Raw genomic sequence first — 57671 nt, 5'->3', positions numbered from 1 at the left:
GTGGGCGAGGACGACGCCCTTGGGCAGGCCGGTGGTGCCGCTGGTGTAGATCTGGGCGACGGGGGTGTCGGGGGTCGCCGGGCGGTCCACCTCGGTGTCGGGCTGGGCGCCCTTCCAGGCGGCGAAGTCGACGGCCGCGGCGCTGGGCGCGTCCTCGCCGGCGGTGGCGGGGCGCGCGCCGGTGCTCAGCCGGACCACCGTGGTCGGCACGGCGTCCGGCACCCGGTCGATGACGGGGGCGAACTCCTCCTCCAGGAGGAGCAGTTCGCTGCCGGAGTCCCGCAGGATGTGGCTGACCTCGGGCGCGGTCAGGCGCCAGTTGATGGGCACGAGCACGGTCTGGCTCTTGGCGCAGCCGAAGAGGATCTCGTAGTAGTGCTCGGATTCCTTGCCGAGGTAGGCGACGCGCGCGCCGGGCGCCAGTCCCGCGGCCTCGATGGCGCGCGCGATGCGGTTGCTCTCCCGGTGCAGGTTCCCGTACGTCAGGACGCGGCCCTCGCACAGCACCGCCGGCACGTCCGGCTGGCGCTCGGCGTGGAAGCGTGCCGTCTCGTCGAGGGTGTGCAGGTTCGGGTGGTAGAGCCTGCCGTCGGCTGTACGCGTCATCGTGGAATCGGCCATGTCCTGCGCCTCCGCATTCGGTCCGTGGTGCGGGCCGCCGCCCTTTTCTCGGTGGCCCGCACCACGGCAGGTGTTGTCGCTGTGTGAAGGTGACGGCTAAGCGACACCCACGAAAGCGAGGGTGGCCTCGCCGTCGCAGCGTCCGCCGTCGGCGTCCCAGTACCGGTACGACGTTTCGGCGAGCAGCATGGGATCGCCGCCGCCCGGGGTACGCCGGGTGAGCGAGAGGAACGTCATCTCACCGGAGAACGAACGGGGATTGATCGGTCGCCGGAAATTGCTGCCGAAGCGGGCGATGAGGATATCCGGAAGCTGGTGCCGCCAGTAATCCTCCATCGTCCACGAGGCGAATCCCGGCATCAGTCCCTCTTGCACGGACTTGGCGACCAGGTAATACATCATCTGGTTGTAACAGATGTTCACCTCGACCGCGTTGAGATGCCCGGTGTCGTCGATGTAGCACGACTCCGGAATGGCGAACTCACAACGCGCCGTGCCGAGTCCCGCCTTGGCTCTGACCTCCGCGGAGAGCAGGTACTTGCAGTTCTCCTTGTAGGGGCGCAGCACCGGCGGGAGCAGCTCGCGGTCGGTGGCGTACCACTCGGGTGCCGACGGCTTGTCCCCGACGGCACGTTCGGCGGTGTGGGTCGCCATCAGACCGTGAGTCCGTCGTAGAGCTTGTGCTCGTCGTGCACGGTGACCCGGAACGAGGAGGTGGGCTCGGGCGCTGAGGTGTGCAGGGCGCGGTGGATCAGGCTGCGGTTGTCCCAGACCAGCAGGTCGCCCTTCTCGAAGCTCTGCAGGTGGATGTTGTCGTTGGAGAAGGTGTCGTCCAGCTGCCCGGTGGCCTTGAACAGGTCGTGCAGCAGGTCGGTCTCCAGCGGCTTGCCCTCCGCGTCCTCGATGTCCACGGTGAAGCCCTCGCTGATGTAGAGGACCGTTTCACCAGTGATCGGGTGGGTGAAGGTCGTGGGGTGCACCACCGGCGGGGTCTTGGTCTCGACCTCTTCGATGATCTCGGAGATCGGGCGGTAGACGTCGTGCGGGCGGATCTTGAAGTACTTGCGGACGGAGTGCCGGCAGCGCGTGCCCTCGGCCGCCTTCTTGAGCTCCTCGGGGAGCGCCTCGTACGCCTTGCCCATGTCGATGAAGTACGTTCCGCGGTTCTTCTGCGGAATGACCTGGGGGTAGATCAGCGTGATGCCGAACGGGTCCGGCATGAACATGTAGTCCGCGTGCCAGAACTTCCCGGTCTTCGGCACGCCGATCTGCTTGCCGTCCTTCGGGACGTTGGACGAGACGAACACCTCGGGCACCTCGGGGTGCTGGTACATCGGCTCGTAGTACGTCTCGGGGCGGCCGAGCCGCTTGCCCAGCTCCAGGAATTGCGCGGGGTCCAGATCCTGCCCCTTGAGCACCGCGATCTTCTTCGTGTAAACGGTTTCCTTGAGCTTCTGGATGTCCTCCTCAGAAGCGCTGGCGTAGTCGAACCCGTGCACGGCCGCGCCGAGCTTCTTGCCTTCCTGCGGGACGATCTCCATGGTGACTGCCTTTCGGGGAGATAAGGATGGAACCGGGTTTTTCGAAATTGGCTCGGGGAGGGCGTCTACGGCTGTCCGGCAAGCCGCTCGTCAATGAGCTTGGCCGTGGCGCCGAGGCTGAGGTCGGGGTGCAGCTCGCTGTCCTCGATGGTCACGCCCAGCTCGCGTTCGACGTGCATGACGATCTCCACGAGCGTCAGCGAGTCGACGTCGAGCTCCGCGTAGGTCGCGTCCGGGGTGGTGTCCTCCGGCGGGGCCTCGTGCAGCTTGGTCAGCAGGGCGATGAGTCGGTCATAGGTGGCGCTCATGGTGCGAGAGGTCCTCCCTCTTGGGCGGTTACGGGTGCGGCTGCCGCGGATGCGGTCGGCGTACGGGGCGTCAGGTCGGGCCAGCGCAGCACGCAGGAGCCCCAGGTCAGGCCACCGCCGAAGGCGGTGAGGAGCACGCGGTCCCCGGGCTCGATAACGTTGCCGGCCGCCGCGTCCGCGAGCGCCAGCGGGATGGAGGCGGCACCGGTGTTTCCGACCGACTCGACGTTGGAGACACAGCGCTCACGCGGGAGGCCGAGATCGTCGGCGACCGCGCGCAGGATGCGCTGGTTGGCCTGGTGCGGCACGAGGTGGTCGACGTCGTCGACCTTCCAGTCGGCGGCGGCGAGCGAGGCGCGGACGGAGGTCGACATGCGCGTGATCGCGTGCCGGAACACCGCCCTGCCCTGCATCGAGAAGTGCCGGTCGGCGTGGCTGGGTTGCTCGTCGCGGCGCGAGCGCTGCCGCGAGCCGCCCGCCGCCACCATGATCATCTCTTCCTCGGCGCCGTCGCTGCCGAGGTCGAAGTGGCCGATGGCGCCGGGCTCGTCGGCGTCGCCGGCACGCAGCACGACCGCCCCGGCGCCGTCGCCGAAGATGATCGCGTTCGCGCGGTCCAGCGGGTCGATGATGGAGGTGTACGTGTCCGCGCCGATCAACAGCACGCGCTCGGCGACGCCCGCGGTGATCAGGCCGGCGGCGGTGGCCAGGCCGTAGACGAAGCCGGTGCACACGGCGCTGACGTCGAAGGCCGCGACGCCGGTCAGGCCGAGCCGGTGGGCCACCAGCGGCGCGGTGGCCGGGCAGCTCCGGTCGGGCGTGGTGGTGGCCACGACCACGGCGTCCACCCGCTCGGTGCCGGCCGACTCCAGCGCGCGCCGGCCCGCCTCGACGGCGAGGTCCGAGGTGGCCTGGCCGGGGTCGGCGAAGCGGCGCTGGCGAATCCCGGTGCGGGTGGCGATCCACTCGTCGCTGGTGTCGAGGTAGGTGGACAACTCGTCGTTGGTGACGATGCGCGGCGGCAGCCAACCCGCGAGCCCGCACAACACGGCGGCACGCGCCGGCCGCGCGCCAGCCGCACGCGGGGCGTGCGCGAGGGCTCGTTCGTCGGGTTCGGGCGGTGGGGCGGCATCGCTGGGCACGGCGGTCTCCTCAATCGGCGAGCAAGTCGGCAAGCAGGGGCAGCGGGTTCGGTCGGGTACTGGTGTGGGGGTGGGGGCCCGACCGGCGGCGGGCGGTGGCGTGGGGCCGACCGGTTGGCGGAACCGTTACCGGCTCGGGGCCCTCCTGAGCGCGAGGAGCACGAGCGCCCCGCAGCAGATGCCGGCCGCGACCAGGTAGCTGACCAGGCGTACGCCGTCGACCAGCCCGTCGCGCAGCGCGTCGCCGGCCAGCCCGTCGCTGCGCGTGTTGGCCACGGCGACCAGCAGCGCGAGCCCGACGGCGCCGCCCACCTGGAGCGTCGTGGAGGCCAGACCCGACGCGATGCCCTGGTCGCTCGGGGCGACGCCGGAGGCGGCCACGATCCACAGCGCGGTCCAGGCCGCGCCCTGACCCAGGCTCAGCAACACCAGTCCGGGCACCAGGCGCCCGTAGGAGCCGCTGTCGGTGAAGGCCACGGCGAGCGCGACCGCGCCGGCCGCGCCGAGCAGCAACCCGCCGAGCAGCGTGGCCCGCACGCCGAAGGCGGCGACCGCCCGCTCGCCGACCTGGGTTCCGGCCGCGACCATGACGGCCGGCAGCAGGAACGCCAACCCGGTCTCCAGCGCGCTGTAGTGGTGCACGAGCTGGAAGTAGCGGGTGAGGAAGTAGGGGACGGAGGCGAAGGTCGCGTTGAACACGGCGGCCAGTGCCATTCCGGCCACCAGGGAGCGGTGCGTGAGCAGCCGCACCGGGGTGAGCGGATCGCGGGTGCGCGACTCGATGACCGCGAACGCCGCGAGCAGCAGCGCCGAGCACAGCGCGCACAGCACGGTGGCCTTGCTGGTCCAGCCGACCTCGGGCCCGCGGACCAGCAGGAACACCAGGAGCGTGATGCCCGCGGTCGCGGTGACGGCGCCCAGGGCGTCGAAGTCGCGCTCTCGCGCACGCGGCGGGTCGGCGGGGAAGAGCAGCCACCCGGCCACCGCGATCGCCCCGGCCAGCGGGACGTTGACCATGAACACCGACGGCCAGCCGAACGCCTCGACCAGGACGCCGCCGAGCAGCGAGCCGAAGCACAGCCCGCCGGCGCCGGCCGCGCCCCACACGGCCAGCGCCTTGTTACGGCGCGGGCCCTCCTCGTAGATCGTGGTGATCAGCGAGAGCGTGGCGGGGAACAGCAGCGAGCCGCCGATGCCCTGCACGGCGCGCACGGCGACCAACAGCCAGGCCGTGTCGGTCAGCCCGCCGATCAGCGACGAGCCGGCGTACAACCCCGCGGCCAGCACGAACATCCGGCGGCGGCCCAGCAGATCGGTGGCCCGGCCGCCGAGGAGCAGGAACCCGCCGGTGGCCACGACGTAGGCGCTGACCACCCACTGCAGGTCCTGCTCGGAGAAGCCGAGGCCCTCCTGGATGCTCGGCAGGGCGACGTAGACGATGTTGAAGTCGAGTGCGATGACGAGCTGCGCGGCGGCCAGTACGAACAGGGACAGCCCAAGCCGCTGACGAGGTGGTGCGGGTGACGACGTTATTGCGGACATCCTCGGACATTCCCCCTTAGGAACCTGCTGAAATCACGACAGCGGTTCCCCATGCCTCGTGCGGTGGATCATCACTGCGATGCGTACGGCGAATCATTGCTGGGTGCCGAAATGCTGCACCACACACTGAAATGACCGGCCCCGGCGACGGGCCTCCCCAGCCCGTGAACACCTGGCCACACGTCATTGGGCGACTCGCCCTGGATGCTTGCTCACCCCCATCGGCACGGCAAGCAATTGGCCTTCTTTTCGGCCTGGCTCAGATTCCGGTTGCAGTTCTGGTTAAGGCGTCACTGAGCGTCTTCATGACAAGTGGGAATCAGCCACCCGGAGTGGCGCGTTCCCCTCTCTCCCTCCACAGGAACATCCGACGGGCCAGGGCGTTACCCCGCGAAAGAGTGAGCGAAACACCGCTGAACTTCGCGCTTTTTGCCCGGTTCGGTGGTCCTGTGGGCCACTCCGAACAGACTCTTTTCGGCCATCGCCAGGCGAGCGTACAGGGGCAGGGATGACCGATTCAAGCGGCTAGGCAGCCGAAATGCGGGCACCAGGGAAGCATTCCCACCGTCATTCGGAGGGTGCCGTTCCGGGGTGCCAGGAAGGGCCTTTTTCGGTAGTCGGACGAGAAAGTCATCGAGTTCCCGACAGACCCGAAGTTCTTCATCACATGCTGCCTTGGCATAGACCAAGCTGTCTAGCCGTTGGACAGTTGACGAGTGATTTGCGCCCGCATAGGGCGATGCCGACCGCCGTTCACCCGAAAGCCCACCAGGCCAACGGGAGGCGACCGGGAACCCGCGGTATGAGGCGTCTGAAAGCCGCTCGTTCACCGCCGGGCCCGACGAATTCCCTGCGCACCCGCGATCGCGCCCGCCAGGTCGGGGGAGCATATACGGCTACGGTGCGTCGTGATTCCCTCGCCCAGCGTCCACCTGGTGTTCACCGGAATCCGCTGCCGGACACACGACTGCCGCCGTCCGTCGCGAACGACGAACGGCGGCAGTCGTACCTGGTGAGCGCGGGTTCGGTCAGTCCTCGCCCATCAACTTCCGGATCTCCGTGATGAGCGCCACCAGCGCCGCGCGCTCGGGCACGGTGGTGTCGGGGTGCCACAGGTCGACCAGCAGGCAGGTGCGCGGGCGGGTCCCGGAGTTCCACGCCTCGTGCTCAAAGGAGTAGTCGAAGAGCAGGCACTTCCCCTCCTCCCAGGAGCGGGTCTCCCCCGCGACCTTGATCCCGCAGCCCTCGGGGATGTCCACCGCCAGGTGCAGGTTGATGCTGAAGTTCCACAGGTCGGAGTGCGGCTTGATGGCGGCGCCGGGCAGCAGCGTGGAGAAATGGCATTCGAGGAGCGGGCAGATCTTCTCGGTGTCGACGGCGAACTCCTTGAGCACCTTGTACGCCGTCGGCGCCGTCGGCTGCGACTCCGCGACCAGGCCCCCCTTGCGGTAGAGGTAGAGCGCCTGCCAGTCATCCTGCGGCGTCAGGTAGTGCTCGTAGTTGGAAAAAGCCTCGCGCCGCGCGGCCCAGGCCGTCTCCAGTTCCGACTTGATCGCTCCGTGCTGCTCCTCAAGGGCGGCTATGAAGGGCGTGTGCTCGGCATGTCCGTACGGATCGTGCCAGGGCTGCTGGGAAATTCCCGGCATGATCCACTTGGCACCCTGTTGCAACGGGTGGCGCTCCTGCTTCTTGCTGTCGAGCATCTCCTCCACGCGCTCGATGGAGTCGGAGCCGTACTCGCTCCGGATCGCGGCGAAGGCGTTCTCAATCTCCGGTGTCACTGAATTCTCCTGATGGTGAGAGAAAAGGTGAGGCAAAGTTAGGTGAGAAAGCGTAAGAGGGGGGAATGGCACTCGGGGAACAGGGCGGGGAACAGCGGCGGCGGCGTGGACCGCGCGGCCTCGTCCCGCCGCGGTCCGGACAACCGGGGCATACCCCGATGGCTGGATACAGAAGCTCGCTCGATCCGGCCACGTGGGGTGGCCGGATCTTGTCGAGCACAGGCGTGCCTCCCCCGCGCGCCACCCGACGACCGGCGCGCGGGCTCGATATCGACGGCGGTGCGCCGGTCAGGCCGCGAACGCGACCCCGGACACCTCCGCCGTGCGCAGCAGCGTGATGAGGTCCTCGCGCGCCCTGGCCACCCGGGACCGCACCGTGCCGACCGGGCAGCCGACGACGGCGGCGGCCTCCGCGTAGGGCAGTCCGAGGAGCTGGGTGAGGATGAACGCCTCGCGCCGGTGCGGCTCAAGGGTGTTCAGCAGGTCGAGCAGGGCGACGCCCTCCTCGAAGCCGGGCAGTCCCGACGGCTGCGCCCCCTCGGCGGCCGACTGCCAGTTGGGGGCGTCGGCGACGCGGGGCCGGGCGGCGGCGGACCGGTAGCGGTCGATGACCACGCGGCGGGCGATCGAGAGCAACCAGGTACGCGCGTAGGAGCGTCCAGCGAAGCGCGGCAGGGAGTTGAGTGCGCGCAGGAACGTCTCCTGGGTGAGGTCGTCCGCGCTGTGCACATCGGCGCTCAGATGGGTGACGAACCGCCAGACATCCCGGTAGGTGGCGCGTACGAAGCGCTCGACGGCGGCGGGGTTGCCATCCCGTGCCGCCAGCGCCCAGTCGGTCACCTCCTCGTCGTCCGCGGGGCGGGACGGTCCGGGGCAGGCCCGGACTAGGGCAGGAATCATCGCAACGGAGTCCTTTTGGGGGCTGTGTGCCGCGCCATGGGTGACCACGGCCCGGCGATGACAGCTCCGCACGCCTCGCACGGCCACGCCGGTGGCCGCGGTGCCGGCAAGGGCACCGACGTCTTCGGCGCGGGGCACAGCGAGGGACCGCGGGGCCTGGAGCCGACGCCTTACGGGGGCCGTCTTCGCGGGAACGACCACCGGCATCGGAACTGCGCCCGCCACCACGGCATGGGCGCCCGACGGGGTGCGGGTGACGGTGCGTTCAGCGCAGGGCGAGGCGGTGCGGCGGCGCGCGGCCGGCCAGGACGTGGCGCAGGAAGAGTTGGCGCGGACGCCGGACGCGCGAGGTGCGGGTCAGGCGTGGCCGCGGACACCGTCGCGGGCTGGCGACCAGGCCGCGGTAGGCGATGCGCAGGGGAACGAAGACGGCGGCGGCCAGCGCGCGACCGAGCCGGTAGGCGGCGCGCTCGCCGCGCCACAGCCACAGCCCGCAGGCCAGGGCCGCCAGTACGTGCGCGAGCAGCATGCCCCAGCCGTGGCAGAAGGGCGTCAGGCCCTCCAGGCCGTCCGGGCCGGCGCCCTGCGGGCCGGCGGCGGGTCGTGCGAGGGGTTCGGCGGCGTCCGTGGCGCCCGGTCGCCCCGTGGGTGGGGAGAGCCCGGCACGCGCCTCGTACGCCGCCCCGGGTATGTGGCCCGCGTGGCCGTGCGCCGTCATCGACGCCGACCGGTCCATCAGGGAGAACAGCACGTGGAGCGCGAGTTGGGACACGACGGTCGCCCCCGTCACCGCGAACGCGCCCCGCTCGCGCCCGGCGAGCCACCAGGCGGCCGATGCCGTCCCGGCGAACGCGCTGCCCAGCGCGAGCGGTGACACGCCCGTGCCGGAAGCGAGTGAGTGACCAGCGGCGGCGGCGACGACGCACACGGCCGCGAAGGTCGCGGCTCGTATGGCGCGGGACGCCAACCCAGTGGTCATAGTCGACATGTTGCCAGCCAGCACTGACAAGTGGTGCAGACCAAGGGGAAACTTTGCCCACGATCGACACGTTCATGACACGAACGCATATCGTGGCTAACCGTCCGTCCGGCCTGGTGGGACGGGGTTTTGACGATCCGTCGACGGAAATGTGGACTGCGGCCTTCCATGATCCGGCGCAGCGTCGGCATGTCCGAAACGCTGCGGTGGTCACGGCCCGACCGCCACCACCGAACCGTCCGTCCGCCCCTTGGAACCGCTCCCCCGCGCCGACGCCCCCACCGACTCCCTCGCCGGCACCCGGTCCGTCCCCTCCGCATCCGCGCGTCGTCGCCGACGGCCGGGCCGGGCGAGCGGAGGCCGGCGCCGCGCGTGGGCCGGGCGGGGCTAGCGGGGCCGACGCCGCGTGAGCCGGGCGGCGCCAGCGGGCCGGGCGGTGGCCGGGGCGCGCTCAGCGCGCGCCACCCGGTGCGGTACACGGAGCGCCGGGCGGGGCCGGGGCGGGGATGTGACCTGCGACCGAGCCGGGACCCCCGTCGGATTGTCTGCTTCAATAGGGGCATGGCCAGCCTCCACAGCACCGCGACAGGTCGCAGCGACCTTGAGCCGTTTTGGCCTTCTCGCCAGGGGCACCACTTCGACCGCGAGTGTTGTCGCGCGCTCTGACGCGCGGGCCCGCTCACTGCGCTGACGCCTGACGTCCCCCGCGGACGTCGGCTCTCCGGCCGCCAGCCCTGCCCGCGCGCACGACGTCCATGACGCCCTCTGCGCGAAAGAGCTGACCTCTCATGACCCACGCACGCTCGTTGTCCCCCTCGCCCGCCACCTCCGCTTCTCCGGTTTCCTCGGTGGCTTCGGTCTCTCCCGTCTCGTCCGTCTCCTCGGCACCCTCCGCCGCGCGCCTGTCCCCCAGCGCCGCCGGCTCCCCCGTCTCCGCCGCGTCCGCCGCCACGCCGCTGCGCGCGGCGCGCCCGCAGCCACCCCGGCAGCGGCTGCGCGCGGTGGCCCCCGACGAACTGCCGCCCGTCGCGGACCTGCTGCACGCGGACGCCACCTGGCTGCCCGCTCCCGCGCACAGCCTGCCGACGCTGCCCGGGCAGCCGCCGATGGTCGGCTACCTGGTCCTGGTCCCCGCCGACCGGCGACCCGGGGCCGCCCCGGTGGCGCCGGCGCCGGCCGCCGCCACGCACGGCGACGCGCTGATCCAGATCGACCCCGAGCAGCGCGCCGCCCAGGTCGCCGGCCGTCCGCTGGACCTGACCTACCTGGAGTTCGAGCTGCTGACCCACCTGGTCGCGCACCCGCACCGGGTGCACACCCGGGACCAGTTGGTGACCACGGTGTGGGGTTACGGGCACGTCGGGGACGGCCGGACCGTCGACGTCCACATCGCCCGGCTGCGCCGCAAGCTGGGCGCGGAACACCGGGCGGCCATCGTCACCGTGCGCCGGGTCGGCTACAAGTACGCGCCCATCGGCTAACTCACGTACCGCGGGCGGCCCTCCACGGGCGCGGGTCGCGGTATAGCGTGCCCGTATGGAACTCGACCGCTTCATGCCCGAGCACGACTTCCGGTCCGTCTACAGCCGTCGGATCGCGGCCGACCCCGCGACGGCCTGGCGCGCCTTCCAGGAGCTGACCGCCGAGGAACTCCACATCACACAGATGCTGACCGGCATCCGCTCGCTGGGCACGCTGCGGCTCAGCGGGCGGGTGTCGGAGACGGCGCCGGTGCCGCTGTTGGCGCGTGACGAGCTGGCCGAGGTGCGCGGGAAGATCGCCAAGTTCTGGTACGTGCGGCCCGAGGTGGCCCCGGTCCCGGACGGTGACCCGGCGGCGTTTTGCGACTTCACCGAGCCCGGCTGGGCCAAGACCGTCACCGGGGCCCGGGTGGTCGCCGACGGCGACGGCAGCCTCATGACCATCGAGACCCGGGTGCGCTGCACGGATGAGCGGTCCCGGCTGATCTTCGGGGCGTACTGGCTGGCGATCCGCGCGGGCGGCGCGGGGCTGGTCCGGCTGGAGATGTTGCAGGCCGTCGCGCGGCGGGTCGAGCCGGTGGTCGCGGCGGCCTGACGGCGCGCGGCGCCAACCGTCGCCCGCCCGCCCGCTCGCTCGCGCCGCGGTTCGCCGGGCGCGCGTACGCCGCCGCCGGACACGGGGTTCCGTGTCCGGCGGCGGCGCGTGGTGTGGGCCGGACCCCGGCGCGGGCCCGAAGCCCGGGGACCCGTGGCCCGGCGGGGGCATCCGCCGGGCCGCCGGGGTCAGGGGCGGCGCCCCCCGTCGTCGTACGGCCGGCCGTGGCCGCCGTACCCCTGGCCGCTCCCGGGCCGCTGGCCGGGGCCGGTGCCGTAGCCGGAGTGGTGGCCCTGACCGAAGTCCCGGCCGAAGTCCTGGCCGTGGGCGGCCCGCTGGCCGTACGGGCCGGGGGCCGCGGCCATCGCGGGCTGGTGGGCCAGCGGGCGGGTGGTGGGCTCGACGGGCTCCTCGCCGTGCGAGAAGTGCGGGAGCCAGCCGAGCCAGCGGGGCAGGTACCAGTTCTTCTCGCCGAGCAGCGACATCACCGAGGGCAGCAGCACCATGCGGACCAGGGTCGCGTCGAGCAGGACCGCGACGGCCAGGCCGACGCCCATCTGCTGCATGTCCTGCATGGACAGCATCGCGAAGACCGCGAACACGGCCACCATGATCGCCGCGGCGCCCGAGATGGAACCGGCGGTGGCCTGGACGCCCTCGACGATCGCCGCCCGGGTGGAGCGGCCACGGTCGTGCGCCTCCCGGATGCGGGAAACCACGAAGACGTGGTAGTCCATCGACAGGCCGAACAGGATGACCAGCACGAACAGCGGCATCCAGGACTCGATCGCGCCGACGCTCTCCATGCCGAGCGCTCCGGCGCCCCAGCCGTGCTGGAAGACCGCGACCATCACGCCGTACGCGGCGGCCACCGACAGCAGGTTGAGCACGATCGACACCAGCGCGATGGGCACCGAGCGGAAGCAGACCAGCATCAGCACGAAGGTCATGGCGATGATGAACAGGAAGACCGGCACGATGCCCGTCTTGAGCTGCTCGTTGAAGTCGACCGAGCCGGCCAGGTCACCGGTGACGTACACCTTCTCGGTGGCGTCGGCCAGCGTGCTGGGGATGACGTCCTCGCGCAGGGTGGTCAGGGCGTGCTTTGACTCGTCGTCGGAGCCGTTGCCGGCCAGCGGTACGTCGATCTCCGCGACGCCCTTCTCCGGGTGGGTGACGACCTCGACGGTGCCGAACTCGCCGGTCGCCGCGGCCTTCTTCCTGAAGTCGGCCACCGCGTTGACGAAGCCGGGCGCGGCCACGTCGGCTTCCATGACCACCTGGGCCGGGGACGGGCCGCCGGGGAAGGTGTCGGTGATCTCGCGGAAGGCGACCGCGATGCCGGCGTCCTTGCCGAACTGCTTCTCCAGGCCGAGCTGCTCCGTCTTCATGCCCACGGCCGGCGCTCCGAGCGCCACCAGCACGACGGCGGACAGCACGGCGAACACCTTCGGCCGGGCCACGACGGGCTTGATCAGCGCCGTGACGAGGCCGGCCTTCTCGGGCCGCGCGGCCCGACGCTCGGCCCGGCGGCCCAGGAACGGCAGCCGGCCCTTGTTCACCCGGTCACCCAGCCAGGACAGCATCGCGGGCAGCACCGTCACGGAGCCCAGCATGGCGATGAAGACGACCACGATGGTGGCCACCGCGAAGCCCTTGAACAGCAGCAGCCCGGAGAAGAACATGCCGGCCATGGCGACCATCACCGTGAAGCCGGAGACCAGCACGGTGCGCCCGCTGGTGGCCGCTGCGATGCGCAGCGCCGTCTCCGCGTCCCGGCCAGCGGCCCGCTCGTCCCGCTCCCGGCGCAGGTAGAACAGGCAGTAGTCGACGCCGACGGCCAGACCGACCAGGAACATCACCGAGTTGATAGTGGGCGTCAGGTGCATCTGGTGGCTGACCAGCGCCAGCACGCCGAAGGTCGCGACGCAGGCGGTCAGCGCGAGGATCACCGGGAGCAGCGCGGCGACCGCGGCGCCGAAGACGACGAAGAGGATGCCGAGCGCCAGCGGTACGGCCGTGAACTCGGCCTTCTTCATGTCCTCGCCGAGCACCGTGTCCAGCCAGGTGGCGGAGCTGGCTTCGCCGAACTGGTAGACCTCCAGTTCCTTGTGGGACATGGCCGCCTTGTCCACCAGGTCCATGACGGGGTCGACGCGGTCGCCGGCGGTGTCCGCGTCCCCCTTCATGGCGAAGCTGATCAGGCCCTCCCGCCCGCTGTCGGAGCGGACCGGGTCCTTGACGTCGTCGACCTCTCCGGTCTTCTCGATGTCGGCGGCGAGCTGGTCGGCGACGGCGCGCCAGCCGTCCGGCTCGGCGCTGCGCACCATCACCATCTCGCCCGCGGGGGTGGTCAGGCCGGCGTCCTCCAGGATCTTCTCGGCCTTGACCGAATCGCCCGCGCCGTCCTCCGAATTGGTCATCTCGACCATGCCCGACGCGCCACCGACGACGGCGAGCAGCACGACGAACAGCAGCCAGCCGAAGATCGCGGTCTTGCGGTGGCGGGTGCTCCACCCGCCGAGCCGGGCCGCGAGATTCTGCTTCATGGCGTTTCTCCCCCTGAGGTAAGGACCGAATAAGTCACGTCCTCAACCTAGGAATCGCCAGGTCCGCTCCCCAGCCGCCAAGGCACCCAACGCTAGAAGCAAAAGGCGAGGTCGGCGGGGTGGTGCTAGGTACACCCCGGCTCGGGGCCCGGGGCCAGTGCCGCACAATGGTCGGGCGGCCAGACTGGACAGTGCCCGAGGTACGGGCGGTACGGCCCACGACGGGGAGAGGCACACATGAGAGTCCGCAACGCGCTGCGCGTATCCGCCCAGGGGTTCGCGCTGGGGTTCGTCACCCTCGCGGGCTCGATCACCCTGTTCGTGGCGACGGTGCTGTCGATCGTCTTCATCCTGCTGGGCATCGGGCTGATCACGACCCCGTACGTGCTGGCCGCCGTGCGCGGCTTCGCCAACTGGCGGCGGCGCATCGCGGGCGACTGGGCGGGGGTGACGATCCCCGTGCCCTACCGGCCCTTCCCGCCCGACCTGCGCCCCGGCTTCACCGGCCTGGTCGAGCGGTGCACGCTGCTGCTCAAGGACCCGGCGACCTGGCGGGACCTGCTGTGGTTGTTCACCGACATGACGGCGGGCTACGTCACCTCGCTCTTCTCGTTCATCCTCATCCCGTACGGCATCTACGGCTCGGTGCTGGCGGCGGGCGTCTGGCGGCCGATCGTGAACTCGGGCGGCAACGAGTGGTACGCCTTCATCCCGGTCTCCTCGCAGTCCACGGCGAACCTCGCGGCGCTGCTCGGTCTCGGCTTCCTGGTCCTCGCGGTGTTCGTGAACCCCGCGCTCCAGCGCGCCCACTTCCTGGTCGCCCGCGGCCTGTTGGCGCCCACCCCGCAGATGGCGCTCACCGCCCGGGTGGAGCGGCTGACCGCGACCCGGCACGACGCGGTCGACACCTCCGCCGCCGAGCTGCGCCGCATCGAGCGCGACCTGCACGACGGCGCGCAGGCCCGGCTGGTGGCGATGGGCATGAGCCTGGGCACCATCGAGGCTCTGATCGAGAAGGACCCGCAGCAGGCGAAGAAGATGCTGTCGATGGCCCGGGCGAACTCGGCCGAGGCGCTGGCGGAGCTGCGCGACCTGGTCCGTGGCATCCACCCGCCGGTGCTGGCCGAGCGCGGCCTCGGCGACGCGGTGCGGGCGCTGGCGCTGCGGATGGCGATGCCGGTGGAGGTGGACGTCGAGCTGCCCGGGCGGTTCGAGGAGCCGGTGGAGTCGGCGGCGTACTTCGCGATCAGCGAGGTGCTGACGAACGCGGCCAAGCACGCGCGGGCCGAGCGGGTGTGGCTGGACGTGCACCACGCGGACGGCACGCTGCGGATCGCGGTGACCGACAACGGCCAGGGTGGGGCGGACACCACCGCCGGCACGGGCCTGACCGGCATCGAGCGGCGGCTCGGCGCCTTCGACGGGGTGCTGGCCGTCAGCAGCCCGGTGGGCGGGCCGACCATGGTGACCATGGAGATCCCGTGCGACCCGTACCCCGCCCCCTCCCGCAGGTCGTGAGCCCGCCCGCGAGGTGGGGACGGGACCCGGTCGGGCCGCGCCGGGCGTGACCGGGCGCGGCCCGCGGCCGTGGGCGCGCCGGGGGCTCGGTCGGCTGGATTTCGCGCCTGCCGCGCGGTTTGGGAGCATGGGCCGAGCGCTGGCGCACCGCCGCGCCCGGGACCTGAGATGGATGCAGATGAACGAGTGGACCCAGATCCGGGACCGTGCGGGTTCCATCGTGCGGGAGGACGCGGCGTTCCTCGTGGTGAACAAGCCCGCCGGCGTCTCCGTGATGGGCGAACGGCACGAGAGCGACCTGGTCCGGATGGCGGAGGAGGTCGGCGAGACGCTGATCCCGTGCCACCGGATCGACAAGGCGACCTCGGGCGTCGTGCTCTTCGCCAAGCAGCAGCGCATCCAGTCCGAGGTGACCCGGCAGTTCAACAAGCGCACGGTGGACAAGGCGTACCTGGCCCTGGTGCCCACCGACGGGCGGCCCGGGGGGCTGCCGGAGCGCGGCACCATCGACATGCCGCTGAGCGTGGGGCGCAAGAACCGGGTGCGGGTGGGGGCGCAGCGCGAGGACATCACCACCGACGCGCCGGCGGCGACGGAGACCGCCCACGGCTGCTGGCGGGTGCCGGACGAGAAGGTGTTCACGCACGTCAAGACGTATCCGTCGATCACCCACTTCACCCGGCTGTGGGCGGACGAGCGGCACACGCTGCTGGCGATCGAGCCGGTGACCGGGCGCCGGCACCAGATCCGGGTGCACCTGGCGTGGATCGGGTTCCCCATCGTGGGCGACCCGCTGTTCGACAAGCAGGCCGCCGCCCGCGGCGAGCGGACCTGCCTGCACTCGTGGCGGCTGGCGTTCGACGCGACGTGGGCGGGGGGCGAGCGGGTGACGGTCTCCGCCGACCCGGGGGACGACTTCTGGACGCCGGTCGCGGAGCGGTTGCCCGCGGGCGGGCCGGCTGCCTGGCTGGAGGGGCCCGCGGCGGCGGGTTCCTCCTCCGCCTGAGCCGCGCCGGGTCGTCCGGCGCGTACGCCGGCCGGGCCGCGCCCCGCGCCCACCTGGCACCGCCCACTCCGTGGCGGGCGGGCGGGGCGCGCTCGGTAGAGTGCCAGGGCATCCGCCGCCGGAACGCCGGCGGCACCTGATCCCTTCGCTGGAGTACGCCGTGCGCGCTGTCGTGGCCGAAGACCTCTTCCTGCTCCGGGACGGTCTGGTGCGGATGTTGGAGGCGTACGACTTCGAGATCGCCGCCGCGGTGGAGTCCGGGCCCGAACTCACGCGCGCGCTGGCCGAGTTGGAGCCCGACGTGGCCGTGGTGGACGTGCGGCTGCCGCCGTCCTTCACCGACGAGGGACTCCAGTGCGCGCTCGCCGCGCGCCGGGCGAAGCCGGGCCTGCCGGTCCTCGTCCTGTCCCAGCACGTGGAGCAGTTGTACGCGCGCGAGTTGCTCGCCGACGGCAGCGGTGGCATCGGCTACCTGCTCAAGGACCGGGTCTTCGACGCCGACCAGTTCATCGACGCGGTACGCCGGGTGGCCGCCGGCGGCACCGCGATGGACCCGCAGGTCATCTCGCAACTGCTGACCCGGCGCTCGCAGGACAAGCCGATGGGCAACCTGACGCCCCGTGAGAAGGAGGTGATGGAGCTGATGGCGCAGGGCAGGTCCAACGCGGCCATCGCCGCGCAGCTCTTCGTCACCGAGCGGGCGGTCGCCAAACACACCTCGAACATCTTCGGCAAGCTCGGCCTGCCGCCGTCCGACGACGACAACCGGCGCGTTCTGGCCGTCCTCGCCTACCTCGACCGGGGCTGACGACACCGGCCGCAAGGCGTCTCGACCCGGGGTCTGGCAGCGGTTACGGTGCCCTCGCATGTGTCCACCGATCCTGACGAACCGTGGGGGCATCCGTGAGTGACCTGACCAGACGCACCGTCCTCGGCACCGCCGGCGCCATCGGCGTCACCGCCGCGCTGGCCGCGCACGGCAGCGGGGCGAGCGCCGCCCCGCACGCCGGTGCCGGCGCGGCCCGCGATGGCAAGCCGTACTCCCTGGCCCCGGCCCGCGCGGCCCTGGCCCGGCTGCTGCCCGACCACGTGGACCAGTTCCGGCTGCGGCTGCTGGCCGACGGCCCCGGCCGCGGCGCCGGGCGGCGGCCCGCCGGCCGGCACGACCGCGACCGGCGCGAGCGCTTCACCGTCACCGGCTCCACCGGACGCGTCGAGGTCGCCGGGACCAGCCCGGCGGTGATCCTCACCGGCGTGCACTGGTACCTCAAGTACACCTGCCGGGCGCACCTGTCGTGGTCGGGCAACCAGCTCGACCTGCCCGAACGGCTGCCCGCCCCGCGCGAGCCGCTGCGCCGCTCCACCGCCCTCCCGCACCGCTTCGCCTTCAACGACACCCACGACGGCTACACCGCGCCGTACGCCGACTGGGACCGCTGGGAGCGGATGATCGACCTGCTCGCGCTGCACGGCTGCAACGAGGTGCTGATCACCGCGGGCCAGGAGGCGGTCTACCACCGCTTCCTGCAGGAGTTCGGCTACTCCGACGCCGAGCTGCGCACCTGGCTGCCCGCCCCGTCCCACCAGCCCTGGTGGATGCTCCAGAACATGAGCGAGTACGCGGGCCCGGTCAGCCCCGAGCTGCTGGCCAAGCGGACCGCGCTGGGCCAGCGCATCGCGGACCGGCTGCGCGAGCTGGGCATGTCGCCGATCTTCCCGGGCTACTTCGGCACCGTCCCGGGCGGCTTCGCCGAGCGCAACCCCGGCGCGCGCACCATCGAGCAGGGCACCTGGAACGGGCTGCCGCGCCCGGAGTGGCTCGACCCGCGCACGCCCGTCTTCGAGCGGGTCGCCGCCTCCTTCTACCGCCATCAGGAGGAACTGTTCGGGCCGGCCGTCGGCTACAAGATGGACCTGCTGCACGAGGGCGGCAACCCGGGCGACGTGCCGGTCGCCGACGCGGCGCGCGCCGTGCAGGACGCGCTCGCCACCGCCCGGCCGGAGGCCGTCTGGGTGATTCTCGGCTGGCAGGAGAACCCGCGCCGGGAGCTGCTGGACGCCGTCGACAAGAGCCGGCTGCTGGTCGTCGACGGGCTCTCGGACCTGGAGCGGATCGGCGACCGCGAGCGGGACTGGGGCGGCACGCCGTACGCGTTCGGCACCATCCCCAACTTCGGCGGGCGCACCACGATCGGCGCCAAGACCCATATGTGGGCGGATCGTTTCACCGTCTGGCGGGACAAACCCGACAGCGCGCTGGTGGGCACCGCGTACATGCCCGAGGCCGCCGAGCGCGACCCGGCCGCCTTCGAACTCTTCAGCGAGCTGGCCTGGCGGGACGCGGCCGTGGACCGCACGGCCTGGTTCCGCGAGTACGCCGACGCCCGCTACGGCGGCCGGGACCGGCACGCCCACGAGGCGTTCGACGCGCTGCGCGAGAGCGCGTACGAGATCAGCAGCGCCGACGGGAGGCCGCACGACTCGATCTTCGCGGCGCGGCCCAACCTCGGCGCCCGCTCGGGCACCTACTACGCCACCCGCGAGCCCGCCTTCGACCTGGCCGTCTTCGACACCGCCTTCGCCGCCCTGCTCGGCGTGCGGCCCCCGCTGCGCGGCTCGGACGCCTACCGGCACGACATCACGGACCTGGGCCGACAGGTGCTGGCCAACCGCTCCTGGCAGTTGCAGCCCCAGCTCAAGTCGGCCTACCAGCGCGGCGACCTGGCCGCCTTCCGCGCCCTGTCCCGGCTGTGGCTGCGGCTGATGGCGCTGAGCGAGGAGATGTCGGCGGCGCACCGCAGGTTCCTGCTCGGCCCGTGGCTCGAGGACGCGAAGCGGATGGCGTCCAGCGAGGCCGAACAGGCCCAACTGGAGCACTCCGCGCGGGCGTTGATCACCACCTGGGCCGACCGCGCCACCGCCGACACGGGCCGGCTCGCCAACTACGGCAACCGCGACTGGCAGGGGCTCATCGGCGACTTCCACCTGCCGCAGTGGCAGCTCTACCTGGACGAGCTGGAGGACGCGCTCGCAGAGGGCCGCGAGCCGAAGACGTTCGACTGGTACGCCATCGAGGAGCCGTGGACCCGGGAGCGCAAGAGCTACCCGCAGCGGCCGACGCGCGACGCGTACCGCACCGCGAGCCGGGTCCGCGAGGTGCTGGCCCGCGCACCGTACCAGGGCGCCATCGAAGTCAGCGCCGACCCGACCGCGCTCGCACCCGGCGGCAGCGCGCTGGTGACGGTGGACTTCCACAACATCAACGGCCTGGCCCCCACCGGCCGCGTGGACTTCCGCCTCACCGGCCCGGACGCCACCCCGCAGGGCCCCACCTCGGTGCCCAGCGTCCCGGCCGCCGGCCACGCCACCGCACAGTGGCGGGTGACGGCGCCGAGCACGCCGCTGGCGGCGCCGCTGGAGCCGCTGCCGTACGAGCTGAGCACGGCCTACGGGCCGCGCGGCGAGGACCGGATCACCGACGTGCGTCGGGGCACCCTCCACGTCGCCGGCCCGTTGGAGGCCGGGCTGCGCACGGTCACCACCAACGACGCGGTCTTCGGCCAACTGGGCGACAGGTACGCCATCGCCGGCGGCGGCCGGGACCTGTGGAAGGCCACGGCCGAGTTCGGCGCGGTCTACCGGCCCCGGTCGCTGGCCACGGGCGGCGCGGTGAGCGTGCGCGTGACCCAGCAGCCGGCGACCGGCCCGTGGGCGCGCGCGGGCATCATCGTCCGCGACGACCTGTCCACCGCCGGCTCCCCGGGCTTCCTCAACCTGGCCGTCACGCCCGGCAACGGCGTCGTGCTCTCCTACGACGCCAACGGGGACGGCACCGTGGACACCTACCGGCGCGTCACCGGCGTGCGGGCGCCCGTCCTGCTGCGGCTGACCCGCGAGCCGTCCGGCGCGTACACCGGTGCGCTGTCCACGGACGACGGGACCACCTGGCGCACGGTGGGCACGGTGAGCGTGCCCGGCGCCGCCGACCAGCAGGACGCGGGCCTGTTCATGACGGCCACGCACGGCGGCTCGGGGGCGCACGGGCTGGTCGACTTCGCCGACTGGCGGACGCGATAGGCCACGGGTCGCGGGGCCCTCGGCGCGGGCCCCGCGACCCTGCCGCGCAGGTGACCATCGCCTGCCTCGCTCGTTCTACGGGCCGTGGAACAGCAGCAGGCGACAGCGCCCCCCAGCGAGCCCCCCGGCCCCCTCGACCCGGAGGTCGCCGAAGCCGCACTCGCGGAGCACTATCCGCACCTGGTGCGGCTCGGCTACGTCGTCCTGCCGCCCGACCTCGGCCGCACCCGCCGCGTGCTGACGGCGCACGCCCTGGCCCAACGCGCCCTGCCGCGCGGCGCGACACCCGCCGACGAGCCGGTCGCGACCCGCCCGGCCGGGCTGCCGGGGCAGCGCGCGGCGCGCGAGGCGGCCGGCGGCTACGCGCCGCTGCGGCTGCGGGTGCTGCGGGCCGCCCTCGAGGCCGCGCGACCGCGGCGACGCTGGGAGTTGCCGCCCCGCGCCGCCCTGCCGCCGCTGCTGCCGCAGGTGTGGGGGCTGCGGCTGGCCCCCCGCTCCGGCGGGGCCGCCGCGCTGGCCCTGGAACAGACCCTCGCCTCCCTCTCCGGGCCCGGCCGGGCCGCCTTCGCGCTGCGTGACCTCGACGGGCTCGACGGGCCGGCGCTGCGCCGGGTCCTCGCGGAGGCGGGCGTGGCGGACGCGGACGCGGCCGTCGCCGAGGCCGACGGCGTCCCCCGGGCCGACGGCGCCGACCGGCCGCGACTGGACTCGCCGGAGTTCGACCCGTGCGCGCTGCGCGCCCGGCCGACGGACCTGGCGCGCCGCCGCCAGCACGGCCGGGCCGCGTTGGCGGCTGCGGCGGCCCTCGCGGTGTGCGCCGTGTTGCTCGGGATGCCCGGCGACGGCTGGGGCCCGGACGGCGCCGCGGCCCCCTCCTACGCCCGTAACCCCGCGGCCGACGCGGCGCTCGACCCGAACCGTCTCACCCGCGCCGAGCCGAACGCCTGGCGCACCGCCAGTCGACGCGACTTCGCGACCTGGCCCGCGCGCGGCGACCGGCTCGGCGACCGCGAACTGCTGCGGCGGGCGCTGGCCGTGTGGGCGCGGCCCGGCGGCTCGGTGCGGGTCTCGGCCACCCCCGGCACGCTGCCCGGACCGCCCGCCGGGCCGCCCCAGTTGCTGTTCGCCGGCACCGTGGACCAGGACGCCGTGGTGCTCTTCCACGACGGGCTGCGGGTGGTCAGGTACGCGGAGGCCGGGAGCGGCGACGGCGGCGGCGCGCTGCTCGACCTCGGGCGCGCCGACGCGGCCGACCAGGCGTCGGCGACGGCCCTGGTCCTCGGCCGCGTCGACGGCAACGTGCGCTACCTGACGGCTCCCTGGGTGCGCTCGGTCGCGGTGCGGAACCTGCTGGCGCCGCAGGACGACGCGCGGCCCGTCACGCGCGGCGCCGACGGGGTGACCGCCCCGGTGCGCAGCCCCGCCGAGGCCAGGGAGTGCACCTCCTGGCCGGCCCTGCAGCTCGGCCCGCACCTGGCCACGGACCTCGGGGAGTTGGTGCCGGCCCGGCTGACGTACGGGTCGCCCAGCACCGCCGGCACCTCCGGCACCACCGGCACCGACGCGACGGGCGCGGAGGCGCTGCGCGACCTCGCCCGCACCGCCTGCCACCTCCCGGCGCTCCGCGGGGCCGGCGTGCGCAGCGTGAACGCCTGGCAGTTCGCCAGCCAGCCGCTCCCGGAGGCCGCGGGCAACGCCGCCTGGGTGTGCACCAGGGCGGAGACGTGGCGCGGCGCGGGCGCCAGGACGCTGGCCCAACTCCAACTGCCCGCGCGCCGCCCCGACGCGCCGGACACGGCCGCCGCCCGCGCGGAGGACTCGGCGGCGTGCGGGCCACGCGCCCCGCACGTGCTGTCCGGGGTGCTGTGGAAGTCCCCGGCCGGCCAGTGGTACGTGCTGGCCGCGGGCGACTCCGAGGTCACCTCGATCACGTTGAGCGGCGAGATGACCGGCTCGACCCCGGGCAACCTGCTGGCCCTGCCCACCGAGCCCGGCACCCGCCCCGACCTCAGCGCGACCCTGGCGAGCGGCGAGCGCCTCACGGCGCTGCGCTGACCGCCCGCCCCACCCCACCCCACGCCTGACCGCCCGCCCGGTCCCGGCTCACCCCCGGGACCGGGCCAGTTCGCGTGGGGGCGGCGGGTCGGCGGGCTCGCGAAGGGGCCGGGCGGGACCGGGCGGCGGAGGCGGGATGGCAGGGGCTGGTCGCGGGGCCGGGAGGCGGCCGTCGGCGGTGGAAATTCCCGAGTGCGCACCCCTGTTGCCATCTACTTACCCGCCAGTACATTGACGCCATGTCTAATACGGCCAAGGCGCGGCCCGCCCCCGTGGCCTCGGAGTACACCCCGCTCACGGCACGGAACATGGACTTCGAGTGGTCCGGCACCCCCCTGCACTGGGTGCCGGGCGACCCCGCCACGACGCACACGATCAACGTGTTGCACCTGCTCCTACCCGCCGGCGAGCGCTGGTTCGTGCACGTCTACAAGCAGGCCCTGCCGCTCATCCGGGACGAGCGGCTGCGCGCGGACGTGCTCGGCTTCATCGGCCAGGAGGCCATGCACTCCCAGGCGCACGACCAGGTACTGCCGCACCTGGCGCGGCTCGGGCTCGACCCCACCCCGTACACGGCGCAGGTCGACTGGTTCTTCGAGAAGCTGCTCGGTGACCGCACGCTGCCGCCCGGCCGGGCACGCGACTGGTGGCTCCTTGAGCGGATCGCGCTGATCGCGGCGATCGAGCACTACACGGCGTTCCTCGGGGACTGGGTCCTCGGCGCCGACGCGCTCGACCGCAAGGGCTGCGACCCGGTCATGCTCGACCTGTTGCGCTGGCACGGCGCCGAGGAGGTCGAGCACAGGTCGGTGGCGTTCGATCTGTTCCTGCACGTGGACGGCGGCTACCGGCGCCGGGTGCGGACCTGGGGCGCGGCGCTGACCGCGCTGGTCTTCCTCTGGCAGCGCGGCGTCAGGTTCTTCATGGCCAACGACCCGACGCTGCGCGACGGCAAGGCCAGCCTGCGGGAGTTCGTGCGGGCCGGGCGGCAGGGCCTGCTGCCCCGCCCCGGCGCCATCGCCCGCTCCATACCGGCGTACCTGAGCCCCGGCTACCACCCCTCGCGGGAGTGCAGCACCGCCCAGGCCCTGGCCTACCTGGCCAACTCCCCCGCCGCGACGGCCGCCGAGGCCAAGCCGACCCCCACCCGCTCGACCGGAGGTGCCTGACCATGGCCCGCGTCCCCCTGCCCCGCCCCCGCACCGTCATCGCGCTCGCCGCCGCCGCGCTCGTCGTCCGGCACGCCCTGGGTCGCGGTGTCGAGCGGTCCCCGCTGTGGCCCATGCCCGCGCTTGAGGACCCGATATCCGGCCGCGACCGGGCCGGGCGCGACGGCGTGGCGCTGCGCATGATGATCACCGAACGGCAGGAGGCGGCCGACGGCGTGGTGCGCCTGCGGCTGAGCGGTGCCGAGTTGCCGCCCTGGCAGCCCGGCGCCCATCTGGACCTCGTGTTGCCCTCGGGGACGATCCGGCAGTACTCGCTGTGCGGCGACCCGGCCGACACCACCTCGTACACCATCGCCACCCGGCTCGTCGAGGACGGCCGGGGTGGCTCCCGGGAGGTCCACGAGCAGTTGCACGAGGGCGAGGAGGTCGAGGTGCGGGGGCCGCGGAACCGGTTCCCGCTGGTCGAGGCTCCGGCGTACGTCTTCGTCGCGGGCGGCATCGGGATCACGCCGATCCTGCCGATGCTGCGCGCCGTGGAGGCGGCCGGCGTGCCGTGGCGGTTGGTGTACGGGGGGCGTTCGCTGGCCAGCATGCCGTTCGTGGCCGAGGTCGAGAAGCTCGGCGGCCCCGAGAAGGTCAGCGTGCTGCCCGAGGACGAGCGGGGCCGGCCGGACCTGGCGGCCGTGCTGGCCGGCGCGCCCGAGGGGGCCGCGGTCTACTGCTGCGGGCCCGACGGGCTGATGGACGCCGTCGCCGAGCTGTGCGCGGCCGACCCGCCCGGCGGCGGGCTGCACATGGAGCGGTTCGCGCCGGGCGGGGCGAGGCACCGTGGCGGCGTGGACACGGCGTTCGAGGTGGAGCTGCGCCGCACCGGCACCACGGTCAGCGTCGGGCCGAAGACCAGCGTGCTGACCGCCATCCGCGAACAGGCCCTGCCCGACCTGGCGTACTCCTGCGCCCAGGGCTTCTGCGGCACCTGCCTGCAACGGGTCGTCGCCGGCGACATCGACCACCGCGACGAGTTGCTGACCGACGCGGAGCGCGACGACCAGATGCTCATCTGCGTCTCGCGGGCGTACGGGGACAAGCTCGTGCTCGACCTCTGAGCCGGTCGGGGCGGTGTGGCGGCCAACTAGGATGAGGCCATGGCCAAGAGCGCACGCCGCAGAATGGGCGTCGAGGAACGACGCGAACAGCTCATCACGGTGGCGCTCGACCTCTTCGGCAGCCGGTCCCCCGAGGACGTCTCGATCGACGAGATCGCCGAACGCGCCGGCATCTCCCGGCCGTTGGTCTACCACTACTTCCCCGGCAAGCAGAGCCTGTACGAGGCGGCGCTGCGGCGGGCCGCCGACGAGCTGAGCGCCCGCTTCGTCGAGCCGCGAGAGGGGTCGTTGGGCGAGCGGTTGCTGCGCGTCATGGGCCGCTTCTTCGACTTCGTCGAGGACCACGGGCCCGGCTTCTCGGCCCTGATGCGCGGCGGCCCGGCCGCGGCGGTCGGCGGCGGCGACGTGCCGCACGCCGCGGGCAGCGCCCGCGCGACCATCGACGACGTGCGGCAGGCGGCGTACGAGCAGATTTTGGCGCACCTGGAGGTCGAGCGGCCCTCCGCGCGGCTCGCGCTGATCGTGCGCTCGTGGGTCTCGCTGGCCGAGACCACCGCCCTGCTGTGGCTCGACGGGCGCACGGTCGCGCGCGCGGAGCTTGAGGTGCAGCTCGTGCACGACTTCGTGGCCCTCGCCGCGGTGGGCGCCGTGGCGGACCCGGAACTGGCCGACCTGGTCCGGGACCTGCTCGCCCAGGAGCCGCCGGACGGCCTCTTCGCCGACCTGCTGACACGGCTGGTCACGCTGGTGCCCGAGGCGCCCCAGGCACCCGAGGCACCCCAGGCACCTGCGGCCTCCCGGGTTCCGCAGGGCCCCCACGTCCCCCGCACCTCGCCCGTCTCACACACCCCGCGCCTCCCGCACGCTCCCCGGGCGCCCGAGGCCCCCCGGGTCTGAGAACTCCCCGTGTCCGGGCTTTCCGAGGGCTGGGATACGCGGGTCCGGGATGCCCGGGTTGTGCGGCTACGTCCCGCCTGCGGGACGGGCGGTGGCGGGTGGTCGCCGCGTGCTGGCCGGTGGGTCGCCGGCTGTTGCGCGCCGGGACGTTGATCGCCCGACGCCTGTTCGACGCTGAGTTGTCAGACACTGGGGGTAGCGTCACCCCTGTGACCACGCACGCGACACCCCCGAACCCCCTCCACATCCTGGCCGCCGACCCCACGGGACGCTCCCTGGGACTCGACTTCGACCTGCCGCCGGGCACCCTGCACCGGCTCACCCTCGACGGTCTGTGGCACGAGCCGCTGCTGTGGCGCGCCACCGAGCCGGCCACGGAGGACTCCTGGGGGCGGCTGCTGCCCGCGCTGAAGGCGGCCGGGTTGCGCCCGGTGCTGCTCGGCGGGGAGCGCGAGAGCGATGGCGACCAGCCGTGGAACGAGGAGCTGGGCCCGGACCTGGTGACCGACCCGGACGACTTCGAGGCCGGCGCGCTGCTGGCCGAGTGGTGGGCCGACAACACCGCCCCGGTGGAGGACGAGGAGGTCGCCGCGGTCGCCGACCAGCGGGGCGCCGCCGTGGTCGATGAGGGCGTCGAGCTGGCGGACGGGCTGGAGGCGGGCCCGGAGGAGGAGTTGGCGGACGGCGCGGCCGAGGGTTCCTGGCGCGCGGGCCGCGCCCCGGGCCAGCCGGCGCGCGAGGGCGGCGCGGATCTGGACGACGCCGTGGCGCTCGCTCCGTACGGCACCGCGTGGCCCGGCCTCGCGCCGGCCTGCCCGGCCGTGGTGGACCCGGACGAGCGCGCCGCCGAGGTGGCCGCCGCCCTGGTGGAGTACGACATCCTCACCGCGCCCCGGATAGCCCTGGTGCCGGCCGAGCGCAGCGCGGACGTCCTCGCGGCGATCGGCTGGCTGGGCCCGCTGAATTACGACGAGGACGCGGCCCCGTTCTCCGCCGTGCTGCGGTCCTGGGAGGACCGGTTCGGGATACGCGTGGTGGCGCTGGAGTTCGACGTGCTGCACGTGTCGGTCCCCCACCCGCCCCGCACCCTGGAGGAGGCGCTGCCGATCGCGGCCGAGCACTTCGCGTTCTGCCCGGACAACATCTGGCAGGACAGCGAGACCCTGGAGCGGTACGCGCGGGAGCACCTGGTGGGCAAGCACAACTGGTCGTTCTGGTGGGACTGACCGGGCCGTGACGGCTCTCCCCGGCCCGCGCGCGAGCAGGCCGGGGCGAGCCGTCACAGAACCCGCAACTCGCTTGCCGGGACACGGAATCGCATCGGTTGCCGCCAGGAAGGTGACACGTCGGTCCGGCAACCGCGCCGTCCCGCCAGGGCGTCTTGGGGGGCGGTAGGGTCCCGGGCGGTGCGGGAGCGCCGGAGAGTGAGGTGCGCGGAGATGACGACCATCCCCTGGGGAGGCGACCCGCCTCCACCGAGCCCACCGGGCGGCGGCCCCGTGCCGCCACAGCCGGGCCCGCCGGCCCCACCGCCCGCGCCGCCGGCCCCGCCGGTCCCGCCGCCGGGCGACCCGAACGCCCTCTCACGGCCCCGGGGTTGGCCATCGGTGCTGCGGATGTTGCGGCCCGTGCCCGCCGGCCTGTACCCGGTGTTGCTGCCCGTCCTGTTGCTGCTCTCGCCGCTGCTGGCGCTGTACTCACTCGCCCGCAGCGCCCGCCTCGCGGCCTGGCGCGTCTTCGTGCGCGGTAGCGCCCCTGCCCCGGTGCACGACCCGCGGGTGGCGCGCCTCAAGGCCCTCCGGACGTGGGCAGCGGTCGCGGTCACGATCGCGGTCGTCGTGGCCCTGGGCAACGGCCAGGACGTGGACCAGCACCTCACCGAGCAGTGGGTCACGCTCCTCCTCGCGCCCTGGCTGCTCATCGCCAGCGGACCGGTCGTCCTCGGCGTCCTCATCTGGTTGGCACCACCCGCCCGCCGCGCCACGATGCGGGCCGCGCTGCGCGGGCCGCTGCGCCAACTCGGCCTGTTCTTCGGCACGTTGGCCCTGATGCCCGCCCTGTTCTACGGCGTGGACCTGCTCAACCCCTCGCACGCGGGCGGCAACCTCGGCTTCCTGCTGGTCCTGGCGAGCCTGGCGGCGGGCGCGTGGTCGGTGTTCCTGTTCCTGTTCGCGTCGGTCACGGTGGTCCGCACCGGCTTCGGCACGGCGGCCGTGCACCCCGCGACCCCGGCCCTGTTGACCAGCATCCTGGTCTGGGAGATCGCGGCCATCGGCGGGCTGCCCAGCGGCCCGCCGGCTCTGGCGTACGTGCTGCTCGTCGGCGGCCCGGCCACGGTGACGGCCCTCTCCTGCTGGGAGATCAGCCGACTGCGCTCCCGGTACGGGGTGCGGCTGCGCGGCTGAGCCAGCTCGCGGCGGCCCGGGGCGCCCGGGGCGGGACCGACCGCCCCGGGCCCGGGCTCACACCGCCCACCACACCGCCGTGTCGGCGGGCAGTTCGCGCGTCCCCCCTTCGGCGGGGCCGAGTTCGGCGCTGGCCACCAGCACCGGGCCGGGCTCGGGCAGGCGCACGGGGGCGGAGGTCGTGTTGACCGTGCACTGCACGCCGCCCTGTGGCGCGTCGCGCCGGAAGGAGAGCACGCCGTCGGGGGCCGTCAGCCAGCGCACCGCGTCGCCCGCGCCGAGCGCCGGCTGCGCGCGGCGCACCGCGAGCGCCCGCCGGTAGAGCTCCAGCGTCGAGTGCGGGTCACCGGTCTGCGCGGCCACGCTGAGCCGCGCCCAGGCGGCCGGCTGCGGCAGCCAGCTCGGGCCGCCGGGCTCGGGGCCGAAGCCGTACGGCGGGACGTCGCCCGACCAGGGCAGCGGCACCCGGCAGCCGTCGCGCAGCCCGTCCTGGCCGTTGCCGCGGAAGAACGAGGGGTCCTGTCGTACCTCGTCGGGCAGGTCGGTGACCTCGGGCAGGCCGAGTTCCTCGCCCTGGTAGAGGTAGGCGGAGCCGGGCAGCGCCAGCATGAGCAGCGCCGCCGCCCGCGCGCGGGCGAGCCCCTGCTCCGGGCTGGCGTCGGCGAACCGGGTGGCGTGCCGCACCACGTCGTGGTTGGACAGCACCCAGGTGGTGGGCGCGCCGACCGGGCGCATGGCGGCCAGCGACGCGTCGATGACCGAGCGCAGCGCGGCGGCGTCCCAACCGGTGGTGAGGTAGTGGAAGTTGAACGCCTGGTGCAGCTCGTCGGGGCGCAGGTAGCGCGCGGTGCGCTCGGCGCTGGGGGTCCACGCCTCGGCGACGCCGATGCGCTGCCCGGGGTACTCGTCGAGGACCTTGCGCCAGCTCCGGTAGATCGCGTGGACCCCGTCCTGGTCGAAGAAGGGCAGCGGCTGGTTGCCGAGCAGCTTGAGCTGCCCGGTCTGGCCCATGTCGGGCAGCCCGGCGGCCTTGACCAGGCCGTGCGCGACGTCGATGCGGAAGCCGTCGATGCCGAGGTCGAGCCAGAATCGCAGGATGGTGCGGAACTCGTCGTGGACGGCGGGGTGGTCCCAGTTGAAGTCGGGCTGCTGCGGCGCGAACAGGTGCAGGTACCACTCGCCCGGGGTGCCGTCGGGGTTGGTGGTGCGGGTCCAGGCGGGCCCGCCGAAGATGGACTCCCAGTCGTTGGGCGGCAGTTGTCCGTCCGCCCCCTTGCCGGTCCGGAAGTGGAAGCGGTCCCGCAGCGCGGAGCCCGGCCCCTCACGCAGCGCCCGCCGGAACCAGGCGTGCTGGTCGGAGCAGTGGTTGGGCACCAGGTCCACGATCACCCGCAGCCCGAGCCGGTGGGCCTCGTCGATGACGGCCTCGGCGTCGGCCAGGGTGCCGAACATGGGGTCGATGGCGCGGTAGTCCGCCACGTCGTAGCCGGCGTCGGCCTGCGGTGAGGCGTAGCAGGGGCTGAGCCAGACGGCGTCGACGCCGAGGTCGCGCAGGTGGGGCAGGCGGTGGCGGACCCCGGCCAGGTCGCCCATGCCGTCGCCGTCGGCGTCGGCGAAGCTGCGCGGATAGACCTGGTAGATGACGGCTTCGCGCCACCATTCGGAGTGCCGCGCGCCGGCCGCGACGCGGGGTTCGGCGGCGCGGGGTTCGCCGGCGGTGTGGTCCTCGGCGCGATGGGCGGCGGCGGGGCGGTGGTCGGCGCGAGGCGCCGCCGCGCCGGCGGGGGCGGGGGCGGTCGGGGTGGTTGCGGGGTGGTCCGTCGGAGCCGTGCCGGTGGGGGCGGCGAGGTGCTCTGTCATGTCATCCCTGGGGTGCTCGGATACGGAGCGGCGGCGCCGGCCCACGGGCCGGTGCGGCGCCACGGTGGGGCGCGGCGGGGGCGTGGTCGCTCGCCGGTCGGCGGCGGGCCACGGCGGGCTGGCTGGGTTGCCGAGGAACGTAACAGGGTTGCAAGGACACGGAAAGAGCTTGCGAAGTTTTCCACCGCGCCCCCCGAACACCGCCCCCACGCGCCGGCCCGCCAGCCGCCATACGCCCTTGACAGCCAGCTCACCGAGGATCTTCGGCAGATCCCCCACTGTCGCGCCGCGCCTACCAGCGACTGCAAGCTCTTGCAATGACGGTGTCCTCCTCCGCCGCGCGCCGCTCCCCCGAGGCCCGGCCGCAGTCGCGCGCGGGCGGTGGCCGGGCCCGTATCGGCCGCGGTGGGCAGGGCGGCGGGTGACCGGTAGGGTCCCACTCCATGACCGCACGGCTCGCCGACATCGCAGCCCAGGCGGGGGTCAGTGAAGCCACCGTGAGCCGGGTGCTGAACGAGAAGCCCGGCGTGGCCGCGGCCACTCGCGCCTCCGTACTCGCCGCGCTCGACGCGCTCGGCTACGAACGCCCCCTGCGCCTGCGCCGGCGCGGCACCGGGCTCGTCGGGCTGATCACGCCCGAGCTGGAGAACCCGATCTTCCCCGCCCTCGCCCAGGTCATCGGGCAGGCCCTGACCCGGCAGGGGTACGCGCCGGTGCTGGCCACCCAGACGCCGGGCGGCCCGACCGAGGACGAGCTGACCGAGATGCTGGTCGACCGGGGCGTGGCCGGCATCATCGTGGTTTCCGGGCTGCACGCGGACACCACCGCCGACGTGCGCCGCTACGCGCGCCTACGCGCCGCCGGCATGCCCTTCGTGCTGGTGGACGGCTACGCGCCCCAGGTGCGCGCGCCCTTCATCTCGCCCGACGACCGGGCCGCGATGGAGCTGGCCGTCACCCACTTGGCCGCGCTCGGGCACCACCGGATCGGCCTCGCGCTCGGCCCCGCGCGGTTCGTACCGGTCCAGCGCAAGATCGAGGGGTTCCAGCGCGGCATGCGGCAGCGGCTCGGCGTCGCGCCCGAGGCGTGCGCGGAGCTGATCGAGCACTCGCTCTACACCCTGGAGGGCGGCCGGGCGGCCGGCGGCGCGCTGCTCGAGCGGGGCTGTACGGCGGTGGTGTGCGCGAGCGACACGATGGCCCTCGGCGCGGTGCGGGCCGCCCGCGAGCGCGGCCTGCGGGTGCCACGGGACGTGTCCGTCATCGGCTTCGACGACTCGCCCCTGATCGCCTTCACCGACCCGCCGCTGACCACGGTGCGCAAGCCCGTACGCGCCATGGGCCAGGCGGCGGTGCGGGCCCTGCTGGAGGAGATCGGCGGGGCGCACTCGGCGGACGCGGCGAACGCCGCCTCGGCCCCGCTGTACAGCGAGTTCGTGTTCCTGCCCGAGTTGGTCGTACGGGAGTCAACCGCTTCCGCGCCGGGCGTCTCACCGGCCGCCCCCGCGCGCCCCGCCCAGGGGGCGTGAGGGGCGGATGTCCGCCCCTCGGGTGAGGCGGATACCCGACCTGCGGGTGATCTGCCGAGCAGACAAGTCTGGCAGACTGTTCTTCTATGGGTGAAGCGATTTCGAGGACTCCGGAACACCGGACGGCAGCTCTCCCGCCACCCATCGAGGAGCGCGCGGAAGAGGCCGGTCCGCCGGTCGCGCGCACCCGTCTGGCCCGGCTCCGCGCGCCCCGCAGGCCCCGGCTGTGGTTCGAGATCCTGCTCATCGCGGTGAGCTACTGGACGTACTCGCTGATCCGCAACGCGGTGCCGGCGCACAAGGACACCGCGCTGCGCAACGCCCACTGGATCTGGGACGCCGAACAGTCCCTCGGGCTGGCCGTCGAGCGCGGCGTGAACCACGGCGTCGACTCGGTCACCTGGCTGATCGTCGGCATGAACTACTACTACGCGACGCTCCACTTCGTGGTGACGATCGGCGTCCTGGTGTGGCTCTACCGCTGGCATCCCGGGCGGTACGCGGCGATCCGCCTGGTGCTGTTCGCCACCACCGGCGTGGCCCTGGTCGGCTTCTTCTTCTTCCCGCTGGCCCCGCCCCGGCTGATGCCGGACATGGACTTCATCGACACCGTTCTGGTCCACCACACCTGGGGCTCGCTGGCCTCGGGGAATCTGGCCGAGGTGTCCAACCAGTACGCGGCCATGCCCTCGATGCACATCGGCTGGTCGACCTGGTGCGGGATCACCATCGCCGCGCTGGCCCGGCCGCGCTGGGTCAAGACGCTCGGCGTGCTGTATCCGGTGGCCACGCTGGTGGTGATCGTCGCCACCGCCAACCACTTCTGGCTCGACGCCGTCGGCGGTCTGATCTGCCTGTCGTTCGGCTTCGCGGTCGCCGCGCTGTGGTACGCGGCCTCGCCGTACCGGCTGCCGCGGCACATCGTGAGCCCCGTCGCGCGGCGCTCCGTCCCCGCCCGGACCGCCCAGGCACCGGCGGCCACCAGCCAGCCCGCGCAGGCACCGGCCGGGGCCGAGTCGAGCCCCGTGCCCCCGGCCGATTCGGAGCGGCGCGGGCCGTCACCCGCCCCGAGGGCCGCCGCGGCGCCGGCGACCCCGCTGACGTCGGGCCCGGCGGAGGCTGCCGAAGCGGCCCCCGCCCCGGGCGACGGGTCGGCGGCCGACCGCTCCGGCACCGCGGCCCGCCGCTCCTGACCGCCGACCGCTCCAGCGCCCCGGCTCGCCCCTCCTGACCGGCCGACCAGCGCGCTCCGGCCGGGTCGTCCTTCTCTGCTGGCCGGCCCGTGGCCGGCCCACCGGCGGGTCGGGGCGTCGTGGGTCAACCCGGGTAGTCGTAGAACAGCCGCTCCATCACCCCACGGGCGCGCCGGGTCGTGCGGCGGTAGTCGTCCACCATCTCGCCGACGTGTCCCGGCTCGTAGCCGAGGTAACGGCCGACGGCGGCCAGCTCGCGGCCGTCGGCGGGGAAGGTGTCGCCCGGCCGGCCGCGTACCAGCATCACCGCGTTCCGCACCCGGGTGGCCAGCACCCACGCCTCGTCCAGGGTCTGCGCGTCGTCGGTGTCGATCAGGCCGATGGCGTGCGCGGCGGCCAGCGCGGGCCGGGTGCGGGTGGTGCGCAGCCCGGGCTCCGCCCAGGCGTGCCGCAACTGCAGGAGCTGCACGGTCCACTCCACGTCGGACAGGCCGCCACGGCCGAGCTTGGTGTGGGTGGTGGGGTCGGCGCCGCGCGGCAGCCGCTCGGTCTCCATCCGCGCCTTGAGCCGGCGGATCTCCCGTACGGCGTCCTCGCCGAGGCCGTCGACGGGGTACCGCAGCGGGTCGATCAGCTCGATGAACCGCTCCCCCAGGTCGGCGTCGCCCGCGACCGGCTCCGCCCGCAGCAGCGCCTGGCTCTCCCACACCTTCGCCCAGCGCCGGTAGTACGCGGCGTACGAGGCGAGGGTGCGCACCAGCGGTCCCGACTTGCCCTCCGGGCGCAGGTCGGCGTCGATGAGCAGGGGCGGGTCGGCGGTGGGGAGCTGGAGCAGCCGGCGCATCTCGTTGGCGACGGCGAACGCGGCTTTGGCCGCCTCCTGCTCGTCGACGCCGGGGCGCGGCTCGTGGACGAAGAGCACGTCCGCGTCGGAGCCGTAGTTCAGCTCGTGGCCGCCGAAGCGGCCCATGCCGATGACCGCGAACCGGGTGGGCAGGGTCTCGCCCCAGGTGTCGCGCACGGCCGCGCGCAGCGCGCCGGCGATGGTGGCCGCGTTGAGGTCGGAGAGGGCGGCGCCGACGGCGTCGGCCGCGGCGCCCGCGTCCAGCCCGGCCGGTGGTTCGCCGCCGGCCGCCGCGCCGGCGCCGTGCGCCGCCGGCTCGCCCGAGCCGCCGCGCGCCGACAGCGACCCGGTCGCGGCGGCGGGCCCCGTCCCCCCGGTGCCGCCCCCGGCCGCGGCCCCCGCCGCCGCCGTGGTGCCGCCGGCGTACCCGGGGTGGCCCGGGTGCTCGTGGTAGGGGGCGAAGGCGCCGATGAGGTCGGCCGCCGCGGTACGGAACAGCTCGCGCCGGCGCACTCCGCGCGCCGCCGCGACCGCCTGTTCGGGCCCGTCGGCGCGGCTGACGGCGGCGAGCACCTCCTGTTCCAGGTGGGCCCGGGTGCGCGGGCGCAGCCCCTGCGGGTCGCCGAGCAGCGCGACCGCCTCGGGGGCGCGTAGCAGCAGGTCGGGGGCGAGCCGGCCGGCGGACAGGACGCGGGCCAGGTTCTCGGCCGCGGCGCCCTCGTCCCGCAGCAGCCGCAGGTACCAGGGCGTCTTGCCGAGCGCGTCGGAGACCTTGCGGAAGCCCAGCAGGCCCGCGTCCGGGTCGGCGGAGTCGGCGAACCAGCCGAGCAGCACCGGCAGCAGGGTGCGCTGGATGGCGGCCTTGCGGGTGACGCCCGAGGCCAGCGCCTCCAGGTGGCGCAGCGCGCCGACCGGGTCGGCGTACCCCAGCGCTTCCAGGCGCTGCCCCGCGGCCTTGGTGCTCAGCCGGGTCTCGCCCGGTTCGAGCTGGGCGACGGCGTCGAGCAGCGGTCGGTAGAACAGCTTCTCGTGCAGCCGGCGCACCTCGCGCGCGTGCCGCTTCCACTCCTGTCGCAGCCGGGTCACCGGCTCGGTGCGCGGCCAGTCGAAGGGTCGCGACAGCGAGCGGCCGAGGCGCCGCAGGTCGGCCTCGTCCTCGGGGACCAGGTGGGTGCGGCGCAGCTTGTAGAGCTGGATGTGGTGCTCCATGGTGCGCAGGAAGCGGTACGCGTCGTCGAGCGCGGCGGCGTCCGCGCGCCCCACGTAGCCGCCGGCGGCCAGCGCGGCGAGGGCGTCCAGCGTGCTGCCGCTGCGCAGCGAGGCGTCGCTGCGGCCGTGCACGAGTTGCAGCAACTGCACCGCGAACTCGACGTCCCGCAGGCCGCCCGGGCCCAGCTTGATCTCCCGGTCCACCTGGGCCGCCGGGATGTTCTCCACGACCCGGCGGCGCATCTGCTGGACGTCGGCGACGAAGTTCTCGCGCTCGGCGGCCTGCCACACGAGCGGGGCCAGCGCGTCCACGTACGCCTGCCCGAGCGCGGCGTCCCCGGCCACCGGGCGGGCCTTGAGCAGCGCCTGGAACTCCCAGGTCTTGGCCCACCGCTGGTAGTAGGCGAGGTGGCTGGCGAGGGTGCGTACCAGGGGGCCGTTGCGGCCCTCCGGGCGCAGGTTGGCGTCCACCGGCCAGATGGTGCCCTCGGCGGTGACGTCGCCGCAGATGCGCACCAGGTGGGCGGCGAGCCGGGTGGCGGCGCGCAGCGCGGCTGACTCGTCGTCGGTCCCCGCGCCGGAGCGCCGGGGTTCGGGGGCCGCCGGGTCGCCGGGCGCGTCGGGGCGCGCGGTGGCGGGGCGGTGCGGCGCCTCGGCCACGAAGATGACGTCCACGTCGGAGACGTAGTTCAGCTCGCGCCCGCCGCACTTGCCCATCCCGATCACGGCCAGCCGGCACGCGGCGGCGTCCTCGGGCGCCTCCTCGGCGGCGATCCGCAGGGCGGTACGGAGGGTCGCGGTGGCCAGGTCGGCGAGTTCGGCCGCGGTCTGCGCCACGCCGGTGGTGCCGCACACGTCGCGGGCCGCTATGCCGAGCAGGCACCTGCGGTAGGCGGCGCGGAGCGCGTCGGGCTTGCTCAGCTCGCCCGCCGGGTCGCCCCACACGCCGTGCGTCAGGGCCTGCTCGAACTCGGGGATGCTCGGATGCAGGTCGGCGGATTCGTAGGTGGCCAGCGAGCGCCAGTCGTCGGGGTGCCGGGCGAGGTGGTCGCCGAGCGCCTCGGACGCGCCGAGCACCCCGAGCAGCCGGTCGCGCAGCGGCTTGGCCGTGGTGACCGTGGTGAGCAGCGTCTGCCGCTCGTCCTCCGGCAGCGCCTCCGCCAGCCGCACCAGGCCCATCAGGGCCAGGTTGGGGTCGGCGGTGGCGCCCAGCGCGTCGAGCAGCACCGGATCGGCCCGCACGGCGGCGAGCCCCGGTGCGTCGAGCAGCCGCTCGGCCGCCGCGGGGTCGGTGAATCCATAGCGCAGCAGCCGGCCGAACCGGCTGTCCCGTCGCCCTTGCAGCACGGCGTACCCGCCTTTCCGCGCGGTCGTCACCCGGTGCCGGCGCCTACGGCGCGGCGCCCTGGCCACGACCGCTCGCCCTGGTCCGCGAGGGAGCTTAGTACCTGCCCAGCGGGGACCCACCGGCACGGGCGGCCGTGTCCACTGTGCCCTATACCCGCACGGCACGGAGTGCCGCGGGCCGGAGACCGACTGCCTCCGGCCCGCGCGCGCGGGGGGTGGGGACGGGGACGGCGTGCGGGGCGGCACGCGGGGCGGCGTGCCCGGGACGTGGTCGCGGGGCATGCGTGACGTGCGTGACCTGCGGTGCCTGTGGGGGTGAACGGGGCGGGCCGGGAGGCTCGGTGCGCCGTACGCGACTGCCCCGCGCGGCTGCCCTGCGCGGCTGCCCTACACCGGCTGCCGTACGCGGTACGTCGAGCCGCCGCTCAGGGGGACGGTGGCGCGGCCGGGCCGCCGGGGCGCGGGGCGGACCGCGGCAGCCGGTGTCGCCGCGTCAGCCGGTGAGGAGTTCCACCTCCCGCTGGACCACGTCGAAGAACGGCACGTCGTCGGAGTTGCCGAGGATGACGCCGACCCAGCCGGTGTCGGGATAGATGTTCCAACTGGCGAAGCTGCCGGGGTTGACGCCGGCGCGGCCGTTCACCCACTGCCCGTTGGTGAGGCTGACCGGCATCATGTAGGTCCCGAAGGCCGCGTCCGCGGGGACGGACCTGTGGGCCTCGCGGGCCAGGCCGCCGCCCTGGGGGGCGAGGGGGACCTTGGGGCCGAAGAACAGTTCGGCGTAGTGCCGGTCGAGGAGCGTGCCGTCGCGCAGCCCGTGCGCGAAGCGGACCAGGTCCGGCGCGGTGGCGAAGCCGCCGTCGCCGGGGAAGTCGATGAAGCCGCGCGCCGGGTTCTTGCCCAACTGGTACGGGTCAGGGCTGCCCTTGTCCAGGTTGCGGACGGCGTCCACCAGGCTGCCGTCCGCCACCCGCATGTACGAGTGCGCGATGTGCTTGTCGGTCAGCCACTGCGGCCGGGTGTAGAACGCGGTGCCGGTCATGCCGCACCGCCGGAAGACGTTCTCCTCGACGTAGTCCCAGTACGTCGTGCCCGACACGGCCTCGACGATCAGCGCGGGGATGGCGACCTCGGCGCCGGCGTGGTCGGTGGGCGTGCCGGGGGCGGACACCAGCTTGGCCTGGCGGGCCCACCGCTCGTAGTACTCGCGCACCTCGTCCCTGCTCTGGAAGATCCGCTCCAGGTCCTCCTCCGGGGTGTTCAACCCCGAGGTGCCGGAGAGCAGATGGTGGATGGTCACCTGCTCGGCGATCTCCTTGGGGAAGCCCGTCAGGTGCGCGCCCACCGGGTCCGAGAGGCGTAGCTTGCCCTGTTGCGCGAGTTGCAGGATGGCCACCGCGCCGAACGGCTTGCCCGCCGACGAGAGGTTGAACGCGACCCCCTCGTGGTTGCGCACGCCCTTCTCCTTGTCGGCCATGCCGTAGCTACGCGAGAGCACCGTGCGGCCCCGGTGCGACAGCAGCACCACGCCGGAGAACTTGTCCTCGGCGGCCAGCTTCGCCACATACCGGTCGTAGGCCCCGCCGGGCCTGGCGTCCGGCGGAATGGCGTCGGGGTCGGTCGCGGCCGGGGCGGCGTGGCCGGGTCGGGCACCAACTAACTGCGCGCCGCCCGCCGCCACCCCGGCGGCCGTCAACCCGCCCCATCCGAGCAGCTTCCGCCGGTCGATGCCGCGCACGCCGCGTACGGAATCCGAGTCCATGATCACGTTCCATTCCTGATCGTCGGACCGCTCACAGGTGCGCGGCGGTCCACGCGCCCATCGAAGCCGGCGACGCATATCGCAGGCGTATGCGTTTTTCGGTACGCCCGCCACCCGTCGCGAGCCGGGGGCGTCGAGGAACGTGCGGAACGGAGGGAACGGAGGGAGCAGAGGGGGCAGAGGGGGCAGAGGGGATCGCGCGCCGGCCGAAGGGCGACCCACCGCCCGGAGGGCCGGCCCGACCAGCCCCTACAACACCGGCAGCCGGTTGCGCAGTGGGAAGGCGGTCACCTCGGAGCGGTACGTCACCCAGTCCTGCTTCCTGCCGCGCGGGAAGGAAGACCCGAGCCGACCGAGGTCCCCGACCGTGCCGGCCGGGGACCTCGACACCATCGACTGATGGATCTCCTGACGCGCGTCTGACTCAGAGACGATCATTCGGGTGCGCGCCACCAGCCCCTGTGCCGCGCCGGGTTCCCGTGTCGTGTGTCTTGTTCCGACGCGGGATGAGGCCGAGCAGACCCAGAAGGCCGGCGAGACCCCAAAGGCCCCAGCCTCCGTTGTCGTCGTCCTTGTTGTCATCACCCTGCGCTTGACTCTGGGTGGCCTGCACGGTGGCTGCCTGGGCCACCACCGGTGTCTGCGCTTCCGCGGTGACCGCAGCGGGTCCCGCAAGGAGAGCGGCGGTCAGGAGAGCACCGATAGTCATGCGACGCATAGTTCCTCCTCGGATAACCCAAAAGGTGGGCCTTGCTCCCCATAGGAACGGTTCCGGAGAGGCGCGCAACTCCGGCAGGCGCGACAACTCCCGCCGAAGGGCGGTGGGGCCCCTCTCCCGGGCGCTACGCCCAGTAGGGGCCATACGGCCGAACGGGTGACCTGGTGGAGTGCCCTCGTCCACCACGCGCCCCACCCCACGCACGCCCCAACGTGCCCGCGGTCGGCAACGCACTGGGGTCACCCTGCGGGCCTGTACCCACCTGCTTGCGAGCGGTGAGGGGCGGGCCCGCGTCGCCATGGACAGGGTGCGCCGGGGGCGTTCGTCCGGGCGTGACGGCCCCTGGACGGCCCAGAACTGGTCATGACTGCGGGCGGGCCGCCTCCGCCGAGCGGGACGGCCCGCCCGCTTGGCGTTCCCTGTGCCGCTGACCAGCCCTACAACACCGGGAGCAGGTTGCGCAGTTCGAAGGCGGTCACCTCGGAGCGGTACTCCTCCCACTCCTGCTTCTTGTTGCGCAGGAAGAAGTCGAAGACGTGCTCGCCCAGCGTCTCGGCGACCAGTTCGCTGCGCTCCATGAGGGCGATCGCCTCGCCCAGGTTCTGCGGCAGCGGTTCGATGCCCATGGCGCGCCGCTCGGAGTCGGAGAGCGCCCACACGTCGTCGTCGGCACCGGCCGGCAGCTCGTAGCCCTCCTCGATGCCCTTGAGGCCGGCGGCGAGCAGCACCGCGTACGTCAGATAGGGGTTGGCGCCGGAGTCGATGGAGCGGACCTCGACGCGCGTGGAGCCGGTCTTGCCCGGCTTGTACATCGGCACCCGGATGAGCGCGGAGCGGTTGTTGTGGCCCCAGCAGATGTACGAGGGGGCCTCGCCGCCGGCGCCGGCGGTGCGCTGGGAGCCGCCCCAGATGCGCTTGTAGGAGTTGACCCACTGGTTGGTGACGGCGGAGGTCTCCGCGGCGTGCCGGAGCAGCCCGGCGATGAAGGAGCGGCCCACCTTGGAGAGTTGGTACTCGGCGCCGGACTCGTGGAAGGCGTTGCGGTCGCCCTCGAAGAGGGAGAGGTGGGTGTGCATGCCGGAGCCGGGGTACTCCGAGAACGGCTTGGGCATGAACGTGGCCTGCACGCCCTGTTCCAGCGCGACCTGCTTCATCACGAGGCGGAAGGTCATGACGTTGTCGGCGGTGGACAGCGCGTCGGCGTAGCGAAGGTCGATCTCCTGCTGGCCCGGCGCGCCCTCGTGGTGGGAGAACTCGACCGAGATGCCCATGGATTCGAGCATGGTGATCGCCTGGCGGCGGAAGTCCATGCCGACGTTCTGCGGGGTGTGGTCGAAGTAGCCGGAGGAGTCGGCGGGCACCGGGCGGGTGCCGTCGACGGGCTTGTTCTTCAGCAGGAAGAACTCGATCTCGGGGTGGGTGTAGAAGGTGAAGCCGAGGTCGGAGGTCTTGGCGAGGATGCGCTTGAGGACGTAGCGCGGGTCGGCGTAGGACGGGGAGCCGTCCGGCATCAGGATGTCGCAGAACATGCGCGCGGTGCCGGGGGCCTCGGCGCGCCAGGGCAGGATCTGGAAGGTGGCCGGATCTGGCTTCGCGATCATGTCCGACTCGTAGACCCGGGCGAAGCCCTCGATGGCGGAGCCGTCGAAGCCGATGCCCTCGTCAAACGCCTGCTCCAACTCGGCGGGAGCGACCGCGACGGACTTGAGGAAGCCGAGCACATCGGTGAACCACAGCCGTACGAAGCGGATGTCGCGCTCTTCGAGCGTGCGGAGCACGAACTCCTGCTGCTTATCCATAGTACCTATCCTCGCAGGTCAGACGGCTGCTCTGGGGTGCTTGGCAGATCCGGTGACACCTCAGTATCACGCCACCGGGTTTCCGTTGAGTTTCGCATCCGTGCCGGTGCTTCGCGCCGGCGCGTGCGCGTTGGCGTGGGACCGGGCCCGCGCCCGGCGGGCCGGCCCCCTCTCACGTCGCGCGCGGGTGCCCGGCGCGGGCCGGAACACGCCCGCGGAACTCTTTCGCGCTCAACTCTTCCCTGCGTGAGGTGACGTGTGAAATTTTACATGGCACACGCCCTGTACGTGTTCATGACACGACGACGGTGCGGCGTCCCGTGCGCCCCGCGCACGGCCACTCCACCCCCACAGGAGGCATCTGCGATGAGAAGGACCCCGGTGCGACGGCGCACCGGCCCACTGGCGGCCCTGGCCCTGTCCCTGTGCCTCGGCGGCGGGCTGCTCGCCGCCCCGAGCCAGGCGGCCCCCGCCGCCGCACCCCCCACGCCCAGCGCCGCGCCCACCACCGCGCAGGGCCCGGACGGCGCGGGGCCGCTCGGGCCGGCGCCGTCCGCCGCGCGGCCCGTCGAGGCCGAGCACGTACGCGACGCGCGCACCCCGCTCGACCAGCGCCCGCCCCTGTCGGCCGACCGGGACGCGCTGCGGCGGGACTACGACGTGTCCGCCACGCTCGACACGCTCTCCCCCGAGCAGCGCCGCCCCTCGGCGCGCGGGAGGGCGCGCGCGGCGTGCGACGTCGGCGACTTCACCGGCAACACGGGCGCGGCCCTGGTCGAGAAGGTCAGGGGCGCGGCCCCGGACTGCGTCAACACCCTCTTCAACCTCACCGGCGCCGACGCGCGCGGCGCCTTCCGCGAGGAGCAGATGGTCACCGTGGCCGACGCGCTGCGCGCCGGCTCCGCCGACTACCCGGGCGACGGCTCGACCGGCATGCCGCAGATCGTGCTGTTCCTGCGGGCCGGGTACTTCGTCCACTGGTACAACCCGGACGACGTCGGTGAGTACGGGCCGGCGCTGCGCGCGGCGATCCAGGGCGGCCTCGACGCGTTCTTCGACTCCGCGCACGCGGGCGACGTCACGGACGCCAACGGCGAGACCCTGGCCGAGGCCGTCACCCTGATCGACAGCGCCGAGGAGAACGCCCGCTACCTGCCGGTGGTCAAGCGGCTGTTGGAGGGGTACGACGCCTCGTACGACGACTCCTGGTGGATGCTCAACGCGGTCAACAACGTGTACACCGTGCTCTTCCGTGGTCACCAGGTGCCCGAGTTCGTGAGCGCCGTCGAGCAGGACCCGAGCATCCTGCGCACGCTTTCCGACTTCGCCGAGCAACACCTGGACCTGCTCGGCGGCGAGCAGAGCTATCTGACCTCGAACGCCGGGCGCGAACTCGGCCGCTTCCTCCAGCACGCCACGCTGCGGCCCGAGGTCACCCCGCTGGCCAGAGGGCTGCTCCAGCGCAGTGAGATCACCGGCCGCACGGCCCCGCTGTGGGTCGGCGTCGCCGAGATGACCGCCGCGTACGACGGGGCCAACTGCGCCACGTACGGCACCTGTGACCTGCCCGAGCGGCTGACCGATGCGGCGCTGCCGGTGCGGCACGCGTGCGGGCCGAGCATCGACATCCGCGCCCAGGAGATCAACGCGGAGCAGTTGGCCGCCACCTGCGCCAGCCTGACCAGCCAGGACGCCTTCTTCCACGACATCGCGCGGGACAACGGCCCGGTCGCCGACGACCACAACGAGACCATCGAGGTCACCGCCTTCGACTCCAGCACCGACTACCAGACGTACGCCGGCGCCATCTTCGGCATCGACACCAACAACGGCGGCATGTACCTCGAGGGCGACCCGTCGGTGGAGGGCAACAAGCCACGGTTCATCGCCTACGAGGCGGAGTGGCTGCGGCCCGACTTCGCGATCTGGAACCTCAACCACGAGTACACCCACTACCTCGACGGCCGGTTCAACCTGCACGGCGACTTCGCGGCCGGGGTCAGCACGCCGACCGTGTGGTGGATCGAGGGCTTCGCCGAGTACGTCTCGTACTCCTACCGCGACCTGCCCTACGAGGAGGCCGCCGCCGAGGCCGGCAAGCACACCTACCCGCTGAGCACGCTCTTCGACACCACGTACGAGAACGCCGACACCACCCGCGTCTACCGCTGGGGCTACCTCGCCGTGCGCTACCTGCTCGAACGCCACCGCGACGACGTGGACACGGTGCTCGGGCACTACCGCGCGGGCGACTGGCAGGCCGCGCGGCAGCACCTCACGCGGACCATCGGCAGCGACTACGACGCCGACTGGGACGCCTGGTTGACCGAGTGCGCGGCCGGCGGCTGCGCCAGGACGGCCTGACGCACGCCCCGCGGGGCCCGGCCACCCACGGCCGGCCTCGCCGCCACGCCCCGCCGCCCCCGGCCCGGACCCCACCCGGGCCGGGGGCGGCGGCCCCTCACGCCATGGGTGCTACCGGTTGGGCCGAAGGCTTGATGACATGTGAAGTTATACTCTCCGGGCCGAACCTAGGACGGAGGCCCACGTGGCTGACCTGCGGCAACGCAACCTGATCTTGGTCCAGGAGCGGCTGCGCGACCAGGTGGCGAACGCCCTGCGCGCCGCCATGATCGCCGGCGAACTCCAGGCCGGAACCGTGTACTCCGCCCCGGCGCTCGCCGCCGAACTGGGCGTCTCGGCGACGCCGGTCCGCGAGGCCATGCTCGCCCTGGCCCGCGAGGGCATGGTGGAGCCGGTCCGCAACAAGGGCTTTCGGATCACCGAGTTGTCCGACCGCGACCTCGACGAGTACAGCGAGATCCGCGAGTTGATCGAGGTGCCCACCATCGGGCGGGTGACCCGCACAGTCTCCGTGGAGGACCTGGAGTCGATGCGCCCGGTGGCCCAGGAGATCGTGGCCGCCGCCGGCCGGCACGACCTGATCGGCTACCTGGAGGCGGACCGCAGGTTCCACCTCCAGCTCGTGGGCCTGGCCGGCAACGCCCGCCTGGTGGAGGTCGTCGGCGACCTGCGCAAGCGGGCCCGGCTGTTCGGCCTCGCCCGGCTCGACCGCAACGGGGAGCTGATCGCCTCGGCCGAGGAGCACCTGGAACTCCTCGACCTGATGATCGCGGGCGACGCCACGGGCGCCCAGGAGTGCATGCGCCGCCACCTGGGCCACGTCCGCTCGCTGTGGTCCTCACCGGTCAAGGGCGAGGACGGGGACGGGGACGAGCACGGGAACGGGGACGGAGACAGGGGCGGGGCGGAGTAGGCGCGCGGCGCGGGCGGCGTACGCGGGTGCACGGCGTACACGGGTGCGCGCGGCGGGCGGGCGGCGGTGCGCGGCCCGCGACCCAGCCTTCTGCGGTCATACCCCACGGGGGTAAGCTGGCCCGCGATGACCGTACGGGAGCGCGCGGCGCCGAACCAGCAGCGAGGCGGCACCGCCTGGGGTGCCCGGCTGTTGCTGTTCACGGCCCTGCTGTTCGGCATCGTCACCATGCACACGCTCGGCCATCCCACGGAGCACGGCGGTACGGCCGGACACGCGCGGTCGAGCGGGGTGGCGCCCGGCCACCCGCCGATGGCTGACGCCCCGCCAGCCGGCCCACCGCCGGCCGCTCCCGCCCCGGCCGCCCACGCCGCCGACCACCCCACCCTCACCTCGCACGACGCCCTCACCTCGGAGGACGCTCTCACCTCGGACGACGTCCGTGCCTCACACGACATCCTCGCGTCAGGTGACGCGGTCGGCCTCGGCGATCCGCGTCAGCTCGGTGATCCGCGTCAGTTCGGCGCGCCCGGGCACGGCGGGATGGACCCGCTGTCGGTCTGCCTCGCGGTGCTCGCGGCGTGGTCCGTCGTACTGCTGCTGAGCGCGGCTGCCCGACGCCGGGCCAGTGCCCGCGTGGCCCGGCTCGGCACCGCGTACGCCCCCGCGCCGTGGCCCGCTCCGCCGCCCCGCCCCGCGCCCCCGACACGCACCACGGTGCTGCGCCTGTAGGACGGCCCGCGCCGCTCCCCCACCACCTCGCAGCGAACCCGCTCGACCGACCCGGCACACGTGTGCCCGGGCGTCGGCCGGGTGCCGCGCGGTGCCCGCGAGCGGCGGCCGAGCCCACCCTTACGCGTCGACACCGATCGAGGTGCTTTCGTCATGCGCACAACCTCCCGGCGTGCCCTGTTGGCCGCCACCACCGCGCTGGCCGGCGGCGGCCTGCTCGCCGCCTGTTCCTCCGACTCCGACTCGGGTTCCCCTTCGGGTTCCGGTTCGCACGGCGGCCACGGCAAGGACGCCACCCCCGGCGACTACGTCGCCCCCGACGACCCCGCGGTCGCCGCCGCCGAGCGCCGGCGCCGCCCGGGCCCGGTACGTGAGGTGAGCCTGACCGCCGCCCGCGCCCGGCTCGACCTGGGCGGCGGGGTGAGCGTCGACTCGTGGGCGTACGACGGCCAGTTGCCGGGGCGCGAGCTGCGGATCACCGCGGGCGACACGCTCGCCCTCACCCTCGCCAACCACCTGCCGCAGGCCACCTCGCTGCACTGGCACGGCCTCGCGCTGCGCAACGACATGGACGGCGTGCCCGGCCTCACCCAGCGCCCGGTGCGAGCCGGTGCCTCGCACACCTACCGGTTCGCGGTGCCGCACCCCGGCACGTACTGGTTCCACCCGCACACCGGCGTGCAACAGGACCGTGGCCTGTACGCGCCGCTCATCGTCGAGGACCCCAAGGAGCCGCTCGCGTACGACAGGGAGTGGGTCGTGGTGCTCGACGACTGGGTGGACGGCGTCCAGGGCAGCACCCCGGACGCGGTGCTCGCCGAACTCAGCTCGGGCATGGGCCACGGGGACGCGGGCGCCGGCGGCCACGGCGGGATGGACCACGGGGAGATGGACCACGGGGGCGCGAGCCCCAGCGGTACGCCGACGGGGCCGGCGCGCTCCGGGCCGCCCCGGATGATGATGGGCGCGACCAGCAAGCTCCTGGGCGGCGACGCGGGCGACGTGGCGTACCCGTACTACCTGGTCAACGGGCGTACGGCCAAGGACCCGCACACTTTCAGGGCGCGCCCCGGGGACCGGGTGCGCATCCGGCTCGTCAACGCGGGCGGGGACACCGCCTTCCGGGTGGCGCTCGGCGGGCACACCATGACCGTCACGCACACCGACGGCTTCCCCGTCGAGCACGCGCGCACGGACGCGCTGCTGCTGGGCATGGGCGAGCGCTACGACGTGCTGGTCACGGTGGGCGACGGGGTGTTCCCGCTGACCGCCGTGGCCGAGGGGAAGCGGCAGGCCGCGCTCGCCGTGCTGCGCACCGGCGGCGGCGCCGCGCCGGCCGCGGACGTCCGCCCGCGCGAGCTGACCGGCACGCTGCTGACCGCGGAGAAGCTGCGCGCGGCCGAGCCCGTACGGCTGGCCGCCGGCGCGCCGGACCGTACGGTGCGGTTGCGGCTGACCGGCTCGATGGCGCGCTACGACTGGGCGATCAACGGCAGGCCCTACAGCCCGGAGCAGCGCTATCCGGTGCGGGCGGGCGAACGCGTGCGGCTGTCGTTCGTCAACGACACGACCATGTGGCACCCGATGCACCTGCACGGGCACACCTTCGCGCTGGCCTCGCCCTCCGGCGCGCGCGCCGGGGCGGCGGCGGGCGGCGGGGCGGCGGCGGGCGGCGGGGCGGCGGCGGGCGGCGGGGCGCGCAAGGACACCGCCATCGTGTTGCCGGGACGCCGCCTCGACGTGGACTTCGACGCGGACAACCCGGGCCTGTGGATGCTCCACTGCCACAACGTCTACCACGCGGAGTCGGGCATGATGACGGTCCTCGGCTACCGGAAGTAACGCCCCGGCGCGCGGGGCTGCGGCGGGTCCGTCCGTAGCCCCGCGACGGGACCGTGCGTGCGGGGCCGCGACCACGGGCCCGGCCCGGGCACCCGCACCCAGGCCGGGCCAGGTCGGACCACGTCAGGTCGGGCCGGGTCGGGCCGCCTCACGGCGCGTCGGCGAGCCGGGGTCGCAGGTGGTCGTAGGCCCAGGCGGCGAGGGTGGTGGGGGTGGTGGTGTGGACGGTGCGGGGCTGTTCGGGGACGAAGTCCTCGCGCAGGCCGGTCGACATGCCGAGCATGGCCTCGACCGCCGCGTCGGCCATCCCGACCCGCCGCAGCTGGGCGCGCATCGCGTCGTCGGTGATCCGCTCGACGCCGACGGGCCGACCGGTGGCCGCGCCCAGGATGTCGGCCACCTGTCGCCAGGTCAGGTCGGCCGGTCCGTGCACCGCCCGCACGCACCGCCCGGACCAGCCGGGCGACAGCAGCCGCGCGACGGCCACCTCGGCGATGTCGCGCGGCGCCACCCAGGGCATGGGCGCGTCGAGCGGCAGGATCACCTGGAGGGTCCCCGCCCGCAGGGCGTCGAGTTGGTGTTCCAGGTTGCTGAAGAAGTAGCCGCACCGCAGGTGGGTGACGTCGACGCCGGTGTCGTCCAGGGCCAGTTCGGTGTGGGCCAGGCCGTCGATCTCGCCAGCGCCCCGCCGCTTCTCGGCGCCGACGCTGCTCTGGAAGACGACACGGCCGATCGAGTTGTCGGTGACGGCGCGGACCACGCTGCGGGTGGCGCGCGCGTACTCGTCGAGCGGGTCCGGGCCGCCGGTGGTCGGGTCCACCCAGAACAGCGCGTCCACGCCCGTAGTAGCGGCCGACACCGCGTCGGCGTCGTACTGGTCGACCCGTACGGCGTCCACCGCCTCCCGCAGGTCGGGGGCGAGCCGGCCGGGGTCGCGCAGCAGCACGCGCGGTCGCACCCCGGCGCGCAGCAGCGCGGCGACGACGTGCCGGCCGACGTTGCCGGTGGGAGTGGTCACGGCGATCCGCGGGGTTGCCTGGTCCTGCACGGTTGTCTCGCTCCGCATGGTTGTCTCCTTCGGTGGCTCTGCCCGCAGGCTAGGAGGAGAGCCGGCCGGAACCCGTCCTCCTCTTCTGAGAGGTTGCGTAGATGGACCACGACCCGACGACCAGGACCCTGGCCCTGCTGACGTTGTTGCAGTCCGGCGGCGAGTGGACCGCCGCCGACCTGGCCGAACGGCTCGGCACGAGCACGCGCACGGTGCGCCGCGACGCCCAGCGGCTGCGCCGGCTCGGCTACGCGGTCGAGGCCCGCCCGGGCCCCGGCAGCACGTACCGGCTGCGCCCCGGGGTCAGGGTGCCGCCGCTGCTGTTCACCGCCGACGAGATCACCGCGCTGGTGGCCGGGCTGCACCTGATCCGCGCCTGGCTCCCGGAGGAGGCGGTCGCCTCCAGCGCGCTGCTCAAGCTCGACCAGGTGCTGCCCCGCCCGCTGCGCCGCCGCGCCGCCGCGACCGATCTGGCCACCGAGGTGCTCCAGCAGCCCGGGGCCGTGGTCGCGGCGGCGACCGTGGGCGTGATCGCGGACGCGGTCGCCGAGGGCGGCAGGCTCCGCTTCCGCTACACCGACCAGCACGACCGGCGCTCGACCCGACTGGTCGAGCCGTACCGCCACTTCCTGCGCGCCGGCGCGTGGTACCTCGTGGCGTTCGACGTGGACCGGGACGACTGGCGCACCTTCCGGCTCGACCGGATCGCCGACATCACCCGGGTGGCGGGCGGCTTCCCGCCGCGCCCGTTCCCCGACGCGTCCATCGAGCACTGGCTGACCACCGACTTCGGCCGCGCGACGGAGCGCCCGTCGGGCACCACGCCGGGCGCGCCGCGCGGCGCCGCGGAGCCGGCGGAGTCCGCGGAGCCGGCGAAACCCCTGGAACCAGCCGAGTCCGCGACGCCCGCGGAGCCCGCCGAGTGACGCCCGGCGCGGTGTGGCCGCCCTCACCACCCCATCGCGTCAAACAGACGATTACACTGGCCGGCGTGCCTCAACTTCGCCTCGCTCTGAACCAGATCGACTCCACCGTCGGTGACCTCGCGGCCAACGCGGAGGCCGTCGTCCAATGGACCCGGCACGCCGCCGAACAGGGCGCCCACCTGGTGGCGTTCCCCGAGATGGCGCTGACCGGCTACCCCGTCGAGGACCTGGCGCTGCGCGCCTCCTTCGTCGAGGCGTCCCGCGCCGCGCTGACCGCGCTCGCCGCCCGGCTGGGCGCCGAGGGCTTCGGCGAGCTGCCGGTGATCGTCGGCTACCTGGACCGCAGCGACAAGGAGCAGCCGCGCTACGGCCAGCCCGCGGGCGCGCCGCGCAACGCCGCGGCCGTGCTGCACCGCGGGCAGGTGGCACTCACCTTCGCCAAGCACCACCTGCCGAACTACGGCGTCTTCGACGAGTTCCGCTACTTCGTGCCCGGCGAGACGCTGCCGGTCATCCGGGTGCACGGCGTCGACGTCGCCCTCGCCATCTGCGAGGACCTGTGGCAGGAGGGCGGCCGGGTGCCCGCCACCCGCTCCGCCGGCGCCGGCCTGCTGGTGTCCATCAACGCCTCCCCGTACGAGCGCGAGAAGGACGACACCCGACTCGAACTGGTACGCAGGCGCGCCCGGGAGGCCGGCTGCACCACCGCCTACCTCGCCATGATCGGCGGCCAGGACGACCTGGTCTTCGACGGCGACTCGATCGTCGTCGACCGGGAGGGCGAGGTGATCGCGCGGGCCCCGCAGTTCGCCGAGGGTTGCGTCCTGGTCGACCTGGACCTGCCGGCCGCCGCGCCCGAGCCCCCGTCGGGCGTGGTCGACGACGGGCTGCGCGTCGACCACGTCACCCTGAGCCAGGATCCGGTGCCGGCGTACGAGCGGGAGTTGGCCGGCGGCGAGGCCGAGCGGCTCGGTGACGCGGAGGAGATCTACACCGCCCTGGTGGTGGGCCTGCGCGCGTACGTCGCCAAGAACGGCTTCCGCAGCGTGCTCATCGGCCTCTCCGGCGGCATCGACTCGGCGCTGGTGGCGGCCATCGCGTGCGACGCGCTGGGCGCGCGCAACGTGTACGGCGTGTCCATGCCGTCGAAGTACAGCTCCGGCCACTCCAAGGAGGACGCCGCCGAGCTGGCCCGGCGCACCGGCCTCAACTTCCGTACGGTGCCCATCGTCCCGATGTTCGACGCGTACATGGGCTCGCTCGACCTGACCGGCCTCGCCGAGGAGAACCTCCAGGCGCGGCTGCGCGGCACGCTGCTGATGGCGCTCTCCAACCAGGAGGGCCACATCGTGCTGGCCCCCGGCAACAAGTCGGAACTGGCCTGCGGCTACTCCACGCTCTACGGCGACTCCGTCGGCGCGTACGGCCCGATCAAGGACCTCTACAAGACGGGCGTCTTCCGCCTGGCGCGGTGGCGCAACCAGGCGGCCGAGGAACGCGGCCAGACGCCGCCGATCCCGGAGAACTCGATCACCAAGCCCCCGAGCGCCGAACTGCGCCCGGGCCAGGTCGACGCCGACTCACTGCCCGACTACGACGTGCTCGACCAGATCCTGGAGCGCTACGTCGACCGCGACCAGGGCAGCGCGGAGATCGTCGCCGCCGGCTTCGACCCGGAGGTGGTGACCCGGGTGCTGCGCATGGTGGACGCGGCGGAGTACAAGCGCCGCCAGTACCCGCCGGGCACCAAGATCTCCGCCAAGGGCTTCGGCAAGGACCGCCGCCTGCCCATCACCAACCGGTGGCGCGAGTCGGGTTGAGCGGGGGCGCTGACGCGGGTCGGGTCGGGTCGGGGGTGGCTGGCGCGGGTCGGCTGGGGGCGGCGTGCGAGCGGCCCGCCGGTGGTTTCCGGCGGGCCGTCGTGAACGCGGGGGCAGTTGAGCCGCGCTAGATCTCCATATCTGCGGCCTCATCGGCGCCCAGCATGCGACACTCCCCCGTCACGAGATTCACGGCTACCGGACCACCACCAACGGCCATGTCCCGCCAGTTACGGGTCCGCAAGAACGTGGCGGACTGGCAACCGAAGTACGCGATATCACCCCGCCGCACGGGCGGGCGGGGGATGATGGCGAACTCCATCTCCAGCGAATACCCCTTGGCGAACTCCGCCGCCAACTCCCTTGCTTCGCTCTCTTCGATCATCACTCAGCGCCTTCAGGTCCCCGGCTGTCCATGGGTAAGCACCGTATCGATCCGCGCGCCGGCGACCGCGCGCGGACCCTCCAGCACGCCCACCACTCGATTCCGCTCATCAACTGGTTGATCCAGTGGTCGGTCCGGACGAGTTGTTCGACGCCGGCGTGGTGGCCGGGGCGGTGCCGCGCGCGAGCGGCCCGCCGGGGGGCCGGCGGGCCGCTACGCGCTCGGGTCAGTCGACCCGCGTGCGCCGCAGGAGACGCAGGCCGCTCGTTCGGCTCAGACGGTCGTGGTCCCGCTGGGTCGGATTCGTCACGTAGAGCAGGGTGCGATGCTCCGGGAAGTCCGGCTCGGCCGGATAGCCGTCTTCATCAACCCAGTTGGTCTCGATGGACATCGTGCCGCCGCCCTGCTCCTTGTGGAGATAGTAAATGCCGCCCTTGAAGCCACTCTCGCGCTCCTCAGAGGAATAGCCCAGCGACTCTCGCACCACATTCCTGAGTGCGCTCGGGGTCAGTTCTTCACTTCCGTACAGGTGGAAGTCGTCTGCCATGAGATCCGCCTTTGCATTCACTTCCGCGTTCTCGGCGCGCTCGTACTCGGCCCACGCCGCATTGCAGCGCCCACAAACCCGTGGACCATGGAGTGGAATTCACGCCCAGATCGGGCATCGGGCAACGCGGGAATCGTCGCGGCGGGCTTCGAGCCGGAGGCGGCGCCCCGGCACGGCTGGCGGCGCCGCGCGCGAACGGCCCGCCGGTGGGTTCCGGCGGGCGGGCCATCGTGCGCGCGGAGCAGTTGGCCCGCACTAGAGTTCCATCTCAGCGGCCTCCGCTGCGCCCAGCATGTGGCACTCCCCGGTCACGAGATCCACAGCGACCGGGCCGTTTCCGACGGCCATGTCCCGCCAGTTACCGGTCCGCAAGAACTCGGCGGACTGGCAGGCGAAATACGCCACGTCGCCCCGCAGTACGGGAGGCTCGGGCGCGATGGCGAGTTCCATCTCCAGCGATTTCCCCTTGGCGAACTCCGCCGCCAATTCCCTTGCCCGGCTCTCTTCGATCATCGCTCAGCGCCTTCAGGTCCCCGGCTGTCCACGGGTGAGCACCGTATCGATCCGCGCGCCGGCGACCGCGCGCGGGCCCTCCAGCACCAGCAGTTCCGCTCCCGGGCGCAGGTGAGGCAGGGCCAACTCGGGCACGAGGAATCCCACCAGACACCGCCGGCGATGGCCGTCCAGTCGCTCGACCTCCTGCAACAGGATGCTCAGTTGGTCCGCCGAGGCCGGCCAGCCAGGCTGGACCGCTTCCTCACCGCCCCGCACGAACACCGCGGTGGCCATGTAGACAGGCGCGGTCGGCGGGCCCGACCTCCGCCCGCCTTCTTCGTACGCGCGCCAGACGACCAGGCCCTCGGCCACCGGACTCTCGATCTTCTCCATCACGGCCACCACTCGATTCCGTTCAACAACTGGCTAATCGGGCGTGTTGATCACTGCCGGCGCGAGCGAACGGCCCGTGAAACGGGCGCCCCTAGATGACCAGAAGCCGTCAGGCGCCGCGAGAGGCGTGGAAAGCTGCCGACTCGCGGGCCCACCAACAGCATCGCCCGCCACCATGCCCCCTGGGAGGCACTACGCATGTTCGCATCGCTCTTTGTTCTGTTATACGTCGCCCATTTGTTAGCCGACTACCCGTTCCAGACAGACCATCAAGTAGCGCACAAGGGAGAGCAAACAGCGATCGGGCGGCGCGCTAACGCCACTCACGCTCTGATCCATGTGGGCACGTCAGCCACCCTCCTCGCTACGGGCGCGGCCGTACTCGACCTCCACTTCAGCGTTTCCGTGTCCGCTGTCGCCCTGGTCTGGATCGGCGCCAGCCATTCCTTTATCGACCGCGGGTGGCCAGTGGAGCGGTGGATGAAAAGCAACCTCCAGGAGAAGTCTTTCGAGGAAGAAGGGGCCGCCCACATCGACCAGGTCGCGCATGTCGCGGCGTTGACTGTCGCCGCACTTGCCATTGCTGGACTTTCCTAAGCGAATGAGCTTCGAACGACCTTGTTGAGGGCCTCAGGCCCTCCATCGGGCTGACGCCCGCGCCACAGCTCAGGCAGCGGGCGTACGGCAGCGTCAGGCCCCGCCCGTCGCGCACGAAGGAGACGCACGGGCGGGGCCACCGCGCAGCGGAACCGGACCTCAACCCCCGGCAACGGGCTCGCCACACCACAACGTCGGAGGCTGCCCGCCTCGCACGCGGGCGTGCAACGCGTGCACCAGAGCGGGCTGTTCGACCTCTTCCAGTGGCGTCCACACCAGGTGGGACCGGCCACATCCGCCACACGGCGGGAGCGTCGCCGTAGGCAGCGTGCCACCGTCGAGCACCAGCACCATCTGCTCCACGCCGCCCCCGCGCCCCGACGGCCGCTGGTCAACGGCCAGGAGCGGGGCCGGCCGCGCCGGGGCCCGTAACCCCAGGGCCGCCGTCACCCGTGCCGCAGCCTGCCGCAGTGGCTCGTCAGGGCGCAGGATGACCCCGGGCGGGCCCGCCTCGCCGTCCCGTACGACCTGGAGCACGCGAGGCCAAGCACGGTTGACGTCGAGCGGGTTGAGCGGGTCGGCCGGCTGCCACACAAGCAGGGTGACCCACGTCTGCCGAGGCATCAGGGCGCCGCCCCACCCGCAATACGGGCCATGCCGGCGCACTCCTCCGGGCTCCGGTCATCGAAGGTGCACAGCCCCGCCGAGTGACACCCGTTGGACCAGTACCACCCCTCGACCGTGGTGTGCTCGACGCGCCGCGCGTTCGGGCACAACACGTCCTTGCGCAGCGCGTCGGGGTCGAAGAGGGCGAGTTCGTACGCGCGTTGGAAGTCGGTGTCGGTGGCCGGCGCCCACACGCCGTCAGCCCGCAGGAAGAACCGCAGCGCCACCCCCTTGACGATGACACGGTGCGTGCCTTCGAAGAGGAGGTGCTTCAGCGTGTGCGGGGCGCCTTCAGTGGGGGTGGGCGCTGGGGGCCGGTGCGCGGGGAGGGCTTCGGCGCCCGTGGTGGGCGGGGTAGGCGTGTGGCTCATGGTCATTCCCTACGAGCAGTAGGCGCGATCGGTCACCCCCAAGCCTTGCGCCACTGAACTCCCACGGGGAGTGATCGGGCGTTGACTGTGTGATGACTACCATGGGAGCCATGGGGAACCGTGAGTTCGTTCGACGGGCAAAGCAACTCCTCAACGACCAGCGCCTGTCAGTACGGGCCGCTTCCCGTGGGATGCGCTACGACCCGGCCTATTTGTCCCGTGTGCTGGCCGGCAAACAGATGCCGTCGGAGGCGTTGGCCGAAGCGTTGGACCGGATGTTGCGGACCGATGGCGAACTGACCGCGCTATTAGCGTCCCCCGACACAGGCCCCCCACCCTTCACCGACTCCCCCCTCCGCATCAGCGACACCCGGGGAGCCGACTTCGCCGACGCCATTCGGCAGGCGTCCCAGCAGCTCGTCGCGCTGGACAACGGGCCGCTCGGTGTGCCCGTGGCCGAGCCGGCCGTGCGAGCGTTCCGGATAGTGCGCGACCGGCTCGACCGCGCCGACTACGACCCACGATACGGGCGCGACATCCGTTCCGCAGCAGCGGAGTTGGCCGAGGTGGCCGGGTGGGCACTGTTCGACGTCGAGCAACACGCCGCCGCGCGGCGGGCCAACCAGACGGCCCTGGCTCTGGCCCGAGAGGCCGGCGACGCGAGCATGGAACTGCTGATCCGGCAGAACATCGCGATGTGCGGCGAATGGACAGGGAACCATCCCGAGGCGTTGGCCGTCACGCGGGGTGTGCTGGCACAGGGCGCGCTTTCGCCTCGCGTGGAGGCCATCTTCCGCGTTCGGGAGGCCAAGGGGCTGGCCGGGTTGGCGCGTACCACGGAGGCGGTCAAGGCTCTGGCGCTCGCCCGTTCGCTTTTGGACGACGGGACGCGCGACAGCGACCCGTACTGGGCGTGGTGGGTGACGCCCGAGGAGATCGACGGGCATCTGGGGCACGTGTTCCAGGACGCCGGCCGTACGGGCGAGGCCATCGAGGTTTTTCAGCGGGTGGTCAACGGTCCGGCGACGGTGCCGGTTGGCCATGCGGGGATGAGTGACGCGCGCCTGCTCGACTGCCTGCTCCGGGAGCGCGCCTGGCCCGACGCCGAAGGGCTCACCCACCGGATCATCGCGGCCGTGCAGGCGCGCTCCTCCCAGCGCGTCCGCTCCGCCCTCGGGCGAGCGGCGGAGCAGGGGCGCGGGCTCGACAACGCGCCCCCCAGCCTGCGGGACGCGCTGGCGCACCTCGCCGACATGGTGGGCACGCACCCTCTCGACTTCGCGTGAGGGGCCGACCCCGTCGGGGCCACGGTGAGCGGCCTCACTCCAGGAGGCACCCTTACCCGCCCCCGGGAATACTCGGTCGCGCGGCCTGGTTAACACCGGGAACGCTTGAATGTTCAAGAGCATGTCAAGGCAGCAGCGGATCAGTGTGGCAACAAGGAGTAGCCCGGTGAAGGTCGAGATCTACAGCGACATCGCATGCCCGTGGTGCTACGTCGGCAAGACGCGCTTCGAGCAGGCGCTGGCCGCGTACCCGCAGGCGGACCAGGTCGAGGTGGTCTACCGGCCGTTCCAGCTCGACCCCGGCGCACCGGAGGAGCCGTTGCCGCACCGTGAGGTGCTGGCGGCCAAGTACGGGCCGCAGTCCGTGCAGATGGACGCGCGGATCACGGAGCTGGGCGCGGCCGAGAACCTCGTCTTCGACTTCGACACGGTCGTGGAGAACAACTCGCTGCTGGCCCACCGGTTGCTGCGGTACGTGCTCGACACGTACGGGAGCGAGGCTCAGGCGCGGCTCAAGGGGCGCCTCCTCGCCGCGCACTTCGGCGAGGGTATGGACATCGGCGACCGCGCGCAGCTCGCCGACGCCGCCGTCGCGGTCGGGCTCGACCGCGACCCGATCACCGAGTTCCTGAACGGCGACGACCTGCACGACGAGGTGCTGGACGAGATCGAGGTGGCCCGCGCCCGTGGCGTCACCGCCGTGCCCACCTTCGTCTTCGAGGGGCAGTGGGCCGTCCAGGGCGGCCAGGAGGCGGACACGTTCCTGCGCGTCTTCGAGCAGGTGGCCCGGGAGACGGCCGGTGCGGCACCCGCCGCCGCCAGCCAGGACGCCGGCGCGGGCCAGGCAGGCCAGGGCGGCGCGGCGTGCGAGGGCGACGCGTGCGAGGTTCCGCGCGACTGAGCGGCGGCGGACCGGACGGTGCGGGGCGGCGGGGCGGGGGCGGGTGGTGCGGGCGTTCCACGCAGCCGCGCCGCCGCGCGCGGCGCCCGGTGCGCCCGCGTACCCGGTTCGCCCACGCGAACGGCCCGGCTCGGCCCGGCGGTCGAGGAGGCCGGCGCTACAGGTTGACCGACGCCGCGACCGGCAGGTGGTCGCTGCCGGTCTCCGGCAGGGTCCACGCCGAGACCGGTTCCACGCCGCGCACCATGATCTGGTCGATGCGGGCCATGGGGAACGACGCGGGCCAACTGAAGCCGAAGCCGTCGCCCGCCGCGCCCTGCGCGGAGCGCAGTTGGGAGGTGACGGGGGCGAGCGCGCGGTCGTTCATGGTGCCGTTCAGGTCGCCGAGGAGGATCACGTTCGCCAGCCGCTCGTGGGAGATGGCCTTGCCGAGGGCCTCCGCGCTGTCGTCGCGCTGGCCCGCCGTGAACCCCGCGTTGAACTTGACCCGCACCGACGGCAGATGCGCCACGTACACCGCCACCTCACCCTTGGGCGCGGCGACCGTGGCCCGTAGCGCCCGGGTCCAGCCCATCTTGATGTCCACGGCCCGCGCGTCCTTGATCGGGTACGCGCTCCACAGGCCGACCGTTCCCTTGACGGTGTGGTACGGGTACGCCGACTTGAGCGCCCGCTCGTAGGCGGGCAGCGCGTCGGCCGTCAACTCCTCCAGCGCGACCACGTGCGCGCCGGACGCCGCCACGTCCCTGGCCGTGCCGGCCGGGTTGGAGTTGTCCGCGTTCACGTTGTGCGTGACGACGGTGAGATCCCCGCCGGAACCGGACTTACTGGTCAACAGGCCACCGAAGAGATTCAGCCACACGATCACCGGCAGCAGCAGCGCCACCAGCGCGCTGGCCGACCTGCGGAACAGCGCGCAGGCCAGCAGCACCGGAATGGTCACCATGCCGATCCACGGCAGGAACGTCTCCAGCAGGCTGCCGAGGTTGCCGACGTCGTTGGGGACCTGCGCGTGCAGGATCATCAACAGCGCCAGCAGCACCGCGCATCCCGCCACCACCAGGCCGCGCCGCCAGACGTCGCGTCCCCGCCAGCCGTTGATCAGGCGGCGCCCCCGGGAGCCGATCAGGCGACGCACCCGAGAGCGGACCGGGCCGGGTTCGTCCCGGTCGTGCCCGGTCTCTTCCGCGTACGCCTGCGCCATGCGTCGTCCTCACTAGCTCACCGGCCCGCCACCGCCTAGACCATAGGCGATGACCAGGTCGTTTCCCGACGCCCTGGGTGGACGTCTCGACAGGGAGGACGAGTGACGGGCGGGCCCGGGTTCCGCCGCGCGAGCCTGAGCCAGGCGCTGTGACACGACAGGCACAAATCGGCGTACGTGCCGGCCGGCGCCGTGGGAGCGCGGACGGAGCGGGCGCACACGGGCGGTCGCCCGCCCGATACGTGGCCACCGCCATGGCTGGCCGAAACCAACCCAACGCGGAGGGTCACCCGCGACCCACCGGTCTCACCCGTCAGTGCCAACCCTCGCGGCCCCGTCCGGCACGCTCAGCCGCGCGGGCGCACCCCGTCCAACACCGTGTCGACGACGCGCTCCGCGAGCCCCTCGGGCAGGTCCATCCACTCGTGCAGGAGCATCCGCGAGAGCATCGGGCCGACGAAGAGTTCGGCGAGGAAGTCCACGTCCTGGTCGGCGCGGATCTCGCCGCGCTCGACGCCGCGGCGCAGGACCGCGCGCAGGACTTCGGTCCGCTTGTGCACGACCGTCTCGTGGTACGTCCGCCACAGTTCCGGATACGCCTTCACCTGCGTCACCACCGTGCGCAGCAGCGCCGAGTGCCGCTTGGCCAGGCCACGCTGACGGAGGAACTCCAGCATCCGCACGAGGTCGTCGCGGACCGACTCGCCCGCGGGGGCCGGCGGGTCGGCGTCGAGGGCGCGCATCACGTCGAGCATCAGCGCGGGCTTGCCCGACCAGCGGCGGTAGACGGTGGCCTTGCCGACGCCCGCCTCGCGCGCGATGCGCTCCATGGACAACTCGCCGACCGTGACGCCCTCTTCGAGGAGGCGCAGCACCGTCTCGATGATCGCCGTGTCGGCCGCGGCGCTGCGCGGCCGACCCCGCCGCTCCCCCGGCGCGGGGGCCGGCAGGCCCGCGGGGCATCCCGGCGCGGCGGGGTCGGCCAGGGGCGTCGTACCGCACGGCGCCCCGCCATCCGACGCCTCGGTCCGCGCGGCACCGCCGGCCCCCGAGGAGGCCGCCACTTCGGCGGGCCCCTCCCCGGGTGCGGGGTCGGGCCGGTCGGACGCCTGGTCGACGTCGGATGGCGTGGGGATCACCGGTGTGCCTCCAGCGTGTTCGGCTCGTCGTGTCCGCGCTCCGTGGCGCCGTCGGCCGCGCCCGCGCCGTCCGACCCCGCCCGCGCGGCCGGCTCCTCGCCGGCCTTCT

Annotated in this window: 49 protein-coding genes (2 of these 49 only partly in view); 23 read left to right on the top strand and 26 right to left on the bottom strand. The window is 73.2% G+C overall.

Annotation, left to right across the window (positions count from 1 at the left end):
- The 9 genes from AC3CHW_RS26660 to AC3CHW_RS26620 all read right to left on the bottom strand — a co-directional run.
- Positions 1-621 carry the 5' end (the start) of a long-chain-fatty-acid--CoA ligase gene (locus AC3CHW_RS26660; RefSeq protein ID WP_488468167.1) on the bottom strand. 1017 nt of this gene lie to the left of the window's left edge, so 621 of the gene's 1638 nt are visible here — the first part of the coding sequence; its start codon is at positions 619-621; its stop codon lies beyond the left edge, outside the window.
- A gap of 96 nt (positions 622-717) precedes the next feature.
- The gene (scoD, locus tag AC3CHW_RS26655; protein WP_488468166.1) at positions 718-1275 is read right to left on the bottom strand and encodes a (2E)-enoyl-ACP glycyltransferase; all 558 of its coding nucleotides are present in this window, start codon (positions 1273-1275) and stop codon (positions 718-720) included.
- Positions 1275-2162: a (3R)-3-[(carboxymethyl)amino]fatty acid oxygenase/decarboxylase gene (gene scoE, locus AC3CHW_RS26650; protein WP_176161273.1), complete on the bottom strand. Its 888-nt coding sequence runs from the start codon at positions 2160-2162 to the stop codon at positions 1275-1277. Before scoE ends, scoD begins: the two co-directional genes overlap by 1 nt.
- Before the next feature lie 65 nt (positions 2163-2227).
- Positions 2228-2470 carry an acyl carrier protein gene (locus AC3CHW_RS26645; RefSeq protein WP_187062962.1) on the bottom strand — a complete coding sequence of 81 codons (243 nt, stop codon included), beginning with the start codon at positions 2468-2470 and terminating at the stop codon, positions 2228-2230.
- Complete coding sequence (locus tag AC3CHW_RS26640) at positions 2467-3519, bottom strand: beta-ketoacyl-ACP synthase III (RefSeq protein WP_488471175.1); 1053 nt, start codon at positions 3517-3519, stop codon at positions 2467-2469. Before AC3CHW_RS26640 ends, AC3CHW_RS26645 begins: the two co-directional genes overlap by 4 nt.
- 219 nt (positions 3520-3738) lie before the next feature.
- Positions 3739-5154, bottom strand: coding sequence for an MFS transporter (locus tag AC3CHW_RS26635; protein ID WP_488468165.1), 1416 nt, complete (start codon positions 5152-5154; stop codon positions 3739-3741).
- Between the two features lie 1028 nt (positions 5155-6182).
- The gene (locus AC3CHW_RS26630) at positions 6183-6935 is read right to left on the bottom strand and encodes an aspartyl/asparaginyl beta-hydroxylase domain-containing protein (RefSeq protein ID WP_187062959.1); all 753 of its coding nucleotides are present in this window, start codon (positions 6933-6935) and stop codon (positions 6183-6185) included.
- A gap of 288 nt (positions 6936-7223) precedes the next feature.
- Positions 7224-7835 (bottom strand): sigma-70 family RNA polymerase sigma factor, encoded by a 612-nt coding sequence (locus AC3CHW_RS26625; RefSeq protein WP_187062958.1) that lies wholly within the window; start codon positions 7833-7835, stop codon positions 7224-7226.
- Between the two features lie 265 nt (positions 7836-8100).
- Positions 8101-8814 carry a hypothetical protein gene (locus AC3CHW_RS26620; protein ID WP_488468164.1) on the bottom strand — a complete coding sequence of 238 codons (714 nt, stop codon included), beginning with the start codon at positions 8812-8814 and terminating at the stop codon, positions 8101-8103.
- A 788-nt stretch (positions 8815-9602) separates the two neighbouring features.
- Between AC3CHW_RS26620 and AC3CHW_RS26615 the strand changes: the two genes are divergently transcribed.
- The gene (locus tag AC3CHW_RS26615) at positions 9603-10295 is read left to right on the top strand and encodes a winged helix-turn-helix domain-containing protein (protein WP_232543992.1); all 693 of its coding nucleotides are present in this window, start codon (positions 9603-9605) and stop codon (positions 10293-10295) included.
- A 55-nt stretch (positions 10296-10350) separates the two neighbouring features.
- Positions 10351-10890, top strand: coding sequence for a hypothetical protein (locus tag AC3CHW_RS26610; RefSeq protein ID WP_488468163.1), 540 nt, complete (start codon positions 10351-10353; stop codon positions 10888-10890).
- 188 nt (positions 10891-11078) lie between these two features.
- On the opposite strand, the gene AC3CHW_RS26605 is transcribed toward AC3CHW_RS26610, so the two are convergent.
- Complete coding sequence (locus AC3CHW_RS26605; protein WP_488468162.1) at positions 11079-13439, bottom strand: MMPL family transporter; 2361 nt, start codon at positions 13437-13439, stop codon at positions 11079-11081.
- 237 nt (positions 13440-13676) lie between these two features.
- Here AC3CHW_RS26605 and AC3CHW_RS26600 point away from each other — a divergent pair, with 237 nt between their 5' ends.
- The 10 genes from AC3CHW_RS26600 (at position 13677) to AC3CHW_RS26555 (ending at position 27672) form a co-directional block, all read left to right on the top strand.
- Entirely contained in the window at positions 13677-14957 is a 1281-nt protein-coding gene (locus tag AC3CHW_RS26600) for a sensor histidine kinase (RefSeq protein ID WP_488468161.1), read from the top strand.
- Between the two features lie 178 nt (positions 14958-15135).
- Positions 15136-15963: an RluA family pseudouridine synthase gene (locus AC3CHW_RS26595; protein ID WP_398607840.1), complete on the top strand. Its 828-nt coding sequence runs from the start codon at positions 15136-15138 to the stop codon at positions 15961-15963.
- Positions 15964-16123: 160 nt separating this feature from the next.
- A complete protein-coding gene (locus tag AC3CHW_RS26590; protein ID WP_387589065.1) occupies positions 16124-16771 on the top strand; it encodes a LuxR C-terminal-related transcriptional regulator in 648 nt (215 codons plus the stop codon).
- A gap of 95 nt (positions 16772-16866) precedes the next feature.
- Entirely contained in the window at positions 16867-20040 is a 3174-nt protein-coding gene (locus tag AC3CHW_RS26585; protein ID WP_488468160.1) for an alpha-N-acetylglucosaminidase, read from the top strand.
- An 84-nt stretch (positions 20041-20124) separates the two neighbouring features.
- Entirely contained in the window at positions 20125-22095 is a 1971-nt protein-coding gene (locus AC3CHW_RS26580; RefSeq protein ID WP_488468159.1) for a hypothetical protein, read from the top strand.
- A 239-nt stretch (positions 22096-22334) separates the two neighbouring features.
- Entirely contained in the window at positions 22335-23264 is a 930-nt protein-coding gene (locus tag AC3CHW_RS26575; RefSeq protein ID WP_488468158.1) for a metal-dependent hydrolase, read from the top strand.
- A gap of 2 nt (positions 23265-23266) precedes the next feature.
- Positions 23267-24370, top strand: coding sequence for a PDR/VanB family oxidoreductase (locus AC3CHW_RS26570; protein ID WP_488468157.1), 1104 nt, complete (start codon positions 23267-23269; stop codon positions 24368-24370).
- Between the two features lie 39 nt (positions 24371-24409).
- Positions 24410-25267 carry a TetR/AcrR family transcriptional regulator gene (locus AC3CHW_RS26565; protein WP_488468156.1) on the top strand — a complete coding sequence of 286 codons (858 nt, stop codon included), beginning with the start codon at positions 24410-24412 and terminating at the stop codon, positions 25265-25267.
- Between the two features lie 209 nt (positions 25268-25476).
- A complete protein-coding gene (locus AC3CHW_RS26560) occupies positions 25477-26493 on the top strand; it encodes a DUF4253 domain-containing protein (RefSeq protein WP_488468155.1) in 1017 nt (338 codons plus the stop codon).
- Positions 26494-26895: 402 nt separating this feature from the next.
- Positions 26896-27672, top strand: a complete 777-nt coding sequence (locus AC3CHW_RS26555; RefSeq protein WP_488468154.1) for a hypothetical protein — start codon at positions 26896-26898, stop codon at positions 27670-27672.
- A 57-nt stretch (positions 27673-27729) separates the two neighbouring features.
- Here AC3CHW_RS26555 and AC3CHW_RS26550 read toward each other — a convergent pair whose 3' ends face one another.
- Positions 27730-29532 carry a glycoside hydrolase family 13 protein gene (locus AC3CHW_RS26550; protein WP_488468153.1) on the bottom strand — a complete coding sequence of 601 codons (1803 nt, stop codon included), beginning with the start codon at positions 29530-29532 and terminating at the stop codon, positions 27730-27732.
- A gap of 443 nt (positions 29533-29975) precedes the next feature.
- On the opposite strand from AC3CHW_RS26550, the gene AC3CHW_RS26545 reads away from it, so the two are divergent.
- Both AC3CHW_RS26545 and AC3CHW_RS26540 read left to right on the top strand, forming a co-directional pair.
- Entirely contained in the window at positions 29976-31061 is a 1086-nt protein-coding gene (locus tag AC3CHW_RS26545; RefSeq protein ID WP_488468152.1) for a LacI family DNA-binding transcriptional regulator, read from the top strand.
- Between the two features lie 86 nt (positions 31062-31147).
- Complete coding sequence (locus tag AC3CHW_RS26540) at positions 31148-32254, top strand: phosphatase PAP2 family protein (RefSeq protein ID WP_488468151.1); 1107 nt, start codon at positions 31148-31150, stop codon at positions 32252-32254.
- 124 nt (positions 32255-32378) lie between these two features.
- Here AC3CHW_RS26540 and AC3CHW_RS26535 read toward each other — a convergent pair whose 3' ends face one another.
- The 5 genes from AC3CHW_RS26535 to glnA all read right to left on the bottom strand — a co-directional run bounded on the left by AC3CHW_RS26535 (position 32379) and on the right by glnA (position 39933).
- Positions 32379-35654, bottom strand: coding sequence for a bifunctional [glutamine synthetase] adenylyltransferase/[glutamine synthetase]-adenylyl-L-tyrosine phosphorylase (locus AC3CHW_RS26535; protein WP_488468150.1), 3276 nt, complete (start codon positions 35652-35654; stop codon positions 32379-32381).
- 493 nt (positions 35655-36147) lie between these two features.
- Positions 36148-37416: a serine hydrolase domain-containing protein gene (locus AC3CHW_RS26530; RefSeq protein WP_488468149.1), complete on the bottom strand. Its 1269-nt coding sequence runs from the start codon at positions 37414-37416 to the stop codon at positions 36148-36150.
- Between the two features lie 249 nt (positions 37417-37665).
- Positions 37666-37809: a glutamine synthetase gene (locus tag AC3CHW_RS26525; protein ID WP_488468148.1), complete on the bottom strand. Its 144-nt coding sequence runs from the start codon at positions 37807-37809 to the stop codon at positions 37666-37668.
- Between the two features lie 31 nt (positions 37810-37840).
- Complete coding sequence (locus AC3CHW_RS26520) at positions 37841-38125, bottom strand: WGxxGxxG family protein (protein ID WP_398607853.1); 285 nt, start codon at positions 38123-38125, stop codon at positions 37841-37843.
- Between the two features lie 446 nt (positions 38126-38571).
- A complete protein-coding gene (gene glnA, locus AC3CHW_RS26515; RefSeq protein ID WP_176161294.1) occupies positions 38572-39933 on the bottom strand; it encodes a type I glutamate--ammonia ligase in 1362 nt (453 codons plus the stop codon).
- Positions 39934-40299: 366 nt separating this feature from the next.
- Here glnA and AC3CHW_RS26510 point away from each other — a divergent pair, with 366 nt between their 5' ends.
- The 4 genes from AC3CHW_RS26510 (at position 40300) to AC3CHW_RS26495 (ending at position 45784) form a co-directional block, all read left to right on the top strand.
- Complete coding sequence (locus tag AC3CHW_RS26510; protein ID WP_488468147.1) at positions 40300-42297, top strand: collagenase; 1998 nt, start codon at positions 40300-40302, stop codon at positions 42295-42297.
- 184 nt (positions 42298-42481) lie between these two features.
- A complete protein-coding gene (locus AC3CHW_RS26505; protein WP_488468146.1) occupies positions 42482-43210 on the top strand; it encodes a GntR family transcriptional regulator in 729 nt (242 codons plus the stop codon).
- Between the two features lie 126 nt (positions 43211-43336).
- Positions 43337-43942 (top strand): hypothetical protein, encoded by a 606-nt coding sequence (locus tag AC3CHW_RS26500; protein ID WP_488468145.1) that lies wholly within the window; start codon positions 43337-43339, stop codon positions 43940-43942.
- Positions 43943-44095: 153 nt separating this feature from the next.
- Positions 44096-45784 (top strand): multicopper oxidase family protein, encoded by a 1689-nt coding sequence (locus AC3CHW_RS26495; protein ID WP_488468144.1) that lies wholly within the window; start codon positions 44096-44098, stop codon positions 45782-45784.
- Positions 45785-45932: 148 nt separating this feature from the next.
- Here AC3CHW_RS26495 and AC3CHW_RS26490 read toward each other — a convergent pair whose 3' ends face one another.
- Complete coding sequence (locus AC3CHW_RS26490) at positions 45933-46850, bottom strand: NAD(P)H-binding protein (protein ID WP_459249846.1); 918 nt, start codon at positions 46848-46850, stop codon at positions 45933-45935.
- Positions 46851-46933: 83 nt separating this feature from the next.
- Here AC3CHW_RS26490 and AC3CHW_RS26485 point away from each other — a divergent pair, with 83 nt between their 5' ends.
- Both AC3CHW_RS26485 and AC3CHW_RS26480 read left to right on the top strand, forming a co-directional pair.
- Entirely contained in the window at positions 46934-47758 is an 825-nt protein-coding gene (locus tag AC3CHW_RS26485) for a helix-turn-helix transcriptional regulator (RefSeq protein ID WP_488468143.1), read from the top strand.
- A gap of 65 nt (positions 47759-47823) precedes the next feature.
- On the top strand, positions 47824-49578 hold the full coding sequence (locus tag AC3CHW_RS26480; protein ID WP_398607860.1) for an NAD+ synthase: 1755 nt from the start codon (positions 47824-47826) through the stop codon (positions 49576-49578).
- Between the two features lie 127 nt (positions 49579-49705).
- Here AC3CHW_RS26480 and AC3CHW_RS26475 read toward each other — a convergent pair whose 3' ends face one another.
- From AC3CHW_RS26475 to AC3CHW_RS26460, 4 genes are all read right to left on the bottom strand, one after another.
- Complete coding sequence (locus AC3CHW_RS26475; protein WP_488468142.1) at positions 49706-49963, bottom strand: hypothetical protein; 258 nt, start codon at positions 49961-49963, stop codon at positions 49706-49708.
- A gap of 226 nt (positions 49964-50189) precedes the next feature.
- Positions 50190-50510 carry a hypothetical protein gene (locus AC3CHW_RS26470; protein WP_488468141.1) on the bottom strand — a complete coding sequence of 107 codons (321 nt, stop codon included), beginning with the start codon at positions 50508-50510 and terminating at the stop codon, positions 50190-50192.
- Between the two features lie 255 nt (positions 50511-50765).
- Complete coding sequence (locus AC3CHW_RS26465; RefSeq protein WP_488468140.1) at positions 50766-51023, bottom strand: YrhB domain-containing protein; 258 nt, start codon at positions 51021-51023, stop codon at positions 50766-50768.
- A 12-nt stretch (positions 51024-51035) separates the two neighbouring features.
- Positions 51036-51398 (bottom strand): hypothetical protein, encoded by a 363-nt coding sequence (locus AC3CHW_RS26460; RefSeq protein WP_488468139.1) that lies wholly within the window; start codon positions 51396-51398, stop codon positions 51036-51038.
- Positions 51399-51596: 198 nt separating this feature from the next.
- Here AC3CHW_RS26460 and AC3CHW_RS26455 point away from each other — a divergent pair, with 198 nt between their 5' ends.
- On the top strand, positions 51597-51995 hold the full coding sequence (locus tag AC3CHW_RS26455) for a DUF3307 domain-containing protein (protein WP_488468138.1): 399 nt from the start codon (positions 51597-51599) through the stop codon (positions 51993-51995).
- Positions 51996-52154: 159 nt separating this feature from the next.
- On the opposite strand, the gene AC3CHW_RS26450 is transcribed toward AC3CHW_RS26455, so the two are convergent.
- Both AC3CHW_RS26450 and AC3CHW_RS26445 read right to left on the bottom strand, forming a co-directional pair.
- On the bottom strand, positions 52155-52619 hold the full coding sequence (locus tag AC3CHW_RS26450) for an NUDIX hydrolase (protein ID WP_488468137.1): 465 nt from the start codon (positions 52617-52619) through the stop codon (positions 52155-52157).
- Complete coding sequence (locus AC3CHW_RS26445; RefSeq protein WP_488468136.1) at positions 52619-53032, bottom strand: hypothetical protein; 414 nt, start codon at positions 53030-53032, stop codon at positions 52619-52621. Before AC3CHW_RS26445 ends, AC3CHW_RS26450 begins: the two co-directional genes overlap by 1 nt.
- 110 nt (positions 53033-53142) lie before the next feature.
- On the opposite strand from AC3CHW_RS26445, the gene AC3CHW_RS26440 reads away from it, so the two are divergent.
- Together AC3CHW_RS26440 and AC3CHW_RS26435 are read left to right on the top strand one after the other, a co-directional pair.
- Positions 53143-54318 (top strand): helix-turn-helix domain-containing protein, encoded by a 1176-nt coding sequence (locus tag AC3CHW_RS26440; protein WP_488468135.1) that lies wholly within the window; start codon positions 53143-53145, stop codon positions 54316-54318.
- A 166-nt stretch (positions 54319-54484) separates the two neighbouring features.
- Positions 54485-55219, top strand: a complete 735-nt coding sequence (locus tag AC3CHW_RS26435; protein ID WP_488468134.1) for a DsbA family oxidoreductase — start codon at positions 54485-54487, stop codon at positions 55217-55219.
- A 157-nt stretch (positions 55220-55376) separates the two neighbouring features.
- Here AC3CHW_RS26435 and AC3CHW_RS26430 read toward each other — a convergent pair whose 3' ends face one another.
- The 3 genes from AC3CHW_RS26430 to AC3CHW_RS26420 form a co-directional block, all read right to left on the bottom strand.
- Complete coding sequence (locus AC3CHW_RS26430; RefSeq protein WP_398607870.1) at positions 55377-56423, bottom strand: endonuclease/exonuclease/phosphatase family protein; 1047 nt, start codon at positions 56421-56423, stop codon at positions 55377-55379.
- Between the two features lie 347 nt (positions 56424-56770).
- Positions 56771-57409, bottom strand: coding sequence for a TetR/AcrR family transcriptional regulator (locus AC3CHW_RS26425; protein WP_488471174.1), 639 nt, complete (start codon positions 57407-57409; stop codon positions 56771-56773).
- 149 nt (positions 57410-57558) lie between these two features.
- Positions 57559-57671: the final stretch of an MFS transporter gene (locus AC3CHW_RS26420; protein WP_488468133.1), read on the bottom strand. The gene runs 1594 nt beyond the window's last position; 113 of the gene's 1707 nt are visible here — the last part of the coding sequence; the start codon falls outside the window, past its right edge — the gene reads right to left on this strand; its stop codon occupies positions 57559-57561.

It is taken from the genome of Streptomyces sp. MGP-BFMKR1 (genome assembly GCF_057766585.1).
Note: the sequence above shows the minus strand (reverse complement) of the source record. Positions and strands in the feature narration are given on the sequence as shown.

Coding starts and splice junctions, on each gene's coding strand:
- AC3CHW_RS26570 (WP_488468157.1), top strand. CDS start 23,267: ATGGCCCGCGTCCCCCTGCCCCGCCCCCGCACCGTCATCGCGCTCGCC.
- AC3CHW_RS26600 (WP_488468161.1), top strand. CDS start 13,677: ATGAGAGTCCGCAACGCGCTGCGCGTATCCGCCCAGGGGTTCGCGCTG.
- AC3CHW_RS26485 (WP_488468143.1), top strand. CDS start 46,934: ATGGACCACGACCCGACGACCAGGACCCTGGCCCTGCTGACGTTGTTG.
- AC3CHW_RS26460 (WP_488468139.1), bottom strand. CDS start 51,398: ATGGAGAAGATCGAGAGTCCGGTGGCCGAGGGCCTGGTCGTCTGGCGC.
- AC3CHW_RS26525 (WP_488468148.1), bottom strand. CDS start 37,809: ATGGTGTCGAGGTCCCCGGCCGGCACGGTCGGGGACCTCGGTCGGCTC.
- glnA (WP_176161294.1), bottom strand. CDS start 39,933: ATGGATAAGCAGCAGGAGTTCGTGCTCCGCACGCTCGAAGAGCGCGAC.
- AC3CHW_RS26490 (WP_459249846.1), bottom strand. CDS start 46,850: ATGCGGAGCGAGACAACCGTGCAGGACCAGGCAACCCCGCGGATCGCC.
- AC3CHW_RS26475 (WP_488468142.1), bottom strand. CDS start 49,963: ATGATCGAAGAGAGCGAAGCAAGGGAGTTGGCGGCGGAGTTCGCCAAG.
- AC3CHW_RS26470 (WP_488468141.1), bottom strand. CDS start 50,510: ATGGCAGACGACTTCCACCTGTACGGAAGTGAAGAACTGACCCCGAGC.
- AC3CHW_RS26430 (WP_398607870.1), bottom strand. CDS start 56,423: ATGGCGCAGGCGTACGCGGAAGAGACCGGGCACGACCGGGACGAACCC.
- AC3CHW_RS26450 (WP_488468137.1), bottom strand. CDS start 52,619: ATGCCTCGGCAGACGTGGGTCACCCTGCTTGTGTGGCAGCCGGCCGAC.
- AC3CHW_RS26465 (WP_488468140.1), bottom strand. CDS start 51,023: ATGATCGAAGAGAGCCGGGCAAGGGAATTGGCGGCGGAGTTCGCCAAG.
- AC3CHW_RS26520 (WP_398607853.1), bottom strand. CDS start 38,125: ATGACTATCGGTGCTCTCCTGACCGCCGCTCTCCTTGCGGGACCCGCT.
- AC3CHW_RS26455 (WP_488468138.1), top strand. CDS start 51,597: ATGTTCGCATCGCTCTTTGTTCTGTTATACGTCGCCCATTTGTTAGCC.
- AC3CHW_RS26575 (WP_488468158.1), top strand. CDS start 22,335: ATGTCTAATACGGCCAAGGCGCGGCCCGCCCCCGTGGCCTCGGAGTAC.
- AC3CHW_RS26595 (WP_398607840.1), top strand. CDS start 15,136: ATGAACGAGTGGACCCAGATCCGGGACCGTGCGGGTTCCATCGTGCGG.
- scoD (WP_488468166.1), bottom strand. CDS start 1,275: ATGGCGACCCACACCGCCGAACGTGCCGTCGGGGACAAGCCGTCGGCA.
- AC3CHW_RS26610 (WP_488468163.1), top strand. CDS start 10,351: ATGGAACTCGACCGCTTCATGCCCGAGCACGACTTCCGGTCCGTCTAC.
- AC3CHW_RS26440 (WP_488468135.1), top strand. CDS start 53,143: ATGGGGAACCGTGAGTTCGTTCGACGGGCAAAGCAACTCCTCAACGAC.
- scoE (WP_176161273.1), bottom strand. CDS start 2,162: ATGGAGATCGTCCCGCAGGAAGGCAAGAAGCTCGGCGCGGCCGTGCAC.
- AC3CHW_RS26565 (WP_488468156.1), top strand. CDS start 24,410: ATGGCCAAGAGCGCACGCCGCAGAATGGGCGTCGAGGAACGACGCGAA.
- AC3CHW_RS26615 (WP_232543992.1), top strand. CDS start 9,603: ATGACCCACGCACGCTCGTTGTCCCCCTCGCCCGCCACCTCCGCTTCT.
- AC3CHW_RS26635 (WP_488468165.1), bottom strand. CDS start 5,154: ATGTCCGCAATAACGTCGTCACCCGCACCACCTCGTCAGCGGCTTGGG.
- AC3CHW_RS26500 (WP_488468145.1), top strand. CDS start 43,337: ATGACCGTACGGGAGCGCGCGGCGCCGAACCAGCAGCGAGGCGGCACC.
- AC3CHW_RS26530 (WP_488468149.1), bottom strand. CDS start 37,416: ATGGACTCGGATTCCGTACGCGGCGTGCGCGGCATCGACCGGCGGAAG.
- AC3CHW_RS26545 (WP_488468152.1), top strand. CDS start 29,976: ATGACCGCACGGCTCGCCGACATCGCAGCCCAGGCGGGGGTCAGTGAA.
- AC3CHW_RS26445 (WP_488468136.1), bottom strand. CDS start 53,032: ATGAGCCACACGCCTACCCCGCCCACCACGGGCGCCGAAGCCCTCCCC.
- AC3CHW_RS26620 (WP_488468164.1), bottom strand. CDS start 8,814: ATGACCACTGGGTTGGCGTCCCGCGCCATACGAGCCGCGACCTTCGCG.
- AC3CHW_RS26510 (WP_488468147.1), top strand. CDS start 40,300: ATGAGAAGGACCCCGGTGCGACGGCGCACCGGCCCACTGGCGGCCCTG.
- AC3CHW_RS26550 (WP_488468153.1), bottom strand. CDS start 29,532: ATGACAGAGCACCTCGCCGCCCCCACCGGCACGGCTCCGACGGACCAC.
- AC3CHW_RS26645 (WP_187062962.1), bottom strand. CDS start 2,470: ATGAGCGCCACCTATGACCGACTCATCGCCCTGCTGACCAAGCTGCAC.
- AC3CHW_RS26495 (WP_488468144.1), top strand. CDS start 44,096: ATGCGCACAACCTCCCGGCGTGCCCTGTTGGCCGCCACCACCGCGCTG.
- AC3CHW_RS26540 (WP_488468151.1), top strand. CDS start 31,148: ATGGGTGAAGCGATTTCGAGGACTCCGGAACACCGGACGGCAGCTCTC.
- AC3CHW_RS26605 (WP_488468162.1), bottom strand. CDS start 13,439: ATGAAGCAGAATCTCGCGGCCCGGCTCGGCGGGTGGAGCACCCGCCAC.
- AC3CHW_RS26625 (WP_187062958.1), bottom strand. CDS start 7,835: ATGATTCCTGCCCTAGTCCGGGCCTGCCCCGGACCGTCCCGCCCCGCG.